At 69.5% G+C, this 56037-nt stretch carries 57 protein-coding genes and 1 pseudogene (1 of these 58 cut by a window edge); 44 read left to right on the top strand and 14 right to left on the bottom strand.

Annotation, left to right across the window (positions count from 1 at the left end):
• Positions 1 to 5 precede the first annotated feature (5 nt).
• Genes EFL95_RS10280 through mshC form a run of 4 tightly spaced genes read left to right on the top strand, consistent with a single transcriptional unit; the run spans position 6 to position 3377 of the window.
• Positions 6 to 692, top strand: coding sequence for an MSMEG_4193 family putative phosphomutase (locus EFL95_RS10280; protein WP_123233870.1), 687 nt, complete (start codon positions 6 to 8; stop codon positions 690 to 692).
• 21 nt (positions 693 to 713) lie between these two features.
• Entirely contained in the window at positions 714 to 1304 is a 591-nt protein-coding gene (locus EFL95_RS10275; protein ID WP_123233869.1) for a DUF3090 family protein, read from the top strand.
• Positions 1301 to 2101, top strand: coding sequence for an SCO1664 family protein (locus tag EFL95_RS10270; RefSeq protein WP_246004894.1), 801 nt, complete (start codon positions 1301 to 1303; stop codon positions 2099 to 2101). The genes EFL95_RS10275 and EFL95_RS10270 overlap by 4 nt, the downstream gene beginning before the upstream one ends.
• Positions 2102 to 2132: 31 nt before the next feature.
• Positions 2133 to 3377 (top strand): cysteine--1-D-myo-inosityl 2-amino-2-deoxy-alpha-D-glucopyranoside ligase, encoded by a 1245-nt coding sequence (mshC, locus tag EFL95_RS10265; RefSeq protein WP_123233867.1) that lies wholly within the window; start codon positions 2133 to 2135, stop codon positions 3375 to 3377.
• Here mshC and EFL95_RS10260 read toward each other — a convergent pair.
• The gene (locus EFL95_RS10260; protein WP_123233866.1) at positions 3374 to 4225 is read right to left on the bottom strand and encodes a PAC2 family protein; all 852 of its coding nucleotides are present in this window, start codon (positions 4223 to 4225) and stop codon (positions 3374 to 3376) included. The two genes, mshC and EFL95_RS10260, sit on opposite strands and share 4 nt — an antisense overlap.
• Before the next feature lie 246 nt (positions 4226 to 4471).
• Between EFL95_RS10260 and metH the strand changes: the two genes are divergently transcribed.
• Both metH and EFL95_RS10250 read left to right on the top strand, forming a co-directional pair.
• On the top strand, positions 4472 to 8221 hold the full coding sequence (gene metH, locus EFL95_RS10255; protein ID WP_123233865.1) for a methionine synthase: 3750 nt from the start codon (positions 4472 to 4474) through the stop codon (positions 8219 to 8221).
• A complete protein-coding gene (locus EFL95_RS10250; RefSeq protein ID WP_342773211.1) occupies positions 8211 to 8867 on the top strand; it encodes an HAD family hydrolase in 657 nt (218 codons plus the stop codon). Before metH ends, EFL95_RS10250 begins: the two co-directional genes overlap by 11 nt.
• Here the strand turns inward: EFL95_RS10250 and EFL95_RS10245 are convergent.
• Entirely contained in the window at positions 8817 to 9725 is a 909-nt protein-coding gene (locus tag EFL95_RS10245) for a RecB family exonuclease (RefSeq protein WP_123233863.1), read from the bottom strand. The two genes, EFL95_RS10250 and EFL95_RS10245, sit on opposite strands and share 51 nt — an antisense overlap.
• Positions 9726 to 9798: 73 nt before the next feature.
• Between EFL95_RS10245 and EFL95_RS10240 the strand changes: the two genes are divergently transcribed.
• Positions 9799 to 10554 carry a polyprenol monophosphomannose synthase gene (locus EFL95_RS10240; protein ID WP_246004893.1) on the top strand — a complete coding sequence of 252 codons (756 nt, stop codon included), beginning with the start codon at positions 9799 to 9801 and terminating at the stop codon, positions 10552 to 10554.
• On the opposite strand, the gene EFL95_RS10235 is transcribed toward EFL95_RS10240, so the two are convergent.
• Positions 10475 to 11068 carry a GtrA family protein gene (locus tag EFL95_RS10235; protein WP_246004892.1) on the bottom strand — a complete coding sequence of 198 codons (594 nt, stop codon included), beginning with the start codon at positions 11066 to 11068 and terminating at the stop codon, positions 10475 to 10477. The genes EFL95_RS10240 and EFL95_RS10235 overlap by 80 nt on opposite strands.
• A 50-nt stretch (positions 11069 to 11118) precedes the next feature.
• Here EFL95_RS10235 and EFL95_RS10230 point away from each other — a divergent pair, with 50 nt between their 5' ends.
• The 15 genes from EFL95_RS10230 (at position 11119) to EFL95_RS10160 (ending at position 27553) form a co-directional block, all read left to right on the top strand.
• Complete coding sequence (locus EFL95_RS10230) at positions 11119 to 12267, top strand: site-2 protease family protein (protein ID WP_123233861.1); 1149 nt, start codon at positions 11119 to 11121, stop codon at positions 12265 to 12267.
• Positions 12264 to 13214: a tRNA (adenine-N1)-methyltransferase gene (locus EFL95_RS10225; RefSeq protein WP_123233860.1), complete on the top strand. Its 951-nt coding sequence runs from the start codon at positions 12264 to 12266 to the stop codon at positions 13212 to 13214. Before EFL95_RS10230 ends, EFL95_RS10225 begins: the two co-directional genes overlap by 4 nt.
• 149 nt (positions 13215 to 13363) lie before the next feature.
• Positions 13364 to 15118, top strand: a complete 1755-nt coding sequence (arc, locus tag EFL95_RS10220; RefSeq protein ID WP_123233859.1) for a proteasome ATPase — start codon at positions 13364 to 13366, stop codon at positions 15116 to 15118.
• A gap of 46 nt (positions 15119 to 15164) precedes the next feature.
• The gene (gene dop, locus EFL95_RS10215; RefSeq protein ID WP_123233858.1) at positions 15165 to 16670 is read left to right on the top strand and encodes a depupylase/deamidase Dop; all 1506 of its coding nucleotides are present in this window, start codon (positions 15165 to 15167) and stop codon (positions 16668 to 16670) included.
• A gap of 29 nt (positions 16671 to 16699) precedes the next feature.
• Positions 16700 to 16897 (top strand): ubiquitin-like protein Pup, encoded by a 198-nt coding sequence (locus EFL95_RS10210; protein WP_123233857.1) that lies wholly within the window; start codon positions 16700 to 16702, stop codon positions 16895 to 16897.
• Positions 16894 to 17724 carry a proteasome subunit beta gene (gene prcB / locus EFL95_RS10205; RefSeq protein WP_123233856.1) on the top strand — a complete coding sequence of 277 codons (831 nt, stop codon included), beginning with the start codon at positions 16894 to 16896 and terminating at the stop codon, positions 17722 to 17724. Before EFL95_RS10210 ends, prcB begins: the two co-directional genes overlap by 4 nt.
• 15 nt (positions 17725 to 17739) lie before the next feature.
• On the top strand, positions 17740 to 18438 hold the full coding sequence (gene prcA / locus EFL95_RS10200) for a proteasome subunit alpha (protein ID WP_123233855.1): 699 nt from the start codon (positions 17740 to 17742) through the stop codon (positions 18436 to 18438).
• 10 nt (positions 18439 to 18448) lie between these two features.
• A complete protein-coding gene (gene pafA, locus EFL95_RS10195) occupies positions 18449 to 19810 on the top strand; it encodes a Pup--protein ligase (protein WP_123233854.1) in 1362 nt (453 codons plus the stop codon).
• Positions 19797 to 20711 carry an FKBP-type peptidyl-prolyl cis-trans isomerase gene (locus tag EFL95_RS10190; RefSeq protein WP_148045027.1) on the top strand — a complete coding sequence of 305 codons (915 nt, stop codon included), beginning with the start codon at positions 19797 to 19799 and terminating at the stop codon, positions 20709 to 20711. Before pafA ends, EFL95_RS10190 begins: the two co-directional genes overlap by 14 nt.
• Positions 20712 to 20738: 27 nt before the next feature.
• Positions 20739 to 21719, top strand: a complete 981-nt coding sequence (locus EFL95_RS10185; RefSeq protein ID WP_123233852.1) for a helix-turn-helix transcriptional regulator — start codon at positions 20739 to 20741, stop codon at positions 21717 to 21719.
• Positions 21716 to 22699: a helix-turn-helix transcriptional regulator gene (locus EFL95_RS10180; RefSeq protein WP_123233851.1), complete on the top strand. Its 984-nt coding sequence runs from the start codon at positions 21716 to 21718 to the stop codon at positions 22697 to 22699. The genes EFL95_RS10185 and EFL95_RS10180 overlap by 4 nt, the downstream gene beginning before the upstream one ends.
• 61 nt (positions 22700 to 22760) lie before the next feature.
• Complete coding sequence (tatA, locus tag EFL95_RS10175) at positions 22761 to 23012, top strand: Sec-independent protein translocase subunit TatA (protein WP_123233850.1); 252 nt, start codon at positions 22761 to 22763, stop codon at positions 23010 to 23012.
• Positions 23013 to 23038: 26 nt separating this feature from the next.
• Complete coding sequence (tatC, locus tag EFL95_RS10170; RefSeq protein ID WP_246004891.1) at positions 23039 to 23881, top strand: twin-arginine translocase subunit TatC; 843 nt, start codon at positions 23039 to 23041, stop codon at positions 23879 to 23881.
• Between the two features lie 28 nt (positions 23882 to 23909).
• Positions 23910 to 24782, top strand: coding sequence for a diacylglycerol/lipid kinase family protein (locus EFL95_RS10165; protein ID WP_123233849.1), 873 nt, complete (start codon positions 23910 to 23912; stop codon positions 24780 to 24782).
• The gene (locus EFL95_RS10160; protein WP_123233848.1) at positions 24779 to 27553 is read left to right on the top strand and encodes a DEAD/DEAH box helicase; all 2775 of its coding nucleotides are present in this window, start codon (positions 24779 to 24781) and stop codon (positions 27551 to 27553) included. Before EFL95_RS10165 ends, EFL95_RS10160 begins: the two co-directional genes overlap by 4 nt.
• An 8-nt stretch (positions 27554 to 27561) precedes the next feature.
• On the opposite strand, the gene EFL95_RS10155 is transcribed toward EFL95_RS10160, so the two are convergent.
• The 3 genes from EFL95_RS10155 to EFL95_RS10145 all read right to left on the bottom strand — a co-directional run bounded on the left by EFL95_RS10155 (position 27562) and on the right by EFL95_RS10145 (position 29241).
• Positions 27562 to 27999 carry an Lrp/AsnC family transcriptional regulator gene (locus tag EFL95_RS10155; protein ID WP_183407123.1) on the bottom strand — a complete coding sequence of 146 codons (438 nt, stop codon included), beginning with the start codon at positions 27997 to 27999 and terminating at the stop codon, positions 27562 to 27564.
• 82 nt (positions 28000 to 28081) lie between these two features.
• Complete coding sequence (locus EFL95_RS10150) at positions 28082 to 28633, bottom strand: DinB family protein (protein ID WP_123234916.1); 552 nt, start codon at positions 28631 to 28633, stop codon at positions 28082 to 28084.
• The gene (locus tag EFL95_RS10145; protein ID WP_123233847.1) at positions 28633 to 29241 is read right to left on the bottom strand and encodes a hypothetical protein; all 609 of its coding nucleotides are present in this window, start codon (positions 29239 to 29241) and stop codon (positions 28633 to 28635) included. The genes EFL95_RS10150 and EFL95_RS10145 overlap by 1 nt, the downstream gene beginning before the upstream one ends.
• 29 nt (positions 29242 to 29270) lie before the next feature.
• Here EFL95_RS10145 and EFL95_RS10140 point away from each other — a divergent pair, with 29 nt between their 5' ends.
• Entirely contained in the window at positions 29271 to 30197 is a 927-nt protein-coding gene (locus tag EFL95_RS10140) for a 5'-3' exonuclease (protein WP_425463959.1), read from the top strand.
• Here EFL95_RS10140 and EFL95_RS10135 read toward each other — a convergent pair.
• A complete protein-coding gene (locus EFL95_RS10135) occupies positions 30191 to 31645 on the bottom strand; it encodes a KamA family radical SAM protein (RefSeq protein WP_123233846.1) in 1455 nt (484 codons plus the stop codon). The two genes, EFL95_RS10140 and EFL95_RS10135, sit on opposite strands and share 7 nt — an antisense overlap.
• A 127-nt stretch (positions 31646 to 31772) precedes the next feature.
• Here EFL95_RS10135 and kdd point away from each other — a divergent pair, with 127 nt between their 5' ends.
• The 6 genes from kdd (at position 31773) to EFL95_RS10105 (ending at position 37027) form a co-directional block, all read left to right on the top strand.
• Entirely contained in the window at positions 31773 to 32828 is a 1056-nt protein-coding gene (gene kdd / locus EFL95_RS10130; RefSeq protein WP_246004890.1) for an L-erythro-3,5-diaminohexanoate dehydrogenase, read from the top strand.
• Complete coding sequence (gene kamD, locus EFL95_RS10125; RefSeq protein WP_123233844.1) at positions 32825 to 34396, top strand: lysine 5,6-aminomutase subunit alpha; 1572 nt, start codon at positions 32825 to 32827, stop codon at positions 34394 to 34396. Before kdd ends, kamD begins: the two co-directional genes overlap by 4 nt.
• A complete protein-coding gene (kamE, locus tag EFL95_RS10120) occupies positions 34393 to 35157 on the top strand; it encodes a lysine 5,6-aminomutase subunit beta (protein ID WP_123233843.1) in 765 nt (254 codons plus the stop codon). Before kamD ends, kamE begins: the two co-directional genes overlap by 4 nt.
• A complete protein-coding gene (gene kal, locus EFL95_RS10115; RefSeq protein ID WP_246004889.1) occupies positions 35157 to 35552 on the top strand; it encodes a 3-aminobutyryl-CoA ammonia lyase in 396 nt (131 codons plus the stop codon). The genes kamE and kal overlap by 1 nt, the downstream gene beginning before the upstream one ends.
• A 438-nt stretch (positions 35553 to 35990) precedes the next feature.
• Positions 35991 to 36518 (top strand): DinB family protein, encoded by a 528-nt coding sequence (locus EFL95_RS10110; RefSeq protein ID WP_123233842.1) that lies wholly within the window; start codon positions 35991 to 35993, stop codon positions 36516 to 36518.
• On the top strand, positions 36518 to 37027 hold the full coding sequence (locus tag EFL95_RS10105; RefSeq protein ID WP_123234913.1) for an FxsA family protein: 510 nt from the start codon (positions 36518 to 36520) through the stop codon (positions 37025 to 37027). The genes EFL95_RS10110 and EFL95_RS10105 overlap by 1 nt, the downstream gene beginning before the upstream one ends.
• Positions 37028 to 37030: 3 nt before the next feature.
• Here the strand turns inward: EFL95_RS10105 and EFL95_RS10100 are convergent, their stop codons facing one another.
• The 3 genes from EFL95_RS10100 to EFL95_RS10090 all read right to left on the bottom strand — a co-directional run bounded on the left by EFL95_RS10100 (position 37031) and on the right by EFL95_RS10090 (position 39807).
• Complete coding sequence (locus EFL95_RS10100) at positions 37031 to 37426, bottom strand: RNA polymerase-binding protein RbpA (RefSeq protein WP_123233841.1); 396 nt, start codon at positions 37424 to 37426, stop codon at positions 37031 to 37033.
• Between the two features lie 213 nt (positions 37427 to 37639).
• Positions 37640 to 39013 (bottom strand): MFS transporter, encoded by a 1374-nt coding sequence (locus EFL95_RS10095; protein WP_123233840.1) that lies wholly within the window; start codon positions 39011 to 39013, stop codon positions 37640 to 37642.
• Entirely contained in the window at positions 39010 to 39807 is a 798-nt protein-coding gene (locus EFL95_RS10090; protein WP_123233839.1) for a glycerophosphodiester phosphodiesterase family protein, read from the bottom strand. The genes EFL95_RS10095 and EFL95_RS10090 overlap by 4 nt, the downstream gene beginning before the upstream one ends.
• A 124-nt stretch (positions 39808 to 39931) precedes the next feature.
• Between EFL95_RS10090 and EFL95_RS10085 the strand changes: the two genes are divergently transcribed.
• Positions 39932 to 40195, top strand: coding sequence for a TFIIB-type zinc ribbon-containing protein (locus tag EFL95_RS10085; RefSeq protein WP_183407122.1), 264 nt, complete (start codon positions 39932 to 39934; stop codon positions 40193 to 40195).
• A gap of 49 nt (positions 40196 to 40244) precedes the next feature.
• Here the strand turns inward: EFL95_RS10085 and EFL95_RS10080 are convergent, their stop codons facing one another.
• A complete protein-coding gene (locus EFL95_RS10080) occupies positions 40245 to 41774 on the bottom strand; it encodes a helix-turn-helix domain-containing protein (protein WP_123233837.1) in 1530 nt (509 codons plus the stop codon).
• Between the two features lie 63 nt (positions 41775 to 41837).
• Here EFL95_RS10080 and EFL95_RS10075 point away from each other — a divergent pair, with 63 nt between their 5' ends.
• Both EFL95_RS10075 and EFL95_RS10070 read left to right on the top strand, forming a co-directional pair.
• On the top strand, positions 41838 to 42854 hold the full coding sequence (locus tag EFL95_RS10075) for a zinc-dependent alcohol dehydrogenase family protein (RefSeq protein WP_123233836.1): 1017 nt from the start codon (positions 41838 to 41840) through the stop codon (positions 42852 to 42854).
• 11 nt (positions 42855 to 42865) lie between these two features.
• Positions 42866 to 43627: an isocitrate lyase/PEP mutase family protein gene (locus tag EFL95_RS10070; RefSeq protein WP_123233835.1), complete on the top strand. Its 762-nt coding sequence runs from the start codon at positions 42866 to 42868 to the stop codon at positions 43625 to 43627.
• A gap of 3 nt (positions 43628 to 43630) precedes the next feature.
• Here EFL95_RS10070 and EFL95_RS10065 read toward each other — a convergent pair whose 3' ends face one another.
• On the bottom strand, positions 43631 to 44023 hold the full coding sequence (locus tag EFL95_RS10065; RefSeq protein ID WP_123233834.1) for a limonene-1,2-epoxide hydrolase family protein: 393 nt from the start codon (positions 44021 to 44023) through the stop codon (positions 43631 to 43633).
• Between the two features lie 92 nt (positions 44024 to 44115).
• On the opposite strand from EFL95_RS10065, the gene EFL95_RS10060 reads away from it, so the two are divergent.
• The 10 genes and pseudogenes from EFL95_RS10060 to tsaA all read left to right on the top strand — a co-directional run bounded on the left by EFL95_RS10060 (position 44116) and on the right by tsaA (position 52819).
• Positions 44116 to 45906 carry a response regulator gene (locus EFL95_RS10060; protein WP_123233833.1) on the top strand — a complete coding sequence of 597 codons (1791 nt, stop codon included), beginning with the start codon at positions 44116 to 44118 and terminating at the stop codon, positions 45904 to 45906.
• A gap of 86 nt (positions 45907 to 45992) precedes the next feature.
• Positions 45993 to 46457 (top strand): PaaI family thioesterase, encoded by a 465-nt coding sequence (locus EFL95_RS10055; protein ID WP_123233832.1) that lies wholly within the window; start codon positions 45993 to 45995, stop codon positions 46455 to 46457.
• Positions 46458 to 46491: 34 nt separating this feature from the next.
• Positions 46492 to 46953 carry an SRPBCC family protein gene (locus EFL95_RS10050; protein ID WP_123233831.1) on the top strand — a complete coding sequence of 154 codons (462 nt, stop codon included), beginning with the start codon at positions 46492 to 46494 and terminating at the stop codon, positions 46951 to 46953.
• Positions 46950 to 48116, top strand: coding sequence for a zinc-binding dehydrogenase (locus EFL95_RS10045; RefSeq protein WP_123233830.1), 1167 nt, complete (start codon positions 46950 to 46952; stop codon positions 48114 to 48116). Before EFL95_RS10050 ends, EFL95_RS10045 begins: the two co-directional genes overlap by 4 nt.
• Before the next feature lie 69 nt (positions 48117 to 48185).
• Positions 48186 to 48580, top strand: a pseudogene (locus EFL95_RS10040) (helix-turn-helix transcriptional regulator).
• Positions 48581 to 48585: 5 nt separating this feature from the next.
• Positions 48586 to 48996, top strand: coding sequence for a VOC family protein (locus EFL95_RS10035; protein WP_123234911.1), 411 nt, complete (start codon positions 48586 to 48588; stop codon positions 48994 to 48996).
• Positions 48996 to 49595: a VOC family protein gene (locus EFL95_RS10030; RefSeq protein WP_123233829.1), complete on the top strand. Its 600-nt coding sequence runs from the start codon at positions 48996 to 48998 to the stop codon at positions 49593 to 49595. Before EFL95_RS10035 ends, EFL95_RS10030 begins: the two co-directional genes overlap by 1 nt.
• A complete protein-coding gene (locus EFL95_RS10025; RefSeq protein ID WP_123233828.1) occupies positions 49592 to 50044 on the top strand; it encodes a pyridoxamine 5'-phosphate oxidase family protein in 453 nt (150 codons plus the stop codon). The genes EFL95_RS10030 and EFL95_RS10025 overlap by 4 nt, the downstream gene beginning before the upstream one ends.
• Positions 50045 to 50066: 22 nt before the next feature.
• On the top strand, positions 50067 to 52418 hold the full coding sequence (locus EFL95_RS10020; protein ID WP_123233827.1) for an ATP-binding cassette domain-containing protein: 2352 nt from the start codon (positions 50067 to 50069) through the stop codon (positions 52416 to 52418).
• Positions 52415 to 52819, top strand: a complete 405-nt coding sequence (gene tsaA, locus EFL95_RS10015) for a tRNA (N6-threonylcarbamoyladenosine(37)-N6)-methyltransferase TrmO (protein WP_123233826.1) — start codon at positions 52415 to 52417, stop codon at positions 52817 to 52819. The genes EFL95_RS10020 and tsaA overlap by 4 nt, the downstream gene beginning before the upstream one ends.
• On the opposite strand, the gene EFL95_RS10010 is transcribed toward tsaA, so the two are convergent.
• Together EFL95_RS10010 and EFL95_RS10005 are read right to left on the bottom strand one after the other, a co-directional pair.
• Complete coding sequence (locus tag EFL95_RS10010; protein WP_221176363.1) at positions 52820 to 54520, bottom strand: phospholipase C; 1701 nt, start codon at positions 54518 to 54520, stop codon at positions 52820 to 52822. It lies immediately after the preceding gene.
• Positions 54521 to 54654: 134 nt separating this feature from the next.
• Positions 54655 to 55008 (bottom strand): VOC family protein, encoded by a 354-nt coding sequence (locus EFL95_RS10005; protein WP_123233824.1) that lies wholly within the window; start codon positions 55006 to 55008, stop codon positions 54655 to 54657.
• A 27-nt stretch (positions 55009 to 55035) separates the two neighbouring features.
• Here EFL95_RS10005 and EFL95_RS10000 point away from each other — a divergent pair, with 27 nt between their 5' ends.
• A complete protein-coding gene (locus EFL95_RS10000) occupies positions 55036 to 55488 on the top strand; it encodes a GNAT family N-acetyltransferase (protein WP_183407121.1) in 453 nt (150 codons plus the stop codon).
• Between the two features lie 169 nt (positions 55489 to 55657).
• A protein-coding gene (locus EFL95_RS09995; protein WP_123233822.1) for a YciI family protein crosses the window boundary here: on the top strand, positions 55658 to 56037 show its 5' portion. 40 nt of this gene lie beyond the right edge of the window; the window shows 380 of its 420 coding nt (coding positions 1-380); the start codon lies at positions 55658 to 55660; the stop codon falls past the right edge of the window.

Below are 56037 nucleotides of genomic sequence, written 5' to 3'. Positions count from 1 at the left end.
CCGGCATGGCAACGGTCATCCTGGCCCGGCACGGACGCACCTCAGCGAACGCCACCGGCGTGCTTGCGGGGCGCACCCCGGGGATCGCGCTCGATGACGTCGGTACGGCGCAGGCGACGGCAGCGGCCGCCCGGTTGGAGGGCCTCACCCTGGCGGCCGCGTTCACCAGCCCCCTGGACCGCTGCAAGGAGACTGCCAAGCTGCTGCTGAACGGCACCGGCCTGCGGGCCCGGGTCGAGCGCGGGTTGAACGAGTGCGACTACGGCGACTGGTCCGGGCGACCGATGAAGGAGCTCGTCAAGGAAGACCTCTGGAAGGTCATCCAGGCCCATCCCGCCGGCGTCGAGTTCCCGGGAGGGGAGTCGATGGCCACGATGTCGGCGCGCTCGGTCTCGGCCGTCCGGGCCTGTGATGCCGCCGTGGCAGCCGAGCACGGGGACGGCGCCGTCTGGCTGGCCGTCGCGCACGGGGACATCATCAAGGCGGTGCTCGCCGACGCGCTCGGGATGCACCTCGACGCGTTCCAGCGGATCGTGGTCGACCCGGGCAGCCTCTCGGTGATCCGCTACACCCCGAAGCGCTCCTTCGTGCTGGCCATGAACACCCAGGAAGGCTCGCTGACGCACCTGGCGACCCAGCGGGAGAAGCCGGACGAGAAACTCGGTGGAGGAGCAGGACCAGGCCGCACGTAGGCGCCCAGTAATCTCTTGGGCATGCCCCCCGTCGTGCACCGGTTCGACCCGCCCGAGCGATTCATCGCCGGGACGGTGGGTGAGCCTGGACAGCGGACCTTCTTCCTCCAGGCCCGCACCGGCGCACGGGTCACCAGCGTCGCGCTGGAGAAGCAGCAGGTGGAGATCCTCGGCGAGCGGATCGACGAGCTGCTCGACGAGCTGATGAGCGCCGGCGGTGTTGCGACGGTCATCCCGGCGATCACCCCGGTCGAGGCGGTCGACAACGGCCCGCTCGACCAGCCGATCGTCGAGGAGTTCCGCGCCGGCACGATCACGCTGTCGTGGGACGCCGAGGACGAGCGGGTGGTCGTCGAAGTGTTCCCGGTGGTCGAGGTGGAGGCACCGATCGAGGCGGACGAGGACGATCTGGTCGACCTCCCGATCGACGAGCCCGAGCCCGAGGAGCTCTTCGTCGTCCGGCTGACCCCGGTGCTGGCGCGGGTCTTTGCGACCCGCGCCTCGTCGGTCGTCCAGGCTGGGCGACCCTCGTGCCAGTTCTGTGGCGGTCCGGTGGATCCGTCCGGGCACCTGTGCCCCCGGTCCAACGGGTACCGGCGCACACAGCCGTGAGCACGGATCCGGTCGACCTCGACCTGCTCGCCGAGGGCGAGCTGACCGTGCTCGGGCGGATCATGCCCGCCTCGAACCACACCTACCTGTGCCGGCTCGGCCCAGAGACTTCGGCGGGGGACGGCCCGCAGGCCGTCTACAAGCCGACGTCGGGAGAGCGGCCGCTCTGGGACTTCGAGGACGGCACCCTGGCCAACCGGGAGTACGCCGCCTGGGTGGTCTCCGAGGCGCTCGGCTGGGCCGTCGTCCCGCCGACGCTGCTGCGCGAGGGCCCGGCCGGCCCGGGGATGGTTCAGCTCTGGTGCGAGCCCGACGCGGAGCAGGAACCTGTCGACCTGCTGCCCGAAGGACCGGTCCCACCCGGAGCACTGCACGTCCTGGACGCCTTCGACAACCACGAGCGTCCGGTGATGCTCGTGCACGAGGACAGCGAGCCGCTGCGGCGGATGGCGCTGTTCGACATCGTGGTGAACAACACCGACCGCAAGGGCGGCCACGTGCTCGCGATGACCGACGGCCACCGGTACGGCGTCGACCACGGTGTGTGCTTCCACGTCGAGGACAAGCTGCGCACGGTCCTCTGGGGATTCCAGGGCCGGCGCCTGCACGCCGAGGAGCGCGCGGCGCTGGAGCGCCTGGCCGCCTGCCTGTCCGGCCCCACCGGCGACGACCTGGGCTTCCTCCTCAACGGGGATGAGATCCGGGCGACCGCCCGTCGCCTCGACCGGCTCCTGAGCGCCGGTCGGTTCCCGGACCCGGGACCAGGCTGGCCATCGCTGCCCTGGCCGCCGTTCTAGGCCCGCACAGGTCTTCGTTAGTCTTCGACGCATGCGCGCCTGGTCTGCCCCTGACGTCCCTGCCCTGGGTCGTCGGGCGCCCGAGGTGCAGGTGCACGACTCCGCCACCGGTGGCCTCGTCGAGCTGGTGCCCCCGTCCGGGGTCGCGCGGATGTACGTCTGCGGGATCACGCCGTACGACGCCACCCACATGGGCCACGCCGCGACGTACGTGGCTTTCGACCTGCTGAACAGGGCCTGGCGCTCGGCGGGCCACGCGGTCCGCTACGTGCAGAACGTGACCGACGTCGACGACCCGCTCCTCGAGCGCGCGAACGCGACCGGCGAGGACTGGGTAGCCCTGGCCGAGCGCGAGACCGAGCTGTTCCGCACCGACATGGAGGCGCTGCGGGTGCTCCCGCCGAAGGCCTACGTCGGTGCTGTCGAGGCGATCCCGCTGGTCGTCGACATGATCGGTGACCTGCAGAAGAGCGGCGCCGTCTACGGGGTGCCGAACGAGGACGGGTCGGAGGACCTCTACTTCTCGGTGCACGCGGACCCGACCTTCGGATCGGTCTCCGGCTGGGACCGCGAGCAGATGATGACGATCTTCGCCGAGCGCGGGGGAGACCCCGATCGTCCCGGCAAGCGCGACCCGCTGGACTGCCTGCTCTGGCAGGCCGAGCGGCCGAACGACCCGGCCTGGGACTCCGCGCTAGGACGCGGCCGACCGGGCTGGCACATCGAGTGCTCGGCGATCGCCCGCGACCACCTCGGCGGTGGCTTCGAGGTCCAGGGCGGCGGGAGCGACCTGGTCTTCCCGCACCACGAGATGAGCGCCGCGGAGTCGCAGGTGGCCGAGCCGGACGTCCGGTTCGCGCGCGCCTACGTCCACGCCGGCATGGTCGCCCTGGACGGCGAGAAGATGTCGAAGTCCAAGGGCAACCTCGAGCTGGTCTCACGGTTGCGGGAGAACGGCACCGACCCGATGGCGATCCGGCTGGCGCTGCTGGCCCACCACTACCGGTCCGACTGGGAGTGGACCGAGGCCGGGCTGCAGACCGCGGTCGCGACCCTGGAGAAGCTCCGCGAGGCCGTGGCGTCCGGCGCGGGTGCGGCCACCGAGCCGGTGGTCGAAGGCGTGCTGACCTGCCTCGCTACCGATCTGGACGCTCCCGGTGCCCTCATCGCGCTGGATTCCTGGGCGACCGCGACGCTCGCGGGAGACACCTCGGAGCCGGGTGCCGGGGCCGTCGTGCGGACCCTGGCCGACGCGGCTCTGGGTCTGCGGCTCTAGTCCTCGGGGTCCTCGCGCCGCTTGAGGTAGCGCTCGAACTCGCGCGCGATCGCCTCGCCGCTCGCCTCCGGGAGGTCGGCGGTGTCCTTGGACTCCTCGAGGCTGCGTACGTACTCGGCGACGTCCTCGTCCTCCTCGGCGAGCTCCTCGACGCCGCGCTCCCAGGCCCGGCTCTCCTCGGGAAGGTCACCCAGCGGGATCGAGAGCTCGAGCAGGTCCTCGACCTGGGTCAGCAGTGCGAGCGTCCCCTTCGGGCAGGGTGCCTGCGGCAGGTAGTGCGGGACGGCGGCCCAGAACGAGACCGCGGGGATGTCGAGACGGGCGCAGGCGTCCTGGAGCACGCCCACGATCCCGGTCGGCCCCTCGTACGTCGACGGCTCGAGCTTGAGCCGGTCGTCGAGGTCGAGCTCGGTCGCGGTCCCGGTCACGGGGATCGGCCGGGTGTGCGGGGTCTCGGCGAGCAGGGCGCCGAGCGTCACGACCTGGTTCACCTCGAGGTCGTCCGCGGCGGCCAGCAGCTCGGCGCAGAACCCGCGCCAGCGCATGTTCGGCTCGATGCCGCGCAGCAGGACCACGTCGCGGTGCGAACCAGCCGGCCGGGCGACGAACAGCTGGGTGGAGGGCCAGGTGATCCGGCGCATGCCCTCCTCGTTGGTGCCCACGACCGGGCGGTTCACCTGGAAGTCGTAGTAGTCCTCGGGGTCGATCGCCGCGACCAGCTGGGCGTCCCAGACGTCGATCAGGTGGTCCAGCACGCCGGTGGCGGCACCGGCAGCGTCGTTCCAGCCCTCGAACGCGCTGATCATCACCGGGTTCACCAGGGGGCGGACGACGTCGATCTCGATCACGACTTCAGCCTACGCGTGGGAGTGGAGCCACACCGAGCTTGCTCGTTGGTGGCGTAGCGACGAGCGTTTGAGGAGCGCAGCGACGATTACGGCGAACGTGGGCGCCAACATGAGAAATCACCGGGGGTTCGGGCGTGCCACCACGTAGACTCGTCGGGTCGAGAGGCGTTGCAACGGACCGCCGGTTCACCGGGTCCGCCACGCTCGGCAGATCCAAGGACGCCTTCCGAACCGGAAGGAACCTACGTGAACGCCAGTGCAGAGTCCCGGGCTGGGTCTTGGGAGCCGAACGTACGCCCCGACTGCACCGACGAGCTCACCCGTGCCCTGGGCGAGCGGATCCTGGTGATCGACGGCGCCATGGGCACGGCGATCCAGCGCGACCGTCCGGACGAGGCTGGTTACCGCGGTGAGCGCTTCGCCGACTGGCCCAGCGACGTCCAGGGCAACAACGAGCTGCTCACGCTGACCCAGCCGGACATCATCACCTCGATCCACCGCGAGTACCTCGAGGCCGGCGCGGACATCATCGAGACGAACACGTTCAGCGCGAACCAGGTCTCCATGGCCGACTACGACATGGCCGACCTGTCGTACGAGCTGAACTACGAGTCGGCCCGCCTCGCCCGCGCAGCCTGCGACGCCTACGCCACCGCGGAGAAGCCGCGCTACGTCGCCGGCGCGATCGGCCCGACCACGCGCACCGCGACGATCTCACCGGACGTCAACGACCCCGGTGCCCGCAACATCACCTACGACCAGCTCGTCGAGGCCTACCTCGAGGCGGCCAACGGCCTCGTCGACGGCGGCTCGGACCTGCTGCTGATCGAGACCATCTTCGACTCGCTCAACGCCAAGGCTGCGATCTTCGCCGTCGAGACCCTCTTCGAGGAGCGTGGACGGCGCTGGCCGGTGGTCATCTCCGGCACCATCACCGACGCCTCCGGTCGCACGCTGTCCGGACAGACCACCGAGGCCTTCTGGAACGCCATGCGGCACGTGAAGCCGGTCGCGGTCGGCCTCAACTGCGCCCTGGGGGCGCCCGAGATGCGGCCCTACCTGGCCGAGATGGCGCGGATCTCCGACACCTTCGTGTCGGCGTACCCGAACGCCGGCCTGCCCAACGCCTTCGGTGAGTACGACGAGTCGCCGGAGCGGCAGGCCTCCTACATCGCCGAGTTCGCGGACGCGGGCCTGGTGAACATCGTCGGCGGGTGCTGCGGCACCACGCCGGAGCACATCGCCGAGATCGCCAAGGCGGTCGAGGGCAAGAAGCAGCGTGACCTGCACGCGATCGACGTGGCCACCCGGCTGTCCGGGCTGGAGCCGCTGAACATCACCGAGGACTCGCTCTTCGTGAACATCGGCGAGCGCACGAACATCACCGGTTCTGCCCGCTTCCGCAACCTGATCAAGGCCGAGGACTACGACACCGCCCTGTCGGTGGCGCTCCAGCAGGTCGAGGTCGGGGCGCAGGTCATCGACATCAACATGGACGAGGGCATGATCGACGGCGTCGCCGCGATGGACCGGTTCACCCGGTTGATCGCCGCAGAGCCGGACATCAGCCGTGTCCCGGTGATGATCGACTCCTCCAAGTGGGAGGTCATCGAGGCCGGCCTGAAGAACGTCCAGGGCAAGCCGATCGTGAACTCGATCTCGCTCAAGGAGGGCGAGGAGAAGTTCGTGCGCGAGGCACGGCTGTGCCGCAAGTACGGCGCGGCCGTCGTGGTGATGGCCTTCGACGAGGACGGCCAGGCCGACAATCTGGAGCGCCGCAAGGAGATCTGCGGGCGGGCCTACCGGATCCTGACCGACGAGGTCGGGTTCCCGCCCGAGGACATCATCTTCGACCCCAACTGCTTCGCCCTGGCCACGGGTATCGAGGAGCACGCCACCTACGGCATCGACTTCATCGAGGCCTGCGCGTGGATCAAGGAGAACCTGCCCGGGGTGCACATCTCCGGCGGTATCTCGAACGTGTCCTTCTCGTTCCGCGGCAACAACCCGGTGCGCGAGGCGATCCACGCGGTCTTCCTGTTCCACGCCATCAAGGCGGGGCTGGACATGGGCATCGTCAACGCCGGCGCGCTGGTGGTCTACGACGAGATCGACCCCGAGCTGCGCGAGCGGATCGAGGACGTCGTCCTCAACCGACGCCCCGACGCCGCCGAGCGACTGCTGGAGATCGCCGAGAAGTTCAACACCCAGGGCGAGACCGAGGACCCCAAGGCGGCCGAGTGGCGCAGCCTGCCGGTCCGCGAGCGGATCACGCACGCTCTGGTGAAGGGCCTGGACGCCGACGTCGAGACCGACACCGAGGAGCTCCGCGCCGAGATCGCGGCAGCCGGCGGTCGCCCGATCGAGGTCATCGAGGGCCCGCTGATGGACGGCATGAACGTGGTCGGCGACCTGTTCGGTTCCGGCAAGATGTTCCTGCCGCAGGTCGTGAAGTCGGCCCGCGTGATGAAGAAGGCCGTGGCCTACCTGCTGCCCTTCATCGAGGACGAGAAGCAGCCCGGCGACGAGGACCTGACCAACGGCACCATCGTGATGGCGACCGTCAAGGGCGACGTCCACGACATCGGCAAGAACATCGTCGGCGTCGTGCTGCAGTGCAACAACTACACCGTGATCGACCTCGGTGTGATGGTGCCTGCCCAGAAGATCCTGGACGCAGCCAAGGAGCACAACGCCGACATCATCGGCCTGTCCGGACTGATCACCCCGTCGCTGGACGAGATGGTCAACTTCGCCGTGGAGATGGAGCGGCAGGGTCTGGAGATCCCGCTGCTGATCGGTGGCGCGACGACGTCGCGTGCGCACACCGCGGTGAAGGTCTCGCCGCGGCGCGGTGGCCCGGTCGTCTGGGTCAAGGACGCCTCCCGCTCGGTTCCGGTGGCGGCTGCGCTGCTCTCCGACGCCCAACGTCCGGGGTTCCTCGAGGCCAACGAGGCCGACTACGAGGCGCTTCGGGAGCGGCACGCCCAGAAGCACGAGCGGCCGATGCTGACGCTGGAGAAGGCGCGCCAGAACCGCACCCCGGTCGAGTGGGACGGCTACGCCCCGCCGGCGCCGGCCCAGGGCCTCGGCGTGCGCGTGTTCAGCGACTACGACATCGCCGAGCTGCGCGAGTACATCGACTGGCAGCCGTTCTTCAACGCCTGGGAGATGAAGGGCAAGTTCCCCGACATCCTCAACAACCCGGCGTCGGGTGAAGCCGCCCGCAAGCTGTACGACGACGCGCAGGACATGCTCGACCGGCTCATCAAGGAGAAGTGGCTGACCGCCAACGGCGTGATCGGCTTCTTCCCGGCGAACGCGGTCGGCGACGACATCGAGGTCTACACCGACGAGTCACGCACCGAGGTCGCCCACGTGCTGCACAACCTGCGTCAGCAGGGCGAGCACCGCGACGGCGTCCCGAACCGGTCGCTGGGTGACTTCATCGCACCCAAGGCCACGGGGCTCGTCGACCACGTCGGTGCCTTCGCGGTCACCGCCGGGCTCGGGAGCCAGGACAAGATCGTGGAGTTCAAGGCAGCCCTGGACGACTACTCGGCGATCCTGCTGGAGTCCATCGCCGACCGCCTGGCCGAAGCCTTCGCCGAGCGCATGCACGAGCGGGTCCGGAAGGAGTTCTGGGGCTACGCCTCGGACGAGGACCTGGACAACGACGCCCTCATCGGGGAGCGGTACGTCGGCATCCGGCCGGCCCCCGGCTACCCGGCGTGCCCCGAGCACACCGAGAAGCGCACGCTCTGGGAGCTGCTCGACGTCGAGGCGAACGCCGGGATCGAGCTGACCGAGTCGATGGCGATGTGGCCGGGTGCTGCGGTCAGCGGCTGGTACTTCTCGCACCCGCAGTCGCAGTACTTCGTCGTGGGCCGGCTGGCCCAGGACCAGGTCGCCGACTACGCCTCCCGCAAGGGCTGGACGATGCAGGAGGCCGAGCGCTGGCTCGGGTCGAACCTCGGCTACAACCCTGAGGACTGAGCCTGCAGCCGTCCTGTTCGACATGGACGGCACCCTGGTCGACACCGAGCCGTACTGGATCGAGACCGAGTTCAACTTGGTCGCTGAGTTCGGTGGCACCTGGTCGATGGAGCACGCCCTGAACCTGGTCGGCAACGACCTGCTGGTCTCGGGGGCCTACATCCGCGAGCACGGCGGGGTCGACCTGGACCCGGCCGAGATCGTCGACCGGCTGCTGGACGGCGTGGTGTCGCGGGTGCGTCAGCAGGTGCCGTGGCAGCCGGGTGCGGTCGAGCTGCTCACCGCGCTCAACCTCGCCGGGGTGCCCTGCGGGCTGGTGACGATGTCGTGGCAGCGGTTCGTCGCGCCGATCCTGGAGGCGCTGCCGCCGAGCTCGTTCGCCACCGTCGTCACCGGTGACCGGGTCGAGCTGGGCAAGCCGCACCCCGAGCCGTACCTGCTCGCCGCGGCCGAGCTGGGCGTCGACCCGGCGGACTGCCTGGCGATCGAGGACTCGAACACGGGCGCGAAGTCAGCCGAAGCGGCCGGATGCACGGTCCTGGTGGTGCCGAACCACGTGCCGGTGCTGGAGGGGGAGCGGCGGGTGTTCCGCGACTCACTCGCCGGGCTCGACCTCGCCGGCCTCGCTCGCGTCTTCGCTGGTTGAGCCTGTCGAAACCACCGGTAGCGGGAGCAGCGTCCCGCCGAACTCGGGACAGTGCTCCTTGAACGAGCACCAGTCGCACAGCCGACTCTTGTTCGGGCGCCAGTCACCGGACTCGTGGGCTCGGGAGATCGCCTTCCAGAGGGCGTCGAGCTGGCGCTCGGTCGACCGGAGGTCCTGCTCGTCGGGGGAGTAGCTGACCATCTCGCCGTTGCCGAGGTAGATGAGCCGGAGCATCGCCGGGATGACCCCGCGGGTCTTCCAGATGACGAGCGCGTAGAAGCGCATCTGGAACAGCGCCTTGGCCTCGAAGCTCTCACCGGGGGACCGGCCCGTCTTGTAGTCGACCACCCTGATCGCGCCCGTCGGGGCAACGTCGACCCGGTCGACGAAGCCACGCAGCAGCAGCTTGGACTCCAGGAGCGTCTCGACGTAGAGCTCCCGCTCGGCCGGCTCCAGGACGGTGGGGTCCTCGAGGTCGAAGTACTTGCGCAGGACCGTCCGGCACGAGTCGAGCCAGGACGCCTGGGCCGCGGGGTCGCTGTCGGGCGCGAAGAGCTCCTCGGCCCGCTCGTCGTCGCCGAGCACGTACTCCCAGGCGCCGTCGATCATCGCCTCGGCGCGGTCCGGCGTCCGCTCGGCGGCCGGCAGGTCGAAGAGGTCCTCGAGGACCTTGTGCACCACAGTGCCGCGGACGGCGTCGGGCGACGGCGGTTCCGGGAGCCTGTCGATGGTGCGGTAGCGATACATCAGCGGGCAGGTCTTGAAGTCGCCGGCGCGGCTAGGGGACAGGGCGCCGACCACGTCCACCCCGTCGACCTCGGTCCCGTTGCGGACCTGCTCGGTCACCGACTTCGCCATGCCCCGAGCCTAGGCGTCCGGGTGGACAGTTCCGCGGACGGCTCGGCCGCGACCGGCGTCTATGCTTCCCGGCGTGGCCAGCATCGTCGTGATCCCGACGTACGACGAGGCGGAATCGGTGCTCGAGGCACTCGACCGTGTCCTCGCCGCAACCGATGCTCACGTGCTGGTCGTCGACGACTCCAGCCCGGACGGGACCGCCGACCTGGTGCGGGCACACGCCGCCTTCACCGACCGGGTGTTCCTGCTCGAGCGACCCGGCAAGGCCGGTCTCGGTGCGGCGTACCGGGCGGGGTTCTCCTGGGCCCGGGAGCGCGGCTACGCAGTCATCGGTCAGATGGACGCCGATCTCTCGCACCCACCGGAGGCGCTCGCCGGGATGCTGGCGGCCTCCCGCGGCAACGGCGGCTCGGCCGACCTCGTGATCGGCTCGCGCTACGTCCCGGGAGGCGGCACCGAGAACTGGCCGCTGAGCCGGCGGGTGATCTCGCGCGGCGGCAACCTCTACGTCCGCGTGGTGCTGCGGGTGCCGGTCCGGGACGCCACCGCCGGTTTCCGGGTGTGGGCGGCGGACGCGCTGGAGATCTGCCACGTCGCGCAGTCGCAGTCGACCGGCTATGCCTTCCAGGTCGAGAACACCTGGCGGGCGCAACGGGCCGGACTGGCGATCGAGGAGTACCCGATCACGTTCACCGAGCGCCGCCTCGGTCAGTCGAAGATGACGGCGACGATCGCCCGGGAGGCGATGGTCAGGGTGCTGGTGTGGCGGGTGAACGAGATTCGTCAGCGCCTTCGGACGACAGCTCGGCGGCTGCTGCGGCGGCGCTGACCGTCCCGGCGGTGAAGGTCCAGTACTTGTTCACCAGGAACGTCACCGGGGTCACCACGACGACCGCGATCAGCTGGCCCCAGTAGAGCCGGTTGCGCAGACCGGTGGTGTCGTCGAAGTACCCGTGCGGCAGCGAGATCGGCGAGTTCGGGTGCAGCAGCGCCGTGAGGACCGCGAGGTTGCCGACGAGCGCCACCAGACCGGTCAGGAGGAACGGCCAGTATTCCGTGAGCCAGGCAGCGTGCTTCGACGTGCGGAACGTCCACCAGCGGTTGAGCTGGAAGTTCCACAGGTTCGCGACCAGGAACGCGATCGTCGCGTACACGTGGTAGGTGCGGATGTTGAACCGGCTCCAGGGCAGGTTCACCGCGATCCCGTGCGGATCCGGCCCCAGCTTGTTGCACACGATGATCACCACGAGGTTGATCACGACGCCGGTACCGCCGACCAGTCCGAACTTCACCAGCTGGCGCATGCCGCGGTGCTGGAGCAGCCGCTCGGCGAGGGAGATCACGGACAGAGGCTACGGGTCGGAGACAAAGGTCCGCACGCTAGGTTTTCCTGGTGGCCCACCCTGATGCGCGACCGTCGAACCAGCCCCCGGGCAGCGTCCGGCTGGGCTCGGTGTTCGGGGTGGACGTCTTCGTCCGGGCCTCGTGGTTCGTGATCGCCCTGGTGATCGCCTCGCTGCTGGAGCCGCGGATCGAGCAGGTGCACCCGGGACTGGGCATCTGGAAGTACGTCGCCGGGGTCGGCTACGCGATGCTCCTGTACGGCTCGATCCTGCTGCACGAGATGTCGCACGCGGTAGTCGCGCAGCGGGCGGGACTGCCGGTCCGGTCGATCACGCTGGAGTTCCTGGGCGGCAGCACCCACATCGACGCCGAGGCGAAGAGCGCCGGGCAGGAGTTCCGGATCGCCGTCGTCGGCCCGATCACCTCCCTTGCGGTCGGCGGGCTGGCGCTGCTGGTCCTGGTCTGGACGAATCCGTCCGGTCTGACCGAGCTGGCGATCCAGGGCCTGGCCGGGACCAACCTGGTCGTCGGCGTCCTGAACCTCATCCCGGGTCTGCCGCTGGACGGTGGTCGGGTCCTGCGGGCCGCGGTCTGGCAGCTGCGCGGGAACATGCACACCGGGACGATCGTGGCCGCCTGGGGCGGTCGCATCACGGCGGTGCTCGCGCTGGGCTACCCGTTCGTCTCCGAGCCTCTGTTCGGCGTCCGCCCACGGGTCTTCGACTACGTCTTCGCCTTCATGATCTTCTGGTTCCTCTGGTCTGCGGCGAACTTCTCGCTGGCGAGCGCCCAGATCCGGCGCCGGCTGCCGGCGCTCCAGGCCCGCCCGCTCGCGCGCCGCGTGGTCGTCGTACCGGACGAGCTCTCCGTTGCCGAGGCCGTACGTCGGGCGCAGGACGCGGGCGCCGGCGGGATGGCGGTCCACGACAGCGACGAGCGTCTGACCGGCATCGTGAACGAGACCGCACTGCTCTCCATCCCCGAGGAACGGAGGCCGTGGGTCCCGGTCAGCTCGGTGACGCGTAGCCTCTCCGACGGCCTGGTGCTGCCGGCCGACCTGACCGGGGAGGACCTGGTCCGGGCGATGGCACGAACTCCGGCCACCGAGTACCTCCTCGTCGAGGCCGACGGATCGCTCTACGGTCTGCTGGTCACCACCGACGTGGACGCCGCCTTCGACGCAGGAGCCCACCGATGACCGAGAACAGCACCCCCGACGAGTCCTGGTCCGGGGTGAGCCGCGGGCCGCTGCGGGCCGGGGAGTGGGTCCGGCTGGTCGACGGCAAGGGCCGTCGGCACAACATCTGCCTCGAGTCCGGCAAGCAGTTCCACACCAACCGCGGCGGGATCGAGCACGACGACCTGATCGGGCGCGACGAGGGCTTCACCATCACCTCGACCTCGGGCGGGGAGTACCTGGTCTTCCGGCCCCTGCTCAGCGAGTTCGTGGTCTCGATGCCGCGCGGCGCGGCGGTCGTCTACCCCAAGGACGCGGCCCAGATCGTCGCCATGGCCGACATCTTCCCGGGCGCCCGCGTCGTCGAGGCCGGCGTCGGCTCCGGCGCGCTGACCTGCTCGCTGCTGCGCGCCGTCGGCCCGGGCGGACGGGTGTCCTCCTTCGAGCGGCGCGAGGAGTTCGCCGCGGTCGCGCGCAAGAACGTCACCCAGTTCTTCGCGGGAGACCACCCGGCGTGGGAGCTCACCGTCGGTGACCTGGTCGAGGCGCTGCCGGGCGTCGAGGCACCCGCCTCGGTCGATCGGGTGGTCCTCGACATGCTGGCGCCCTGGGAGTGCGTGGACGCCGTGGCGGAGGTCCTGGTGCCCGGCGGCATCGTCGTCGCCTACGTGGCCACCACCACCCAGCTCGGCCGGACGGTGGAGACCTTGCGCGCCCACGGCGAGTTCACCGAGCCGCAGCCCTGGGAGACCCTGGTCCGCGAGTGGCACGTCGAGGGCCTCGCGGTCCGGCCCAGCCACAAGATGAACGGGCACACCGGGTTCCTGGTGACCGCGCGACGGATGGCACCGGGCAACCCGGCACCGCGCAAGAAGCGTCGCCCGGCGCCCGGCGCGTACGGCGAGGACTACTCGGGTCCGCGTCCGGCTGACGTCCTCGACGAGCAGGCCGGCGGGTCGCCTGCCTGAGTAGACAGGTTCCCGGGGGGTGGTTAGACCACCTGGGCCGATGTATCAGTTTCACTACACCGTGACCAACACGTGTCGAATCTCATGGGTGAGGAGCACGCCCCGCAGGTAGGGTCGTAAAAAGATCGCTCCCGTGGAGGTGAGTCCCGATGACAGGCGCAGGCGCTGAAGGACAGGACACCGCGCAGTTGCTCAGCCAGGTCTCGTACTTGGAGGCCGAGGTGGGGGAGCTGCGCCGGCGGCTCGCGGCTGCCTCTGACGGTGCCCCCGAGGGTTCCCGCCTCCTCGACCAGCGCCTCATCGACACCCAGCGCTCCCTTGCCGCGGTCACCGCGCAGAACGAGCGCCTCGCCAGCACGCTGCGCGAGGCCCGCGACCAGATCGTCACGCTCAAGGAGGAGGTCGACCGGCTCGCCCAGCCGCCGACCGGCTTCGGCACCTTCCTGGCACGCAACGAGGACGACTCGGTCGACGTCTTCACCGGCGGCCGCAAGCTGCGCGTCACGGTCAGCCCCGCCGTCGACCTCGACACCCTGACCAAGGGTCAGGAGGTCATGCTCAACGAGGCCCTGAACGTCGTCGCCGCCCTCGAGTTCGAAGAGGTCGGTGAGGTGGTGATGTTCAAGGAGCTGCTCGCCGACGGCCTGCGCGCCCTGGTCATCGCCAACGCCGACGAGGAGCGGGTCGTGCGGCTCGCCTACCCGCTGCTCCAGGAGAAGTTGCGCGCCGGCGACTCCCTGCTGCTGGACGCCAAGTCCGGCTACGTCTACGAGAAGGTGCCGAAGTCCGAGGTCGAGGAGCTCGTCCTCGAGGAGGTCCCGGACATCGACTACAACGCGATCGGTGGCCTGGGCAACCAGATCGACCAGATCCGCGACGCGGTCGAGCTGCCCTACCTGCACCCCGAGCTCTTCAAGGAGCACCAGCTCAAGCCGCCGAAGGGCGTGCTGCTCTACGGACCTCCCGGCTGCGGCAAGACGCTGATCGCCAAGGCGGTCGCGAACTCGCTGGCCAAGAAGGTCGCCGCGAAGACGGGTCAGGAGGGCAAGAGCTACTTCCTGAACATCAAGGGCCCCGAGCTGCTCAACAAGTACGTCGGCGAGACCGAGCGGCACATCCGCCTGGTCTTCCAGCGTGCTCGTGAGAAGGCTTCCGAGGGCACCCCGGTCATCGTGTTCTTCGACGAGATGGACTCGCTGTTCCGCACCCGCGGCTCCGGCGTCTCCTCGGACGTGGAGAACACGATCGTCCCGCAGCTGCTCAGCGAGATCGACGGCGTCGAGCTGCTGGAGAACGTCCTGGTCATCGGTGCCTCGAACCGCGAGGACATGATCGACCCGGCCATCCTGCGCCCCGGTCGCCTGGACGTGAAGATCAAGATCGAGCGCCCCGACGCCGAGTCGGCCCGCGACATCTTCTCCAAGTACCTGCTGGCCGACCTGCCGCTGCACGCCGACGACCTCGCCGAGTTCGGTGGGGACCGGAACGCCTGCGTCGCCGGCATGATCACCGCCACGGTCGAGCGGATGTACACCGAGACCGAGGAGAACCGGTTCCTCGAGGTCACCTACGCCAACGGCGACAAGGAGGTCCTGTACTTCAAGGACTTCAACTCCGGCGCGATGATCCAGAACATCGTGGACCGGGCGAAGAAGATGGCGATCAAGGACCTGCTCGACAACGACCAGAAGGGTCTCCGCGTCCAGCACATGCTCCAGGCGTGCGTGGACGAGTTCAAGGAGAACGAGGACCTGCCGAACACGACCAACCCGGACGACTGGGCCCGCATCTCCGGCAAGAAGGGCGAGCGGATCGTCTTCATCCGCACGCTCATCACCGGCAAGCAGGGCACCGAGCCGGGTCGCTCGATCGACACGGTCGCCAACACGGGTCAGTACCTGTAAGCACGTCTCGGCTCGGGCCGACCAGCGAACCGATAGCGTTCGAGGTATGAGCGTGCGTCGGGTGATGGGCACCGAGACCGAGTTCGGCATCTCGGTCGTCGGGCAGCCGCACGCCAATCCGATGGTCGCCAGCACCCGTCTGGTGAACGCCTACGCCAGCGCGGAGCTGCACGTCCGGCGCGCGCGCTGGGACTTCGAGGAGGAGTCGCCGCTGCGAGACGCCCGCGGCTTCGATCTCGCCCGCGAGCTGGCCGACCCGAGCCAGCTGACCGACGAGGACATGGGTCTGGCGAACGTCATCCTCACCAACGGCGCCCGCCTGTACGTCGACCACGCGCACCCCGAGTACTCCACGCCCGAGGTCACCAACCCGATGGCCGCGGTCCTCTGGGACAAGGCGGGGGAGCAGGTCGCGCTCGACGCCTGCCGGTTCGCCTCGGTGGCCGGCGAGCCGGACATCGTGCTCTACAAGAACAACACCGACAACAAGGGCGCCTCCTACGGTGCGCACGAGAACTACCTGATGAAGCGGTCCACCCCGTTCGGGGAGATCGTCCGGCACCTGATCCCGTTCTTCGTGAGCCGCCAGGTGGTCTGCGGCGCCGGACGGGTCGGCATCGGTCAGGACGGCCGCCAGCACGGCTTCCAGATCGCCCAGCGCGCGGACTTCTTCGAGGTCGAGGTCGGGCTGGAGACCACGCTCAAGCGGCCGATCATCAACACCCGCGACGAACCGCACGCGGACCCCGAGAAGTACCGCCGGCTGCACGTGATCATCGGGGACGCGAACCTCTCGGAGATCTCGGCGTACCTGAAGATGGGCACCACCGCGCTGGTGCTCGACATGATCGAGAACCGGTTCATCAAGAAGGACCTGACGGTCTCGCACTCCGTCGCCTCGCTGCGCGCGGTCTCGCACGACCCGACGCTGACCCACCTGCTCGAGCGCGAGGACGGCAGCACCCTGACCGCGGTCCAGCTCCAGTGGGAGTACTTCCACCTGGCCAGCGAGTACGTCGCCGAGCGGGACGGCAACGCCGTCGACCAGGAGACCGCGGCGGTGCTGGAGCGCTGGGAGTCGGTGCTGACCCGGCTCGAGCGGGACCCGCGCGAGTGCGCGACCGAGCTGGACTGGGTGGCCAAGCTGAGCCTGCTGGAGTCCTACCGCGACCGAGACGGCCTGGACTGGGACGACGCCAAGCTGCACCTGATCGACCTCCAGTACGCCGACCTGCGCCCGGAGAAGGGCCTGTACCACCGCCTGGTCCGTCTGGGCCGGATGCAGCGACTGCTCGACGACGACGCCGTGACCGCCGCGATGCACGACCCGCCGGAGGACACCCGGGCCTACTTCCGGGGCCGCTGCCTGGACAAGTACCCGGACAGCATCGCCGCCGCGTCCTGGGACTCGGTGATCTTCGACCTTCCCGGTCACGACTCGCTCCAGCGGGTCCCGACCATCGATCCGCTGCGCGGAAGCAAAGCGCACGTCGGGGAGTTGATCGAGCAGAGTGAGACCGCTCTCGCACTTTTCTCAGCCCTGACTCGATAGGGTCGATACAAGAAGGAGAGGAGACGCTGATGGCACAGGAGCACAAGCAGCCGCGCAAGCAGACCGAGTCCGAGGAGCAGGTCGAGGAGTCGACCGGTTCCGACGTCGCCGAGCGCAAGGAGCAGCTCGACGAGGACATCGACGCGATCCTGGACGAGATCGACGACGTGCTCGAGGTCAACGCGGAGGACTTCGTGAAGTCGTTCATCCAGAAGGGCGGCCAGTGAGCGAGCCTCGTCTCTCCGACGCCTTCCTGACCCCCGGGACCTCCTCCTTCGCCGACTTCCTCGGCGCGGTGGCTCCGGAACTCCTCCCTGCCCGCCGGGCGCTCCCGGCCGTGAACGCCGGTGACCTCGCCCCGCACGGCACCACGATCGTGGCGGCGACCTTCACCGACGGTGTGGTGATGGCCGGTGATCGGCGCGCCACGATGGGCAACGTCATCGCCCAGCGCGACATCGAGAAGGTCTTCCCGGCCGACGAGTTCTCCTGCGTCGGCATCGCGGGTACCGCGGGCCTCGCGGTCGAGATGGTCCGGCTGTTCCAGACCGAGCTCGAGCACTACGAGAAGATCGAGGGCAGCACCCTCTCCATGGACGGCAAGGCCAACCGGCTCTCCGCCCTGATCCGCAACAACCTGGCGATGGCGATGCAGGGCCTGGCGGTCGTGCCGCTGTTCGCCGGTTACGACAAGCGCGCCTCCCAGGGCCGGATCTTCAGCTACGACGTCACCGGCGGGCGCTACGAGGAGACGGCGTTCCACTCGGTCGGTTCCGGCTCGATGTTCGCCCGCGGCTCGCTGAAGAAGCTCTACCGCGACGACTTCGACGCCACCCAGTGCGTCACCGCGGCCGTCCAGGCGCTCTACGACGCCGCCGACGACGACTCCGCGACCGGCGGACCTGACCTGACCCGCCGGATCTTCCCGGTCGTGCACGTGATCACCGGCGACGGCCAGCGGCGCGTCCCCGAGGCCGAGGTGGCCGCGATCGCCGACCAGGTGGTCGCCGCCCGGATGATCCGCCCCGACGGCCCCAACGCGGCCCTGAGCTGAGAGGACTGAGCAGACATGTCGATGCCGTTCTACGTAAGTCCTGAGCAGCTGATGAAGGACCGGGCCGACTTCGCCCGCAAGGGCATCGCCCGCGGTCGGTCGGTCGCCGTGGTCCAGTACGCCGACGGGGTCGTGTTCGTCAGCGAGAACCCGTCCGCCGCGCTGCACAAGGTGAGCGAGATCTACGACCGGATCGCCTTCGCCGCGGTCGGTCGCTACAACGAGTTCGAGAACCTCCGGATCGCCGGCGTACGACTGGCCGACCTGCGCGGGTACTCCTACGACCGACGCGACGTCACCGGACGCGGGCTGGCGAACGCCTACGCGCAGACGCTGGGCACGATCTTCTCCTCCGGCGGCGAGAAGCCCTACGAGGTCGAGATCTTCGTGGCCGAGGTCGGGGACACGGCCGCGGAGGACCAGATCTACCGGCTCACCTACGACGGCCAGGTCGCCGACGTGAACAGCTACGGGGCGATGGGTGGCGACGCCGAAGCCGTCGGCGGGTACCTCGCCGAGAACTTCTCCGAAGGGCTGGGCCTGGACGCGGCGGTCCGGCTGGCCGTCGCGGCGCTCGGGCACTCCTCGACCGAGGACCGGTCCATCCCGGCCGACGACCTGGAGGTCGCGGTGCTGGACCGCAGCCGCACCCAGCCGCGGAAGTTCCGGCGCCTCGACGGCGATTCCCTCACCGGGATGCTGGCGGGGACCTAGGCTGGTTGGTGTGGACCGGCGGATCTTCGGGATCGAGAACGAGTACGGCGTCACCTGCACCTTCAAGGGGCAGCGGCGTCTCTCGCCGGACGAGGTCGCCCGCTACCTGTTCCGCAAGGTCGTCAGCTGGGGTCGCAGCAGCAACGTCTTCCTGCGCAACGGTGCCCGGCTCTACCTGGACGTGGGCAGCCACCCCGAGTACGCCACCCCCGAGTGCGACGACATCGTCGACCTGGTCACCCATGACAAGGCGGGGGAGCGGATCCTCGAGGGCCTGCTGATCGACGCCGAGCGTCGGCTGCACGACGAGGGCATCTCCGGGGACGTCTACCTCTTCAAGAACAACACCGACTCGGCCGGCAACTCCTACGGCTGCCACGAGAACTACCTGGTCAGCCGCAACGGGGAGTTCTCCAAGCTCGCCGACGTGCTGATCCCGTTCCTGGTCACGCGCCAGGTCATCTGCGGGGCCGGCAAGGTCATCCAGACCCCGCGCGGGGCGTCGTACTCGATGAGCCAGCGTGCCGAGCACATCTGGGAGGGCGTCTCCAGCGCCACCACCCGGTCCCGTCCGATCATCAACACCCGCGACGAGCCGCACGCGGACGCCGAGCGGTTCCGTCGGCTGCACGTCATCGTGGGCGACTCGAACATGAGCGAGACCACCACGATGCTCAAGGTGGCCAGCTGCGACCTGGTGCTGCGAATGATCGAGGAGGGCGTGGTGATGCGCGACCTCACCATGGAGAACCCGATTCGGGCCATCCGCGAGATCTCGCACGACATGACCGGGCGCAAGAAGGTGCTGCTGGCAAACGGCCGCGAGGCCAGCGTGCTGGAGATCCAGACCGAGTACCTGTCGCGGGCGCGCGACTTCGTCGACCGGCGCGAGCTGCACACCCCGGTCATCGAGCGCACCCTGGACCTCTGGGAGCGCGGCCTGAAGGCCGTCGAGTCCGGTGACCTGTCGCTGGTCGAGCGGGAGATCGACTGGGTGATCAAGTGGAAGCTCATCGAGCGCTACCGCACCCAGAACGACCTCTCGCTGGGACACCCGCGGATCGCCCAGCTGGACCTGGCCTACCACGACATCCACCGCGACCGCGGGCTCTACTACCTGCTGGAGAAGCGGGGGGCGGTGGCCCGGGTGACCAACGACCTCGACGTGTTCGCCGCCAAGTCGGTGCCGCCGCAGTCCACCCGGGCACGGCTGCGCGGCAACTTCATCAAGCGCGCTCAGGAGCGCCGGCGCGACTTCACCGTCGACTGGGTGCACCTCAAGCTCAACGACCAGGCGCAGCGGACCGTCCTGTGCAAGGACCCGTTCCGGTCCCACGACGAGCGCGTGGAGAGGCTCATTGAGGGGATGTGAGCGCGGCGTCGCCGGGGTGCTGGTCGGCGCGCTCGTCCTGCTGGCGTCCGCCTGCTCGGGATCAGTGCGGCAGGGCGATCTCCAGGATTCCGAGAGCGTCATCACCGGGCTCACAGTCGCCGGCCAGCCCGGGACGGCCCCGACGGTGCGGATGCGCACCCCGCTCAAGGTCGACGACACCACCTCCGGGGTGACGGTGACCGGTACCGGCGCCCCGATCCAGGTGGACCAGCTGTTCGTTCTCGAGCTCACCCTGTACGACGCCCGGACCGGCAAGCTCGCCTTGTCGACGTACGACACCGGAGTCGCGGTGGCCGCGAAGAGCTCGGACGACCGGTTGTTCCCGGCGCTCAGCGACGCCCTGGTCGGCGTCCGGCAGGGCAGCCGGCTCGTCCTGGCCGCCACCGCCGCTGACGCCTTCGCGACGGGTGGAGTACCTCCCAAGGGTGTGCGCCGCGACGACCCGGTGGTCGTGGTGGCCGACGTGGTGGCGGTTCCGCCGGCCACCGTCCTGAAGGTGATCGACGGGACGGCGGTCACTCCGGCGGCCGGCACCCCTGCGCCGGTGGTGTCCGCAGGACTGGTGGCGGGGATCGACTTCACCGGCGTACGCCGTCCCGCCAAGCCGGTCGCCCAGGTCCTGGTGCAGGGGAGCGGCCCGGCCATCGCGGCCCACGACCTGGTCACGGTGCACTTCGTCGCCCAGCGCTCCCGGCAGCACGACCCGTTCGAGGACACCTTCTTCAAGGAGCCGGAGCAGGTGGCCATCGGAGCGGGTACGGCACCCGCAGCATGGGACCAGCTGCTGGTCGGTGTCCACCGGGGCTCGCGCCTGGTCCTCTACGGACCCGACGGGAATGGCATGATCGCCTGGGTGGTCGACGTGCTGGGTGTGAGCTGAAGGGGTCGGGATGAGGAAGGTGGCTGCGTGACCGCATCGAAGTCGGAACGACTTCTGAACTTGGTGATCATGCTGCTGGTGTCGCGGAACTACGTCACGAAGGAACGGATCCGTGACGTGATCGAGGGCTACCAGGGAGCCTCCGACGAGGCCTTCGAGAAGATGTTCGAGCGCGACAAGGCCGAGCTGCGTGCGCTCGGCATCCCGCTGGAGCTCGGCTACGTGGACAAGTTCTTCGAGGACGAGCAGGGCTACCGGATCGCCCGCAACGCCTTCGAGCTTCCCGACCTGAACCTGGAGCCGGACGAGGTCGCGGTGCTGGGCCTCGCTGCCCGGGTCTGGCAGCACGCGGGTCTGGCGTCGGTGACCTCGGACGCGCTGGTCAAGCTCCGCGCCGCCGGGTACGACGTCGACCGGGACGCCCTGGACGTGCTGCAGCCGACGGTCGCGGCCGACGAGCCTGCCTTCGACACCATGTGGGAGATGACGATCAGCCGGACCCCGGTGCGGTTCCACTACAAGCGCCCGTCCGAGACCGAGACGACGCTGCGGCACCTCGAGCCGTGGGGGGTGGTGACCTCCAAGGAGCGCTGGTACGTGATCGGGCACGACCGCGACCGGGAGCAGGTCCGGATGTTCCGGCTCAGCCGGATCGAGGGTGACGTGGTCGCGGACGGGAAGCCCGGAGCGTTCACCGTGCCGGAAGGCACCGACATCCGAGCGTTGACGACCGGTCTCACGCCGACCCGGTCGACCACGACCGCGACCGTGCTCGCCCGCAAGGGGAGTGCGGTGTTCCTGCGCCGCCGTGCGCTCTCGGTCGTCGAGGACGTTCCGGGGCCGGACACCGAGACACCGTGGGACCGGCTCGAGGTCAGCACGTACTCGCACCGCGAGCTGGCCGAGGACGTCCGCGGGCACCTCGGCGACGTGGTGGCGGTCGAACCGCCCGAGCTGCGCGCGATGGTCGCCGACTCGCTGTCCGAGCTGATCGGGGTGGACCAGTGAGCGGGGCATCCACCCGGGACCAGCTGTCCCGGCTGCTCGCGCTCGCGCCCTACCTGCAGACCCGCGGGGAGGTACCGCTGTCGGAGGTCGCCGCCGACTTCGGGGTGACCAGCGCCCAGATGCTCAAGGACCTCCGCGTCCTGTACCTGTGCGGGCTGCCCGGCTTCGGGCCCGGCGAGCTCATCGACATCAACGTCGAGGCGCTGGAGAGCGACCCCGAGGGCCTGGTCCGGATCGACAACGCGGACTACCTGGCTCGACCGCTGCGCCTGGGCAGCAGCGAGGCGACGGCGCTGATCGTGGCGCTGCGGGCGCTGCTGGACTCGAGCACGGTCGCCTCCCGCGAGGTCGTCGAACGGACCCTGGCCAAGCTCGAGACCGCGACCGAGGAGGGCGCCACGCCGCTGGTCGACGTACGGGTCCCGGAGCCGCCGCCGGCGCTCAAGCAGGCGCGGGACAGCCTCGCCCGGGCCATCACCTCCGACCGGCAGGCACGGTTGGGCTACCTCGTGCCGACCCGCGACGAGGTCACCGAGCGCGTCGTCGACCCGATCGCGCTGCTCCAGAACGACGGCAAGACCTACCTGGACGCCTGGTGCCACCTGGCCGACGACCGCCGGCTGTTCCGGGTTGACCGGATCACCGCCGTGGAGGTCCTCGACTCGCCCCGCGCGGTGCCGGACCTGGAACCGCGCGATCTCGCCGAGGGCCTGTTCGAGGCCAGCCCGGACGACCTGGTGGTGCGTCTGCGCCTCAGCCCGCAGATGCGGTGGTTCGCGGAGTACTACCCGGTGCTGACCACCGCGGAGACGCCCGAGGGCGGTCTGGAGGTCACCCTCGCGGTCTCCGACGAGCGCTGGCTGCTGCGGCTGGCCCTGCGTTTCGGCGGCGGTCTGCGCGTGCTGGAGCCCGCTGACCTGGACGAACGGGTCCGGGCCGTGGCACGGGATGCGCTCCGGTTGCAGCAGGCCACGGCGTAGGATGAGGGCGGACGGTGCCCCGTACTCCCAGTCGGGCACCCGGACGGAATGAGGCACGGCAGTGTTCAGGCAAATCGGACCCACCGAGATCATCATCATCCTCGCAGTGGTCATCCTGCTGTTCGGCGGCAAGAAGCTGCCCGAGCTCGCCCGTGGTTCCGGTCGCGCACTGCGGATCTTCAAGGCCGAGACCAAGGGCCTGATGGACGAGGACGACGAGACGCCGACCACCCCCAAGCCGATCGAGGCGCGTGAGGTCGAGGCCACCCCGACCCAGGCGGACGCCGAGACGCAGGCCAAGCCCACCGACTGACGGATCGGGGCGCAGCGGTGTCGTTCGTGGGTGCACTGCGCCTTTTTCAGATCCAGACCAAACCCACCGGCGAGGGCGGCCGGATGGCGCTGGCCGACCACTTCCGGGAGCTCCGTGCCCGGCTGATGCGGTCGTTGCTCGTCCTGATCGTCGTCACGATCGTGGCGTTCTTCTTCTACGACCAGCTCCTCGACCTGTTCGTGCACCCGTACAACCAGGCCGTCGACATGCTCGGCGGCAAGCGCAAGGTCGACTCCTCGATCGTGCTCTCGGGCATCGCCGCCGGTCTGATGCTGCAGCTGAAGCTCTGCGCGACTGCCGGCGTGGTCGTCAGCAGCCCGTACTGGCTGTACCAGATCTGGGCGTTCGTCCTGCCGGGCCTCCACCCCAAGGAGAAGAAGTGGACCCGGGTCTTCGTGGCCATCGCGGGTCCGCTGTTCCTGCTGGGCGTGGCCGTGGGCTACTACGTCCTGCCCGCCGGCCTGAAGTTCCTGATCTCGCTCAACACGCCCGCTGACTTCACCAACCTCAACAACTTCAACGACTTCTACACCTTCGTCATCCGGACCCTGCTGGTCTTCGGCATCTCCTTCGAGATCCCGCTGTTCGTGGTGCTGCTCAACCTGGTGGGGGTCGTGACCGGTGCCCAGCTGGCGCGCTACCGCTCCTGGATCATCGTGGGCGTCTTCGTCTTCGCCGCGGTGGCGACCCCGTCGACCGACCCGTTCTCGATGACCCTGCTCGCCGTCCCGATGACGGTCCTGTTCCTCGTCTCCGAGGTCATCGCTCGGGTGCTCGACCGCCGCAAGAGCCGCCGCCGGGCCGAGGAAGAAGCCGGGCTCGACGACGACACCGCGTCGGCGCTCTGAGCGGCCCGTCGCCGGATAGGGTTCGAGCGTGACCGTGATCGCTGTCCTGACCAATCCCACCTCCGGCAAGGGCCGCGGCGGGCGCATCGGCGACGTCGTGCACAGCCGGCTCTCCGACACCGGCTACCAGGTGCGTGCCCTGCAGGGCCGTGACGGCGACGAAGCGCTGGACCTGGCCCGCCAGTGTGTCGAGGACCAGGTCGAGACCCTGGTGGTCATCGGCGGCGACGGCATGGTGCACCTCGCCGTGCAGGCACTCGCCGGTTCGCAGACCCGCCTGGGCCTGGTCCCGGCCGGCACCGGCAACGACGTGGCCCGCGCGCTCGGCCTGCCCCGCAAGGACGCCGAGGCGGCCACCGACGTCATCATCGGGGGCAAGGAGCGGGCGATCGACCTGGCCAAGGCCGGTCACAAGTACTACGTGACCGTGCTCGCGGCCGGTTTCGACGCGATCGTCAACGAGCGCGCCAACGAGATGACCTGGCCGAAGGGCCAGATGCGCTACAACCTGGCCACGCTGGCCGAGCTGCGCACCTTCAGCCCGATCCCGTACGTGATCGAGGTCGACGGCGAGCAGCAGCGGTTCGAGGCGATGATGGTGGCGGTCGGCAACAGCGAGTCGTTCGGTGGCGGGATGCGGATCACCGAGGGAGCCGTCATCGACGACGGCATCCTGGACGTCGTCGCGATCATGCCGATGAGCAAGCTCGAGCTGATCCGGACCTTCCCCAAGCTGTTCAGCGGCACCCACGTCCAGCACCCCAAGTACCGGCACTGGGCGGGCAAGGTCGTCACCGTGGCCGCACCCGGGATCACCGCCTACGCCGACGGCGAGCGGATGTCCGCGCTCCCGCTCACGGTCGAGGTCGCGCCGGCGGCGCTGCGCGTCCTGGTCCCATGACCGCCTCGGACCCGACGCCCGCGGACCAGTACGCGCGGTACCGCCGGAACAAGGACCACCCGCAGGTCGCCGACTTCACCTCGCACTACGACTTCCCGCTCGACGACTTCCAGCTGCGCGCCTGCCGGGTGCTCGAGGACGGGCACTCCGTCCTGGTCGCGGCTCCCACCGGGTCCGGCAAGACGATCGTGGGCGAGTTCGCCGTCCACCTGGCTCTCGGCAGCGGGCGCAAGTGCTTCTACACCACGCCGATCAAGGCGCTGTCGAACCAGAAGTTCAACGACCTGGTGGAGCGCTACGGCGCCGAGAACGTCGGACTGCTCACCGGGGACAACAGCATCAACGGCGACGCCCCGGTCGTGGTGATGACCACCGAGGTGCTCCGCAACATGCTGTACGCCGGATCGCGGACCCTGACCGGCCTCGGCTACGTCGTGATGGACGAGGTGCACTACCTCGCCGATCGATCCCGCGGCGCGGTCTGGGAGGAAGTGATCATCCACCTGCCCGACTCGGTGGCCCTGGTCTCGCTCTCTGCGACCGTGAGCAACGCCGAGGAGTTCGGGGAGTGGCTCGGCACCGTGCGCGGCGAGACCGTGACGATCGTCGAGGAGAAGCGGCCGGTGCCGCTGTACCAGCACGTGCTCGTGGGCAGGAAGATGTTCGACCTGTTCGCCGATGGACCCACCGCTCCGCAGGAGGGCACGGTGAACCCGCAGCTGCTCCGGGTGGCCCGCGACGACTACATGGCGGGCCGGATGCGGGACCGGCGCTCGCCCAAGGGTCAGCGGCGACCCGACCGCGCACGCCAGAGCGGGAACGGCCGCCGGGTCTGGGTGCCGAGTCGCGCCGACGTGGTGGAGCAGCTTGACCGCGCCGGACTGCTCCCCGCGATCGTGTTCATCTTCAGCCGGGTCGGCTGCGACGCAGCAGTCCAGCAGTGCCTCAACGCGAACCTGCGCCTGACCACTCCGGAGGAGCGCGACGAGATCCTCGCATTCGTCGAGGAGCACTGCTCGAACCTGCCGGACGAGGACCTCCAGGTGCTCGGCTACCACGAGTTCCTCGACGGCCTCACCCGCGGCATCGCCGCGCACCACGCCGGGATGCTGCCGACGTTCAAGGAGTGCGTGGAGGAGCTGTTCCTGCGTGGCCTGTGCCGGGTGGTCTTCGCCACCGAGACCCTGGCCCTGGGCATCAACATGCCGGCCCGGTCGGTCGTCATCGAGAAGCTGTCGAAGTGGAACGGCGAGACCCACGCCGACATCACGCCGGGGGAGTACACCCAGCTGACCGGACGCGCCGGTCGCCGCGGGATCGACGTCGAGGGCCACGGGGTGGTGCTCTACCAGCCCGGCCTGGAGCCCAAGTCGGTCGCCGGCCTCGCCTCGACCCGCACGTACCCGCTCCGGTCCTCCTTCGCGCCGTCGTACAACATGGCGGTCAACCTGGTGCACCAGTTCGGCCGGGAGCGTGCGCGCGAGCTCCTGGAGTCCTCCTTCGCCCAGTTCCAGGCCGACAAGGCCGTCGTCGGCCTGGCCCGCCAGCTGCGGAAGAGCGACGACGCCCTGGACGGGTACGCGGACTCCGCGAAGTGCCACCTCGGCGACTTCGGCGAGTACGCCCGGCTGCGCCGCGAGCTGTCCGACACCGAGGCGGGGCTGGCGAAGTCTCGCCGGCACGACAAGCGCGCCGAGGTGATCGCCTCCCTGGACGCGCTGCGCCCCGGCGACGTGATCGAAGTGCCGGCCGGCCGCTTCTCCGGGATGGCCGTCGTCATCGACCCCGGCAACCAGGGGGACCGGGAAGGCCCACGCCCCTACGTCCTGACCGCGGACCGGCACGCGCGGCGGCTGAGCCTGGTCGACTTCCCGACCCCGGTGACTGCCTTCGACCGGATGCGCATCCCGAAGACGTTCAACGGCCGCAACCCGCAGTCGCGCCGGGACCTGGCGAGCGCGCTGCGGTCGCGGACGCACAACTTCACCCCGCCGCCGCCCAGCCGCCGCGGCGCCACCGGTACGCCGTCAGGGGAGGGTTCGGCCAAGATCGAGGAGCTGCGGCAGCGGCTGCGCGACCACCCGTGCCACAGCTGTCCGGAGCGCGAGGACCACGCCCGCTGGATGGAGCGCTGGTACAAGCTCGACCGGGACGCCAAGACGCTGCGACGGCGCATCGAGCAGCGCACCAACACCATCGCGCGGCAGTTCGACCGGATCTGCGAGGTGCTGACCGCGCTGGAGTACCTGGACGGGGACACCGTCACCAAGCGCGGCAAGGCGCTGATGCGGATCTACAACGAGCTCGACCTGCTGACGGCCGAGTCGCTCCGGGCCGGGCTCTGGAAGGACCTCGACCCGAGCCAGCTGGCGGCCGTGCTGTCCACGCTGGTCTTCGAGTCACGGAAGGCTGACGACACCGCGGCGCCGCGGATCCCGGGCAGCAAGGTCCGCGACGTGCTCAAGGAGATGACCTCCCTCTGGTCCGACCTGGACGCGCTGGAGCGCGAGCACAAGCTGGAGCAGTTGCGGGAGCCTGATTTCGGGTTCGCCTGGGCGGCGTTCCGGTGGGCCGAGGGTGACGACCTCGACGAGGTGCTCGACGCCACGGGTCTGGCCGCCGGTGACTTCGTCCGTTGGGTCAAGCAGCTGCTCGACCTCGCCGGTCAGATCGGGGACGCGGCCGGGGACCCGGTGCTCCGGGACAACGCTCGCGAGGCCACCGAGCGGTTGCGCCGGGGAGTGGTCGCCTACAGCTCGGTCAGCGACTAGCGCCCGGACTAGCTGATCGGGCGGTTCTCGAACGCGGTCGAGAGCACGATGGTCGTGCGCGTGGCGACGTTGGCCGTGGTCCGGATGCGGGCCAGGAGCTCCTCGAGGTCGGCCGGCGTCGCCGTGCGGATCTTGAGGATGTAGGACTCCTCGCCGGCGACCGACCAGCAGCTCTCGATCTCCTCGATGTCCGCCAAGCGCTCCGGGTAGTCGTCCGCCGCGGACGGGTCGAACGGCGTGATCGAGATGAACGCGGTCAGCGGCCGACCTGCCTGGGCGTGGTCGATCGAGGCGCCGTACCCGGTGATCAGGCCGCGCTCCTCGAGGCGCTTCACGCGCTGGTGGACCGCCGAGGTGGACAGCCCGGTGGCCTTGCCGAGGTCGGTGTAGGACATCCGGCCATCGCCCGCGAGCAGCAGCAGGATCTTCCGATCGATCTTCTCCACGGCGCTGAGCCTACTGGTCTACACGGATCACCGGCCCGAACTTTTCCACAGGCTGGTTCGACGACCGGGCGTCAGGACCGGCTCACGCGGGCCAGGGCGGGTCCTCGCCGGTCCGTCCGTCGACCGCCTCGCGCAGGAGGTCGGCGTGGCCGGTGTGCCGGCCGTACTCCTCGATGACATCCATCAGAACCCGCCGCACGTTGGCCCGGGTGCCGTCCGGGAGGGTCGCGTTCGAGGGGGAGCTCAGCCCGCCCTGCTCCATGATCTGGGCCACGAGTGCCCGGGAGCGGTCGGCTGCGGCGTCGTAGAGCGCGTAGAGGTCCGCGGCGGACTCCTCGGCCGCTGTCCGCCAGTCGTAGCCCTCGCCCTCGGTCTCCCAGTCGACCGAGGCCCACGGCTCCGGCATCGGCTCGTCGAGGATCTTGCGGTGGAAGTACAGGTCCTCGACCAGCGCCAGGTGCTTGAGGAGGCCGCCCAGCGTCATCGTCGAGGACGGGATCGTCGCGCGCAGGCCCTTCTCGTCGAGATCGGCCGCCTTCCAGCGGAAGGTCACCCGCTGCCGGTCGAGCGCACCGAAGATCGCCTCGGCCTCGGTGCCGTTGAACGGGGGTTCCCACGGTGGTAGCTCGGTCATCACCGTGCGATCCAGGGGCTCAGGGCGGGCTTGCGGTCGGTGTAGGCGCCGTTGAGGAGTGCGTCGTCGAGACCGGTGACCTCGGGGCAGCACTCGGCGTAGGTCGAACTTGCCTGAACCCCCACACGTACCTTCCACGGGTTCCCCAGGCAGCGCGTCGGGATCTTGGCGATGACGCCCGAGCGCGTGCGCGTTGCCGTGATCCCGTCGCACTTGAAGTGGTATCCGTTACGGGACGCCGTCACGAACGGCGTGAAACCGTCCAACGAGCCCGTGCTGACATTGCGACCGACCTGAAAGCGGTCGCCCTTCGAGGTCACGACCGTGGCACTCCACGCGTCGTCGATCGCGTCCAGCCCGCGGAGCGCGGTGGCGACGCTGACCGTCCAGCGGGTGTGCAGCACCGTGAACTGCTGGATATCGGGCAGTCGGCGCCGGGAGTCGTGTGAGTAGTGCGGACCGTTCTCGTCCGCGGTGCTGATCAACACGTCTCCGGTGGGATCCCGGTGGCGGAACGCATCAGCATGGGCTGCGCTGGCGGTGCCGGCGAGAAGCGTGAGGGACGCGACGGCGGCGAGGACCGCACGCAGGGTGCTCCGAGAGGTCATGTGTCCGAGGCTAACCCTAGGGTGGGTCTGTGAGCTCCCTGATGCTGCTGGACACCGCCTCGTTGTACTTCCGAGCCTTCTACGGCGTCCCGGACACCATGCGTGCTCCGGACGGCACCCCGGTGAACGCGGTGCGGGGGCTGCTGGACTTCATCAGCCGGCTCGTCGAGGAGTACCAGCCCACCCACCTGGTCTGTTGCTGGGACAACGACTGGCGCCCGCAGTGGCGCGTGGACCTGCTGCCGACGTACAAGGCACACCGGGTCGAGGCAGAGGTGCCGGGCGGATCGGACATCGAAGAGGTGCCGGACCCGCTGCAGGTGCAGATCCCGATCATCATCGAGGTGCTCGCTGCCTTCGGCATCGCGGTGGTCGGGGCCGACGGCTACGAAGCCGACGACGTCATCGGGACGCTCGCCACCGACGCCGGGATGCCCGTCGAGATCGTCACGGGTGACCGCGACCTGTTCCAGCTCGTCGACGACGACCTGGGGATCCGGGTTCTCTACACCGCGCGGGGCGTCGGTCGGCACGAGAAGGTGACCAACGCGGTCGTGCGCGAGAAGTACGACGTCGAGGCGAACCAGTACGCCGACTTCGCGACCCTGCGTGGCGACGCCTCGGACGGCCTTCCCGGCGTGGCCGGGGTGGGGGAGAAGACTGCCGCAACGCTCCTGAACCGGTTCGGCAGCATCGACGGCATCCGGGCGGCCTCCCTGGACCCGGACAGCGACCTGGCGCCCGGCCCGCGGAGCAAGATCGTGGCTGCCGCCGACTACCTCGATGTGGCCCCGACGGTCGTGGCGGTCGCGCGGGACATCCCGCTCGGCGAGCTCGACCTGACGCTGCCGCCGACACCGGTCGACGCGGACGCCCTCACGGTGCTGGCCGAGCGCTGGGGGTTGGACACCCCGATCGCCCGGCTGGTCACCACCATCACCGACGCGCGTCAGTGAGCCTGGAGCGCCGCCGTCCGGCGTGACGCCTCAGCCACCTCGGCGGCCTTGAGCGCGCTCTCGTCGAGCCCGCCGTGCTCGCGCCACCAGGCTTGCCCGGCCTCGGGAAGCGTGTGGATCGGGTCGTAGTACTCGTAGTACCGCGACAGGGCCTCGGCGTCCTCGGCCTCGATCGAGGTCCGGTAGTTCTTCGTCCAGTACGAGATGCCGCGCTCGCGGTCGTACTCGGCGAGCTGGTGCACCCAGCGCTTGCCGACGAACGGGACGTCGCAGACGATCCGCGGGGTCGCGAACCCGGGCAGGTAACCCATGATCTGGTGCTGGAGCCACTGCGCCTGGGCGACCGAGACCCGCCAGTGCTCCGAGTACGGGATCAGGTCGCACATGTAGAAGTAGTACGGCATCACCTGGGCGCCGTCGAGGAGTGCGAAGCACAGGTCGAGCAGCTCGTGCGGCGCCGCGTTGACCCCGTTGAGCAGCACGCCCTGGTTGCGTACGTCGCGGACGCCCGCCTCGAGCATCGCCTTGGCGGCATCGGCCACCAGGGGCGTCACCGAGTTGGCGTGGTTGACGTGCGTGTGGATCGCGAGGGAGACCCCGCGCGTCCGGGCCAGCGTCGCCACCCGTTCGACGCCGGCCCGGACGTCGTCCTGGAGCCAGTGCTGCGGCATCCCCATCAGCGCCTTGGTGGCCAGGCGGATGTCGCGGATGTTCTCGATCTCGAGCAGCTGGAGCAGGAAGTCCTCGAGCCGGGCGATCGGCAGGTTCGCGACGTCGCCCCCCGATACGACGACGTCGCGAACCTCCGGTGTGCGGCGGAGGTACTCGAGCATCGACTCGAGCCGGTCTCCGGGCTTGGCGGTGAACTTCAGCTTCTCGACCTGGGCCGTCGAGTTCCCGACGAGATCCATCCGGGTGCAGTGGCCGCAGTACTGGGGGCAGGTCGGCAGCAGCTCGGCGAGCACCTTGGTCGGGTAGCGGTGCGTCAGTCCCTCGGCCGCCCACATATCGTGCTCGTGCAGCGAGTCGCGGGTGGCGTGCGGGTGCGAGGGCCAGTCGGTCCGGCGGTCGGAGAAGACCGGCAGCATGTACAGGCGGACCGGGTCGGCGTAGAACGCGTCGGTCAGGGACCCCGGACCGGCAGGCGCCAGGTGCGGGACCATCGTGTTCATCATCTGCGGCGGGACCAGCATCGACATCGTGGCCCGCTCGGCCTGGTCGCGCTCGAGGTCGGCGTAGAAGCGCTCGTCGACGAGGTCGCCGAGGAGGTCGCGGAGCTGGCGGACGTTCTTGACGCAGTGCGCCCGCTGCCACTGCGCGGAGGCCCAGTCCTCGGCGGTGACGTCCCGCCAGCCGGGGAACCGGCGCCAGTCCGGCTCGACGAGCTCCACCTTCCGGTACCGGTACGGCTGCTCGGCAGCAGTGCCCGGAAGCGACTGCACGCTCATCGTCCCTCCTCGCGTGTCGGTTGTGTGACCTGGCTCTCAAGTGCCAGAGTAGGAGAGAGTGTTCGGTTTCTCCACATCGACACGGGATATTTTCCTGGCAAAGCGGATTTCAGAGGGAGATCAGATCGTGGAACGGGTGTTGGTCGAGGGAGATCCGGTGGGCAGCCACCGGGTCCTGGAGCCGTCCGGCGCCCTGCCGCAGGCGGCGTCCCGGTTGGACACCCGACCCGAGCTCTGGTCCGACGAGGTGCGGGTCCGGGTCGAGCGGCTGAACCTGGACGCAGCCTCGTTCCGCCAGCTGTGGGAGAAGCACGCCGGGGACACCGACGGGCTGCGCGCGGAGGTGCTCGCGATCGTGGCCGAGCGCGGCAAGATGCAGAACCCGGTGACCGGGTCGGGCGGGATGCTGATCGGCACCGTCGAGGAGGTCGGGCCCGACTCGCCGCTCGGCCTCGCCGAGGGGGACCGGGTGGCGACCCTGGTCTCGCTGACGCTGACCCCCCTGGTCATCACCGACGGCCTGGCGCGCTGGGACGGCACCAGTGAGCAGGTGCCCGCCGACGGCCACGCGATCCTGTTCGGCCGCTCGATCGCAGCGGTCCTGCCTGACGACCTGGCGACCGAGGACGCCATCGCGGTGATGGACGTCTGCGGGGCGCCGGCGCTGACCCGCCGGGTCGTGCTCGGCCACAAGCTCGCCCGGGAGGGCGACCCGGTCGTGGTCACGGTGATCGGGGCAGCCGGCAAGTCGGGGTCGCTGAGCCTGGCCGCCGCACGCAACGCCGGCGCCGACCTGCTGCTCGGCGTCGTGCCCCATCAGACCGAGGAGCGCCTGCTACGGGCTTCCGGCCTCGCTGACGTCGTGGTGCTCGCGGACGCCCGTGATCCTCTTGGGCTCCGGGACGCGGTCACTGCGGCCGGAGGACCGGGCACCGTCACCGTGGTCTGCGTCGACGTACCCGGCTGCGAGGGTGGCGCCGTGCTGTCCACCGCGTCCGGCGGCACGGTGATCTTCTTCTCCATGGCCACCTCGTTCTCCGCAGCTGCCCTCGGAGCCGAGGGCCTGGCCGCGGACGTCACGATGCTCGTCGGCAACGGCTACGTCCCCGGCCACGCGGCCCTCGCGCTGGACCTCTACCGCTCCCAGCCCGGGGTGCGCAGCCTGTTCGAGAGCCGGCGATGAGGGGGAAGCTGGACCTCGACCCTGCCGTCGTACGGCAGGCGCGTTCGCTCGCCCGCAAGGTCGGCAGCCCGATCGTCCGGCTGGCCAAGCAGCACACCACCGTCTCGGTCGAGCGAGCCACGCTGCGGATGGCAGGACTCGCCGGCGCCGACGCCGAGGGCACCCCGTGGGTGAACCGACTCGCTGACGTGGTCCGTGCGGACACCGGCCTGGAGCACGGCCTCGCGCTTCCCGTCTGGGACGCCCTGGTCCGCGGCGAGGCCGAGGACCTGCTCACGTTGGCGCAGAAGGCGGCTGCGGGCTCGGTGACGTTCCGACTGCCCGAAGGACGCGACGCGACGCGGTCCCGCACGGCGGCCACGCGCGCGGTGCGGGCCGGCGTACGGCGCATCGATGCGCAACGAACCGCCCGGGACCGGATGATCAAGCGGGTCGGCGACGCCCCACGGACGCCGTGGATCTACCTAATCGTCGCGACCGGCGACATCCACGAGGACATCCCGCAGGCGCAGGCGGCAGCCCGCGCCGGGGCGGACGTCATCGCGGTGATCCGCTCGACCGGGCAGTCACTCCTCGACTACGTGCCCGAGGGAGCCACCCGAGAAGGCTTCGCGGGCACCTACGCCACCCAGGAGAACTTCCGGCTGATGCGGGCCGCTCTGGACGACAGCAGCCGCGAGCTCGGCCGCTACGTCCGGCTGACGAACTACGCCTCCGGGCTCTGCATGCCCGAGATCGCGACCCTGGCCGGCCTCGAGCGCCTGGACATGATGCTCAACGACTCGATGTACGGGATCCTCTTCCGCGACATCAACCCGATCCGCACCTTCGTGGACCAGCGGTTCAGCCGCCAGGTGCACGCCCGGGCCGGGATCGTCATCAACACCGGCGAGGACAACTACCTGACCACCGCTGATGCCGTCGAGGCGGCGCACACGGTGACGACCAGCCAGCTCCTCAACGAGTACTTCGCCAAGGAGGCCGGCCTGGAGGACTGGCAGCTCGGGCTCGGGCACGCCTTCGAGATCGACCCCGAGGTGCCCCAGTCCTTCCGCCTGGAGCTGGCGCACGCGCTGCTGGCCCGCGAGCTCTTCCCGCACGCCCCGCTGAAGTGGATGCCGCCGACCCGGCACATGACCGGCGACGTCTTCCGGGGCTACCTGCTCGACGGGTTCTTCAACCTCGTCGGCGCGCTCACCGGCCAGGGCATCCTGCTCGTCGGGATGATGACCGAGGCGGTGGTCACCCCGTGGCTCTCGGACCGCGACCTGGCCTTGCAGAACGTGCGCTACGTGCTCGACGCGGCCGGGGACCTGCACGAGGACTTCGTCCCGGCGCCGGACGGGTTCATCGTCCGCCGCGCGAACCAGGTGCTCGCCGAGACCATCGGTCTCCTCGAGCGGATCGCCGACGAGCCGGGGAAGGCCCCGCTCCTCGAGGCGATCGCCGACGGCACCTTCGGACTGATGAAGCGGCCCGCCGACGGCGGCCGCGGGCTGGACGGCGTGTTCCGCAAGGCCGAGGGGTTCTTCAACCCGGCGATGGACCTTCTGGACGGCACCCCGTGACCGGCCTGGTCCGCCCGTACGGCGACACCACCGGGGACGGGATGGTGCAGGTGTCCTTCACCCTGCCGATGCCGCACTCGAAGGTCGCCGAGGGCGCGGCAGCCCAGCTCGCCGCGAAGATGGGCATCGAGCCCGCGCTGGTGGTGCACGCCAAGCCGATGGGTCCCGACTTCACGTTCTTCGTCGTCTACGGGCCGGTCAAGCACCTGGTCGACCCCAGCCAGGTCGTGGTCGTCGAGCGCGACTACCCGCTGCTGACCCCGAAGGAGGTCAACGGCGCGGTCAAGGCCGCCCTCCGGCGCCGCCTGGTCGTCGTCGGCGCCTGCATCGGCACCGACGCGCACACCGTCGGCATCGACGCGATCCTCAACATCAAGGGCTTCGCGGGGGAGAAGGGGCTCGAGTACTACCGGGAGCTCAAGGTCGTGAACCTCGGGGCCCAGGTCTCGGTGCCCGACCTGGTCGAGAAAGCGATCGCCGAGAAGGCTGACGCCGTCCTGGTCAGCCAGGTGGTCACCCAGCGCGAGGCGCACCTGCTCAATACCCGCGAGATGTCGGCCGCCTTCCGTGAGGCGTTCCCGCCGGACCGTCGGCCGCTGCTGGTCGTCGGCGGCCCCCGGTTCGACGAGGCGATGGCCGCCGAGCTCGGTGTCGACCGGATCTACGGACGGGGAACCACCCCCGGCGAGGTCGCCAGCTTCCTGGTGCACCGCATGACCCTTCGAGACGGCGCTGGAGCGCCTCCTCAGGAACCGAGGTAATGATGCGAACCGACGCCTGCCAGCCGGGACTGGTGATCACCCACCGGCGCTACGTGCCCTTCAGCCACGCGCACTACGCGGGCAACCTGGTCGACGGCGCGTACAGCCTGGGCCTCTTCGGTGACGTGGCCACCGAGCTGTGCATCACCACCGACGAGGACGAAGGCCTGTTCGCGTCGTACGCCGAGGTGCAGTTCCTCAACCCGGTACGGGCCGGCGACGTGCTCGAGGTGCGGGCCGAGCTCGTCAGGGTCGGGAGCCGGTCGCGGGAGATCGCGTTCACCGCGACCGTGATCGCGCGCGGCACCCCGGAGGTCTCCGAGTCCGCAGCGCGCGTGCTCGACGAGCCACTGGTGGCGACGACGGCACGGGGCACCTGCGTCGTCCCGGCCTGAGCTCGCGAACTCTCAACTCGTACTTCGTGCGTGTCCAGCAGGACACGCCGTCGGCCAAAAAATTCATTCACCAATTGTTCGCCGGAACGTCTTAGGTCTGACCTGCGTTTTTGCACCATCCCCGCAGGTCAGCGAGTGGTTGACAGGACGGCTCCGGATGAGTTGGGTTACGTCGTTCCTCCAGGCAGATCGTCTCGCTTGCGAGCTTCGACATGGGCAGGAAAGCCTCACCGGCCGCCGCGGTGTGGGCGGACCTCCTCGGCGAGTCGGAGCCTCGTGACCGGGACGGGAGAACACGGGGGGAGTGCGGCGCCAGTAGACAACGGTCGCCCGGTGGCATCCAGTCATCGTGCGGGCGGTCCGAAGGTCCCGTTCCTCCCCCCGCCGCCCATCTTCGGTCCCCGGGTATCGGGTTGACCCTCCGGCTAGCGTGAGGCCATGAGCGAACGCGTCGACCCGCCGCTGCGCGCGACCGAGGCCGAGACGCTGGTGGCCTTCCTGGACTACCACCGCGACACCTTCCGGGCGAAGGTCTCCGGCGTGGACCCGGCCGGGCTGGCGGCCACGGTCGGCCCGTCGACGATGACGCTCGGCGGGATGATGAAGCACCTGACCCTGGTCGAGGCCAGCTGGTTCTCCCGGGTCTACCTCGGCGGCGAGCTCGGCGAACCCTGGGACTCCGTGGACTGGAAGGACGACCCCGACTGGGAGTGGCGGACGGGATCGACCGATCCGTCCGCGGACCTGTTCGCGGCCTACGACGCCGCGGTCGGCCTGGCGCGCTCCCAGGTCGCGACGGCCCTGGCCGACGGGGGCCTGGACTCGCTCTCAGCGCGTCCGAGCCGGACCGACGACGCCCCGTTCAGCCTGCGGTGGATCCTGCTGCACATGCTCGAGGAGTACGCCCGGCACAACGGGCACGCCGACCTCCTGCGCGAGTCGGTCGACGGGACGGTGGGCGAGTGATGCGCCGCCTCCCGCTGTTCCTGGTGATCGCGTTCATCCTGGTCCCGATCGCGGAGATCTACGTGCTGATCCAGGTCGGGCAGGTGATCGGCCCGTGGTGGACGATCCTGCTGCTGATCGCGGACAGCATCCTCGGCTCCTGGCTCCTCAAGCGCGAGGGCGCCCGGGCGTGGACGGCGTTCCGGATCGCGCTCGCCGAGGGGCGGATGCCGGCCAAGGAGCTGGCTGACGGGATCTTGATCGTCGTCGGCGGCACCCTGATGATCAGCCCCGGCTTCGTCACCGACGTGTTCGGCATCTTCCTGATCCTGCCGCTGACCCGGCCGCTCGGCCGCCGGTTGCTCTCACGGGTGCTCGCTCGTCGCCTGGTCTTCGTCCAGGGTGGCCCCGGCGCCGGTTTCGGGCCGGGGAACGGACCGGGGAACGGGCCGGGGAACGGGCCCGGAAATGCTCGTCGCCCCGGACCGGATGTGGTCCAGGGCGACGTCATCGATCCCGAGGATCGGTGAGGGCTAGGCCTTCACCTTCTTCTTGGCAGCGGTCTTCTTGACCGGGCGGTGCAGGTGCGCCGGCCCGATCTCGCCGCCGCGGAGCAGCTCCAGGCGCTCGGTGAGGATGTCCTCGAGCTCCTTGATGGAGCGACGCTCGAGCAGCATGTCCCAGTGCGTGCGGGCCGGCTTCTCGACCTTCTCCTCCGGCAGGATGCCGTCGACGCTCAGGCCCAGGGCGCCGCAACGCGGGCACTCCCAGTTCGCGGGCACCTCGGCCTCGACCGACATCGTGATCTCGAAGTGGTGGCCGTTCGCGCACTGGTAGCCGACCTGCTGGCGTGCGGCGAACTCGATGCCACGCTCGTCCTCGAAGCTCTGGCCACCGAGGCGCGCGCCTCGCAGTGTGCGGTCTCCCATGGTGCTTCCTCCAATATGTCTTCAGGCCAGATCGTGGCCTTACTCATGCGTACAACCTTCAGGACGGCCAGGCAAGGGGATCGTGACGTCGGACGGTCGGTCCGGCTGGTCGGTTCCCCCCCCCCTGAGGCGGCCCAGAATCAGTCAACCTCAGGATCGTCAACGACCCAAGGAGTTTGAGGATTCCCGATCCCCGAAACGGGCTGAACTGGTCTACCCGGCGGGAAGTGTGACCGGGACCTCGTTGCCGGCCTCCCGGATGCCGCGCTCCGGGTCGAGCCGCAGGAGGAAGAACGCCCCGAGCACGAAGAAGACGATCAGGGCGAGGATCGCCGGGCGGTAGGAGCCGGTGATCTGGAACACCACCCCGAACAGCAGCGTGCCGAACCAGGACGTGCCGCGCTCGGCCGCGCCGTACAGGGCGAAGTACTCGCCTTCGCGACCACGGGGGATCAGCAGGCTGAAGAACGACCGGGACAACGCCTGGGTCCCGCCCATCACGAGGCCGATCGCGATGGCGACGAGCACGAACAGCACCACGTTCTTGCGGGGGAGTGCGAGGGCCGCCACCACGATCACCATCCAGGCGACAGTGCCCCACAGGATCGAGCGGTAGGCGCCGTAGGTCTGCGCCAGCCGACCGAAGAAGAGCGCCCCGCCGAACGCCACGAACTGGATCAGCAGGATCGTGGCGATCAGGACCGAGGTGCCGAAGCCCAGCTGCTTCTCGCCGTACGTCGACGCGGCGTAGATCACGGTCTGGATGCCGTCGTTGTAGAACAGGTAGGCGAGCAGGAACGTCAGCGTCATCGGGTAGTTCGGCAGGTCGCGCAACGTCGCGAACAGCTGGCCGAAGCTGCGCCGCAGGACGCCCCCGGGCTCGGGTACTACCGCGGACGGTGCGTAGTCACGCAGCCGGACGAACGGGATCACCGTGAACGCGGCCCACCACACGGCCGCGGAGAGCAGCGAGATCCGCACGGATATCGACTTGGACAGCCCGAACGTATCGTGGCCCAGGAACAGGACCAGGTTCAGCGCGAGCAGCAAGCCGCCGCCGAGGTACCCCCAGGCCCACCCGCGGGAGGACGCCCGGTCCCGCTCGTCCTCGGTGGAGATGTCGACCAGGATCGCGTAGTAGCTCACCAGGGAGCACCCGGCCAGGATGCTGCTCACCACCACCGCGACGGCGCCGAGCTGCCAGTGGTCACCGGCCAGGAAGAACAGCAGGCCACCGACCAGCGCGCCGGCCCACGCGTACGCCGCCATGTGCCACTTCTTGTGCGCCGAGCGGTCGACGAACGACCCGACGACGGGAAGGACGAAGGCACTGCTGATCGTGGCGAAGCTGGTCAGGTAGCTGGGCAGGGATCCGGACGCCAGGTGCAGGCCCAGCACGTCGACGGTGCGCTTGCAGGTCTCGTCCGCATCCACGCAGCCGGCCGCCTTGCCGGCGACGGTGATCATGTACGGCGCGAACATCACCGAGAGGACCGTCGTGTAGAACGCCGAGTTCGCCCAGTCGTACCAGTTCCACGCCTTCTGCTGGCGCAGGCGATCGGCCGCCGGCTCCAGGGTGGTGGTCACGACCGGTCCTGCCACTGGCCGCGCTCGGTGAGCACCGCCTTGAGCAGATCGGTGCGGTCGGTGAAGATCCCGTCGACCCCCAGGTCCAGGAGCCGGTGCATCTCGGACTCCTCGTCGATGGTCCACACGTGCACCTGCGCGCCGGCCGCGTGCACCCGGCGTACGAACGACGCGGTCACGATCGGCAACCCGTTGCGTTGGGGTGGCACCTGCAGGGCGGACACCTGGCCCCGGGTGAGCAGGCGCGCCAGCCGGGCACTCGGCTGCAGGAAGGCGACCACCTCGACCGGGGTCGCTGCCGTGGCGATCCTTCCACGGGCGAGCCTGCGGAACTCGTGCATCCGTTCCAGGGAGAACGCGCCGACGCAGATCCGGTCGAACGCGTTGCGCGCCTCGACCAGCTCGATCAGGGCCGGCCCGGAACCGGGAGACTTCAGGTCGATGTTGAACCGGGCCTCGGGGAACTCGTCGAGCAGGTCGGCCATCAGCGGGAGGGCGTGCTCACCAGCGATCCGGGCTCCGTCCAGCACCTCGCGCGAGGCGGTGACGATCGGCCCGGCCGCGTCGGTCATCCGGTCGAGCACCTCGTCGTGGAAGGCGACCAGCCGTCCGTCGGCGGTCAGGTGCACGTCGGTCTCCAGGTAGCGGTACCCGAGTGCGACCGCGTGCCGGAACGCGTGCGCGGTGTTCTCCAGGCCGATCAGGTCGGGGTGCTCGGCCCCACCCCGGTGCGCGAACGCGATCACCGGTGCCGCCCCGTCCAGGTAGGCGAAGCCTGTCGTCGGTCGTCCCATGCCCCCTCAGCCCCTCCGCTCCGTCAGCAGTATCGCGGTCATGACCCCAGCCTGTCCCCGACACGACCGCGGCACATCCGTACGGGTACTCAGACGTGCCCGGATCGAGGAGTACCTTCGGGGAGTGGACGAACTCACCTGCCCGCAGTGCCAGGGGACGATGGCCGTGCGCACCTTCGGTCACGTGTCCGTACGCCGGTGCGCGGACTGCTCCGGGGTGTTCCTGTCCCGTGCCGACCTGGGCGCCCTGATCGAGGCGGAGACGGACTGGCACGCGTTCCAGTCGCCGAACACGGCCACGCTGCCGCGGATCACCTCGGACATGGACACCCCGCCGGTCGCCCCCGAGCGGACGCGGGCTTTCGTGGAGACCCTGTTCAAGGGCTGAGGCGGAGCCGAAGTCCTGAGGAGGTTGGGCAGCAACCGTCTCGAACGGCTCAGCGCAGGTCGGTGAACGTCTCGATGCGCGCACCGAGCTGGTTCAGGCGCTCGGCGAGGTCCTCGTACCCGCGGTTGATCACGTAGACCGAGCGCAGCACCGACGTGCCCTTCGAGGCGAGCATCGCCAGCAGGATCACCACGGCCGGACGCAGCGCGGGCGGGCACACGATCTCCGCACCTGACCAGTGCGTGGGCCCGTCGATCATCACCCGGTGCGGGTCCAGGAGCGTCACCTTGCCGCCGAGCTTGCCGAGCTCGGTGAGATAGATCGCGCGGTTCTCGTAGACCCAGTCGTGCAGCATCGTCTGGCCGTTGGCCACGGCGGCGATGACCGCGAAGAACGGCAGGTTGTCGATGTTGAGACCGGGGAACGGCATCGGGTGGATCTTGTCGATGGGGGAGTGCAGCACCGAGACGTGGGTGGTCAGGTCGACCAGCCGGGTCCGGCCGTTCGCCGCCTGGTACTCCTCGGAGCGCTCGTAGCGGAAGCCCATCTCCTCCAGGAGCGCCAGCTCGATCTCCAGGAACTCGATCGGGACCCGACGGATGGTGATCTCCGAACCCGTCACGATCGCGGCGGCCAGCAGCGACATCGCCTCGATCGGGTCCTCGCTCGGGGAGTACTCGACGTCCACGTCGATCTCCGAGCGGCCGGTGACGGTGAGCGTGGTCGTACCGACGCCGTCGATCTCGACGCCGAGCTCCTGCAGGAAGAAGCACAGGTCCTGGACCATGTAGTTCGGGCTGGCGTTGCGGATCACCGTGGTGCCCTCGTGCAGGGCCGCAGCCATCAGGGCGTTCTCGGTGACGGTGTCGCCGCGCTCGGTGAGCACGATCGGCCGGACCGGCGCCGCGTCCTCGGCGACGACTGCGTGGTAGCTGCCCTCGGTGGCCTTCACCTCCAGGCCGAACGGCCGCAGTGCGGTCATGTGCGGCTCGACGGTCCGGGTGCCGAGGTCGCAGCCTCCGGCGTACGGGAGCTCGAAGTCGGCGCTGCGGTGCAGGAGCGGGCCGAGGAACATGATGATCGAGCGCGTGCGGCGCGCCGCGTCGTGATTGATGCCCGCGATGTCGATGTGCGCCGGCGGGACGATCTCCAGGTCGTTGTCGTCGTTCAGCCACCGGGTCTGCACGCCCATGCTCGCCAGCACCTCGAGCAGCCGGTTGACCTCCTCGATCCGGGCCACCCGGCGCAGGGTGGTGCGGCCGTTGTTGAGCAGCGCCGCGCAGAGCAGCGCGACGCCGGCGTTCTTCGAGGTCTTGACGTCGATCGAGCCGGAGAGTGTCGTCGGTCCCGTCACCCGGAGGTGGACCGGGCCGGCGCCGATGCTGACCAGCTGCTCGTCCAGGGCCTCGCCGATGCGGGCGAGCATCTCCAGCGAGACGTTCTGGTGCCCGCGCTCGATGCGGTTCACCGCGCTCTGCGAGGTGCTCAGGGCGTCCGCGAGCTGCTGCTGGGTCCAGCCCCGGTGCTGCCGGGCGCTGCGGATCAGGGTGCCGATCTGGCCGAGGTAATCGACGCTCATGGTCGGACGGTATCTCACATATGAGATACGGCCAATGTAGGACGTTCCTGGCAGGGTGGGGGCATGCGAGTAACGACGATCCACGCGCCCGGCGACATCCGACTCGAGGACCGGCCGGTGCCGCAGATCACCGCCCCGACGGACGCCGTCATCAAGATCAAGGCGGGCTGCATCTGCGGCTCGGACCTGTGGCCGTACCGGGGGGAGAACCCCATCACGCCCGGCGACACCATCGGCCACGAGATGGTGGGCGTCGTCGAGGAAGTGGGCGCGGAGGTCGGGTCCTTCAAGCCCGGCGACTTCGTCATCGTGCCGTTCTGCACCTGCGACAACACCTGTCCGCACTGCGACAACGGCGCGCACTCGGCCTGCGTCAACGGCGGGTTCACCACCGGGGGCCAGGGGGAGTACGGCCTGGTCACCCAGGCTGAGGGCTCCATGGTCAAGACCGACGGGATGCCGGACGACGACCTCATCGCCTCGCTGCTGACGCTCTCCGACGTGTTCCCGACCGGGTGGCACTGCGCCGTCTCCGCCGGGGTCAAGAAGGGCGACACCGTCGTCGTGGTCGGTGACGGAGCGGTCGGGCTGTGCGGCGTCCTGGCCGCGGCCCAGATGGGCGCGGAGAAGGTGATCGCGATGTCGCGGCACGAGAGCCGGCAGAAGGTCGCCACCGCGTTCGGGGCCACCCACATCGTCGCCGAGCGCGGCGTCGAGGGCGGCAAGCGGATCAAGGAGATCACCGGCGGGGTCGGTGCCGACGCCGTGCTCGAGTGTGTCGGGACCGACGACGCCATGCAGCTCGCGTTCGCGGCCGCGCGCCCGGGCGCGATGGTCGGCTTCGTCGGCGTACCGCACGGAGTGGAGCTGCCGATCCGGAAGATGTTCTCCAAGAACGTCGGCCTGGCCGGCGGGGTCGCGCCGGTCCGCCGGTACCTGCCCGAGCTGCTCGACCTGGTCACCAGCGGAACAGTGAACCCGGGTCTGGTGTTCGACTCGGTACTGCCGTTGTCGGAGGTCGCCGAGGGCTACAAGGCGATGGACGAGCGGCGCTCGATCAAGGTCCTGTTGCAGCCGTAGGAGGAGAACCGATGCCCGACACCACGAAGCTCGCCGGCCTTGCCGACGCCCTGCTCGCCCTGCACAAGCCCCGCGAACCCGGAGTGCTCCCGACCGTCTGGGACGCCTGGTCCGCCAACGTCGCCGCGGGAGCGGGCTTCCGCGGGCTGACCGTGGGTAGTCACCCGCTGGCGGACTCGATCGGACGACCCGACGGGGAGGGCGCGACCTTCGAGGAGGTCACGACCCGGGTCGCCCAGATCACCGGGTCGGTCGACCTGCCGGTCTCGGTCGACATCGAGTCGGGCTACGGGCAGTCGGCGACGACCCTCATCAGCGGCCTGCTCGCAGCAGGGGCCGTCGGCCTCAACATCGAGGACACGGTGCACAGCGAGGGCGGCCGGATGCGGAGCTCGGAGGAGCATGCCGCGTTCGTGGGCGAGCTGCGGGCCGCGGCCGACGCCGCCGGCGTGCACGTGGTGATCAATGCGCGCACCGACACCTTCAAGAACAAGCTCGGCACCGACGAGGAGCGCGTCGACATCGCGATCGAGCGGATGAAGGCGTGCGCCGAGGCCGGCGCCGACTCGCTGTACCCGGTCGGGTTCCACGACGAGGAGACCCTGGCCCGGATCTGTGCGGCACTGCCGCTGCCGGTCAACGCCATCGCGAACCCCGTCGACGGTGACCTGGCGATGTACGCGCGGGCAGGAGCCGGGAGGATCAGCTTCGGGCCGATCTGGCAGATGCAGCTGGCCGGCGTCTCGGCCGAGTGGCTGGCCCGCTGGCACTGACGGTCAGCGCCGCAGAGCGCCGACCAGCCCCTTGAGGGACGCCGCCACGAAGCCCCCGGGGGAGAAGTGGTCGTCCCACAGCGTGATCAGCCCGTCGTGCACCTCGAGGGTGCCGCAGACCCAGAACGCTGACTCCCAGCGACGGTAGGTCAGGTAGTCGGTGCGCTCGGTCAGCACGACCGGACCGTCCGAGGCGATGTGGTGCAGATCGGCGCGGAACCCGATGTTGCGACGCTGCATGTCCAGCAGCATCCCGCCGACCCGGCGCCCCGAGATCGTCGGCATCCCGGTGTTCTTCCAGACGACCTCCGGGGCGAGCAGCGCGACTGCTTCCGCGGCCTGCTCGTCCTCCAGGAGCGTGAAGAACCGACGTACGACGGAGATTTCGCCATTCATGACGCGAGCCTAATGACCGGTCTAGCGAAGCTCGGACACCCAGGCCTGCACAGGCATACGATCGCGAACGGGGGTGTGGGAGGAGCAGAGGGATGGATCAGATCCAGGGGAGTGGGTCTCTGATCGAGATCGTGCACACGTGCGCGGCCACCACAGGGCAGGAGGCGTTCCTCGACGCCGTGCTGCCCAAGGTCCGACGGTTCGTGAGCGCGGCGGTGATCGCGGTGCAGGTACCGAGTCCGGACGGGCCGGTCCTCGAGCACGTCGACGGCCTCGCGGTTCCGGCCGAGGGCACGTCGGTGGTCGCCAACGGTGGGCGCTCGGTGGTGCTCACGCCGGACACCTGGCGGGCCGTGGGCGTCGAGCACGTCATCGCCCAGCGCCTGGCCGGACACAGCGGCATCCTGCTCATCGGGTGGACGAGCCAGGCCGACGCCGAGGCGGCCCACCGCGACCTCAACGTGGTCCTCGAGCTGGTGACCATGTCGGTCAGCAAGATGGTCTGCGAACGCGACCTGGCGGACCTGGTCCAACGCGTCGACAGTGCCCAGCACCTGGCCACGATGGGTGACTACGACTGGCACATCGCCTCGGACACCAACCAGTGGTCCGACGAGCTGTTTCGCATCTACGGGCACGAGCCGCAGTCGTTCAACGCGTCCTACGAGCGATTTCTCTCCGCGATCTACCCCGAGGACCGGGAACGGATCCAGGCCGTGCACCAGCAGGCCTACGCCACCGGCGAGCCGTACCACATGGTCGAGCGCATCGTCCGGCCCGACGGAGAGCTGCGCTACCTCTCCTCCAACGGCGAGGTGATCATGGACGAGAGCGGCAACCCCGTCCGGATGCGCGGCACCTGCATCGACATCACCGACCGGGTGCTCGCCGAGCAGGAGCGCGAGCGCGTGACCGAGCGCTTCCAGCAGCTCGTCGACGCAGCACCCGAGGCCATCATCGTCGCCGACTCAGAGGAGCGCATCGTGCAGGCAAACCCGCGTGCGGCCGAGATCCTCGGCGCCGACCCATCCGACCGCCCGCTGCGGGACTTCCTGCCCCAGGGGATCGTTGACGGCCGCGCTCTGGCGGGCCTCCGTCAGGACGGGCAGGGCCTGGTCCTCGACGTGGCCACGGTCGGGCTGCGGGCCTCGGACCTCAGCACGATGACCGCGCTGTTCCTGGCGGACGCCCGGCCCCGGCTCGAGCGCGAGGCGATGGCCACCCGGCTGGGCGAGTCGCAGCAGCGACGGCGCCAGGCGCTGGAGATCAACGACAACGTCGTCCAGGGACTCGTCTCCGCGGCGTACTCGCTGGAGCACCACGACGTCCTCGCCGCCCGGTCCTTCGTCGATCGGACCCTGCATGCCGCCCGGCACATGATGGACGACCTGCTCGAGCCGCAGGGCCAGCAGATCCGTCCGGGCGACCTGATCCGGCAGCATGCCGCGAAGCTCGAGCCGGTGATCCCGGTCGAGGCGATCACCGCCTCCGACCCGGTGGTGGGGGAGACGGCGCACCCGCGGATCCTGATCGTCGACGACGCCGAGGACATCCGGATGCTGCTGCGCCTCAAGCTGGCCAACCAGGGCGCCTACGACGTCGTCGGCGAGGCGGTCGACGGACTGGACGCTGTCGACCGGGCGCGCGAGCTGCGTCCCGACCTGGTGCTGCTGGACATGGCGATGCCCCGGATGGACGGCCTGCAGGCCCTGCCGCTGATCCGCGAGGCCGTGCCCGACGTACGAGTCATCGTGCTGTCCGGGTTCAACCAGGCCACGCTCGAGGAGGAGGCGATGGCCGCCGGCGCCGACCGCTACGTCGTCAAGGGCGGCAGCATGCGGGACCTGCTGGACGTGATCGCCAACGTCCTGCACGCTGCCTAGGTGATCCTCGCTGCGCTCGTCAACGCGACGTCGCCCACTCGGCCTCACCTCGCTGGCGCTCGGCGGGCGCTCGATAGGCTCCGCGCGTGGACGACCCCGAGCGCAAGAGCCTCCAGGACACCTACTTCCCCGAGCTGCCGTGCTTCGGCTGCGGGCCGGCGAACGACCGCGGTCTGCGGCTGAAGAGCTTCGTCGACGACGACGGCCTCATCCGGGCCGAGTTCACGCCGTGGGCCGAGCACAACAACGGCCTGGGGTTCCTCAACGGCGGGATCATCGCCACGGTGCTCGACTGCCACAGCGCGGCGGCGGTGACCCACACCGCCTTCGAGAACGGCTGGCCGCCGCTGCCCGGTGCCGACCTGCCGTACGTGACCTCGGGACTCGACGTCCGCTACCTCCGGCCGGCGCCGCTGGATGCGACCGTGACGCTGGTCGGTGAGGTCGTGGACGCCTCGGAGGCGGAGATGACCGCGCACGTGCGCCTGGAGTGGGACGGCAAGGACCGGGCCACCGGTTCTGCGCTCTGGAAGCGCTGGCGCCCGCGCTGACCCGCCCGGAACATCCGCTGCTAGGTTCCGTCCCATGCAGGGATCTGTGACCGTCCACATGGCTGCTCCTCCGGAGGTCGTCTGGAGCCTGGTGAGCGACGTGACCCGGATCGGCGAGCTGTCGCCGGAGACTTTCGAAGCCGTCTGGCTGCGTGGCGCCACCGGGCCAGAGCTCGGGGCGTACTTCAAGGGGCACGTGAAGCGGAACGGCGTCGGCCCCGTCTACTGGACCAAGTGCCAGGTGGAGCACTGCGTGGTCGGCGAGGACTTCGGGTTCGTGGTCCTGGTCGGCGACCGGCCGACCAATCACTGGCGCTACCAGTTGCGGGCCACCGACGGCGGCACCGAGGTGACCGAGTCGTTCCGGCTGGAGACCCAGGCCTGGTCCAAGGCGTACTGGGCCCTGCTGGGCTGGGCCCGCGGGAAGACCAACGAGCGGGGCATGCGCCAGACCTTGGAACGGATCAAGGAGATCGTGGAGGCGGAGGCGAGATGAAGGCGGTCATCTGCGAGAACGAGGCGCTGAGCGTCGGCGAGGTCGAGGACCCGGTCCCCGGCCCCGGGCAGCTGCTGCTCGACGTCACCCGCTGCGGGATCTGCGGCTCGGACCTGCACGCGCGCAGGTACGCCGACGCGCTGGCTGACGTCGCCGGCGAGGTCGGCTACGACGGCATGATGCGCACCGCGGACCGGATCGTGCTCGGTCACGAGTTCTCAGGCGTGGTGACCGGCCGCGGCAAGGGGACCCGGATCTCCGAGGGCAGCACGGTCGTCTCCTTCCCGCTGCTACGCGCTGGGGGAGCGGTGCACACGACCGGTCTCTCGCCGCACGCGCCCGGCGGGTACGCGGAGCAGGTGCTGGTCCAGGACGCTCTCTCGCTGGCCGTGCCGAACGGGCTGGCCGGTGACCTGGCAGCCCTCACCGAGCCGATGGCGGTCGGCCTGCACGCGGTCAACCGCGGCGAGGTCGGCAAGGGCCAGGTCGCGATCGTGATCGGCTGCGGACCGGTCGGACTGGCCGTCATCGCCATGCTCAAGGCCAAGGGTGTGCGGACCGTGATCGCGAGCGACTACTCCGCCGGCCGCCGGCGGCTCGCCGAGACCATGGGCGCGGACGTGGTCGTCGACCCGAAGGTCGAGTCGCCGTGGTCGGCAGCGGACGGGCACGGGCACCTCACCCACGCTCCTGACGTCTTCGAGCTCGGTGTCTCCAGCGTGGAGAAGCTCCGCAAGCTGCCGTTCGTGCCCTGGCAGTCGGTCTGGCGCGTCGCCGACAAGGCCGGTGCAGCCACGCCGAAGCACCCCGTCGTCTTCGAGTGCGTCGGTGTGCCGGGCGTGGTCGAAGAGATCATCAGCCACGCCCCGATCTACGCCCGCGTCGTTGTCGTCGGTGTCTGCATGGAGCCCGACAGGATCCGGCCGGCGATGGCGATCAACAAGGAGATCGACCTCCGGTTCGTGCTCGGCTACACCCCGTTGGAGTTCAGTGACGCGCTGACCCTGCTCGCCGAGGGCAAGGTCGACCCGGAGCCGCTGGTCACCGGTGTGGTCGGCCTCGACGGCGTGGCGGGCGCGTTCGACGCCCTGGCCGACCCGGAGACCCACGCGAAGATCCTGATCGACCCGCGGAGTGCGGCGACTGTCCCTGCTCCTCGTTAGCATCGAGGGGTGCCCACCGACGAAGCCCGACTCCGTGACCTCGCGCTGCTGCGCCAGGTGCGCGACCGGATGGACCGGGAGTACGCCCAGCCGCTCGACGTGGAGGCGCTGGCGCGTGGCGTGCACATGTCCGCCGGGCACCTGAGCCGGCAGTTCAAGCTGGCGTACGGCGAGTCGCCGTACGCCTACCTGATGACCCGTCGGATCGAGCGCGCGATGGCTCTGCTCCGTCGCGGCGACCTCTCGGTCACGGAGGTCTGCTTCGAGGTGGGCTGCTCCTCACTGGGAACCTTCAGCACCCGGTTCACCGAGCTGGTCGGCGTACCGCCGAGCGTGTACCGCGAGTCCGGGGGCGAGGACCTCTCGGGCATCCCCGCGTGCGAGGCCAAGAAGGTCACGCGGCCTGTCCGGCAGCATTGATCAGGAATCGAGAAGCACCCGTGGCGCGCCCGCCTCTAGCGTGAACGTCATGGACATCAACATTCACTCAGCATTCCTCCCGCACACCGATCGGGACGCCGCGGTCGAGTTCTACTGCGACAAGCTCGGCATGGACCTGCGCAACGACGTCGGCTACAACGGCATGCACTGGCTCACCGTGGGACCGGCCGACCAGCCCGACGTGAACCTCGTGCTCACCCCGCCGGCCGCCGACCCGGGCGTGACCGCCGAGGAGCGCGCGACCATCACCGAGATGATGGCCAAGGGCACCTACGCGATCCTTACGCTGGCCAGCAAGGACCTCGACGCGGCTTTCGAGCGCCTCCAGGCCGCGGACATCGACATCGTCCAGGAGCCGATCGACCAGCCGTACGGCATCCGGGACTGCGCGGTGCGCGACCCGTTCGGCAACCTCATCCGCATCAACCAGGTGTCGTGATGGGGACCGTCGACACGCTGGTCCTCGAGGTCGAGGACGTCGCCGCCGCCCAGGTCTTCTACAAGGCGCTCGGCGTCGAGGAGCGCATCGAGGTGCGTGAGACGACCGAGGCCACCTCGGGCTTCCGCGGCTTCACCGTCTCGCTGGTCTGCTCCCAGCCCGGGAACGTGGACGCGTTCGTGACCGCGGCCCTGGACGCCGGAGCCACGACGATCAAGCCGGCTGCGAAGAGCTTCTGGGGCTACGGCGCGGTCCTCCAGGCCCCGGACGGGACCCTGTGGAAAGTCGCGGCGTCCTCGAAGAAGGACACGGCGCCGGTGGAGCAGCGCTTCGAGGACCTGGTCCTGCTGCTGGGCGTCACGGACGTGAAGGCGACCAAGCAGTTCTACGCCGACCGCGGTCTGGGCGTGGCCAAGAGCTTCGGCAGCAAGTACGTCGAGTTCGACGCCGCTCCGGTCAAGCTGGCGCTCTACGGTCGCAAGGCCGCGGCGAAGGACGCCGGGGTGAGCCCCGAGGGGTCCGGCTCGCACCGGCTCGCCGTCCTCGGCTCGCTCGGTGCGTTCGCCGACCCGGACGGCTTCGTCTGGGAGAGCCGTTGACCGAGGACGCCCGCGACCCGCTGACCCGCAAGGCCGACGCGCTCGCGCTGCTGGCCACCCACGCGATCGACGTCTGGGTGGCCACGGCCTCAGCCGCCGGCCAGGCTCACCTGGTGCCCCTCTCGCTGTGCTGGGCGGGGGAGCGGGCCGTGATCGCGGTCGAACCGACCTCGCGCACCGCACGGAACCTGGTGGCCTCGGGCGCGGCACGCCTGGCCGTCGGCCCGACTCGCGACGTGGTGATGATCGACGCGGTTCTCGAGCGGGACGTCGCGGTCGAGGATGACGACGAGCTCTGGGCGGCGTACGTGGGGCAGGCGGACTGGGACCCCCGGCAGGGGAGCAGCTACCGGTTCCTGGTGCTGCGTCCGCTGCGGCTCCAGGCGTGGCGGGAGTCCAACGAGATCGCCGGCCGTACGCTCATGCGCGACGGGGACTGGTTGGTGTGAGACGGGATCTGGGGAGAGCACGATGAACAAGGCCGACAACCACGACCTGATCCGGGTGCACGGGGCTCGGGTGAACAACCTCAAGGACGTCACCGTCGAGATCCCGAAGAGGCGGTTGACCGCCTTCACCGGGGTCTCCGGCTCGGGCAAGAGCTCGCTGGTGTTCGACACCATCGCCGCAGAGTCCCAGCGGTTGATCAACGAGACCTACAGCGCGTTCGTCCAAGGGTTCATGCCGACGCTCGCGCGGCCCGAGGTGGACCATCTCGAGGGTCTGACCACCGCGATCATCGTCGACCAGGAGCGGATGGGCGCCAACCCGCGCTCGACCGTCGGCACAGCGACCGACGCCAACGCGATGCTGCGCATCCTGTTCAGCCGGATCGGCACGCCGCACATCGGATCCCCGCAAGCGTTCTCCTTCAACGTCCCGACGCGGATCGCCAGCGGGATGATGAAGACCGAGACGACCAAGGGGAAGACCCAGGTCGTCAAGCAGCAGGTCTACCAGGGCGGGATGTGCCCCAGGTGCGAGGGCATGGGAGCGCTCAACGACTTCGACCTGACCGCGATCTTCGACGAGACGAGGTCCCTGGCCGACGGCGCCCTGCTCGTGCCCGGCTACAGCATGGACGGCTGGTACGGGCGCATCTTCTCCGGCGCCGGCTTCGACATGGACAAGCCGGTCGGCAAGTTCTCCGCCCGTGACCTCAAGAAGCTGCTGTACGGCGAGCCGGAGAAGATCAAGGTCGAGGGCGTGAACCTCACCTACGAGGGTGTGCTGGTCAAGGTCCAGAAGTCGATGCTCGCCAAGGACGTCGAGGCCATGCAGCCGCACGTGCGACGGTTCGTCGAGCGCGCCGTCACCTTCACCACCTGCCCGGAGTGCGAGGGCACCCGGCTGTCGGCCGAGGCCCGCTCGGTGACGATCAACGGCAAGAACATCGCCGAGGTCTGCACGATGCAGATCAGCGACCTCGCCGCCTGGCTGCGCACGGTCAAGGAGCCCGGGGTGGCGCCGCTGCTCTCCGGCCTCCAGGACCTGCTCGACGCCTTCGCTGAGATCGGCCTGGGCTACCTCTCGCTCGACCGGCCAGCCGGGACGCTGTCGGGCGGTGAGTCGCAGCGGACGAAGATGATCCGCCACCTCGGCTCGTCGCTAACCGACGTCACCTACGTCTTCGACGAACCCACGATCGGGCTGCACCCGCACGACATCGAGCGGATGAACGGCCTGCTCCTCCAGTTGCGCGACAAAGGCAACACCGTTCTCGTCGTCGAGCACAAGCCGGAGACGATCGCGATCGCCGACCACGTCGTCGACCTCGGCCCGGGGGCCGGTGCCGGAGGTGGCCAGATCTGCTTCGAAGGCACCGTGTCGGGCCTGCGCTCCAGCGGCACCGTCACCGGCAAGCACCTGGGCGACCGCGCGGTCCTCAAGGACGAGGTCCGGACGGCGTCCGGTCAGCTGGAGGTCCGCAAGGCCGGCACGCACAACCTCCAGGACGTGGACGTCGACATCCCGTTGGGGGTGCTGTGCGTCCTCACCGGAGTCGCCGGCTCCGGCAAGAGCTCCCTGGTCCAAGGCTCGGTGGCCGGGCGCGATGGCGTCGTCGTGATCGACCAGGGCGCGATCAAGGGCTCGCGCCGGAGCAATCCCGCGACCTACACCGGGTTGCTCGAACCGATCCGCAAGGCGTTCGCCAAGGCCAACGGGGTCAAGCCGGCACTGTTCAGCGCCAACTCCGAAGGTGGCTGCCCGGCCTGCAACGGCGCCGGCGTCATCTTCACCGAGCTCGGCGTGATGGCCACGGTCGAGTCAACCTGCGAGGAGTGCGAGGGACGACGGTTCCAGGCGGCGGTGCTGGAGTACACCTTCGGTGGCAGGAACATCGCCGAGGTCCTGGAGATGCCCGTGACCGAGGCGCTGACGTTCTTCGCCGAGGGCGAGGCCGCCACACCCACCGCTCACAAGATCCTGGAGCGGCTCGCCGACGTCGGGCTGGGCTACCTGAACCTCGGCCAGGCTCTCACCACGTTGTCCGGGGGAGAGCGGCAGCGGCTCAAGCTGGCTACCCAGATGGCCGAGCAGGGCGACGTCTACGTGCTCGACGAGCCGACCACCGGGCTGCACCTGGCCGACGTCGAGCAGCTCCTCGGGCTGCTCGACCGTCTGGTCGACTCCGGGAAGTCGGTCGTGGTCATCGAGCACCACCAAGCGGTGATGGCGCACGCGGACTGGATCATCGACCTGGGTCCGGGCGCCGGCCACGACGGCGGGAAGGTCGTCTTCGAGGGCACGCCGCGCGCCCTGGTGACGGCCAAGAAGAAGACGCTGACCGGGAAGCACCTCGCGGAGTACGTCGCGTCGTGACCGGCTTCGAGGTACGCCCGATCGGTCACGTCAGCTCGACGCTGACCTCCCTGGCGGACGCGCCCCGACAGGCGGACGAGGGCGCGCCCGAGGCCTGGCTCGTCCTCGAGGACCCGTACGCCGCGGCGCTGACCGGTATCGAGCCGGGGCACGATCTGGTCGTGATCACCTGGCTCGACCGGGCCGACCGGGACACGCTCGCCGTGCACCCGCGCGGGGAGACCGACCGACCGCTGACCGGGGTGTTCGCCACGCGCTCGCCGTCGCGCCCCAACCCGATCGGCCTGCACGACGTCCAGGTCGTCGAGGTCAGCGGCACCAGGATCCGGGTGCGCGCCCTCGAAGCGCTGGACGGCACCCCGATCCTCGACGTGAAGCCGGTGCTGACGCCCGAGCGCTGATCAGGCCTTCGTCTTCGGGGAGGTCTTGTCGAGCACCGCGGCGCGGATCTCCTCACCGGCCTTGCCGATGCGGGTCTGCACCGGCTCGATGGAGAGGTCCTCGAGACCGTCGACCGCACTCGGCGTGCTGTCCTGCGAGGCGACCGGCGAGCAGCCGTCGGGGCCGCTCGGCACACCCCGGGCCGGTCCGGACTCGACGACCGGCATCGAGTTCGGCGGAACCGGGTAGGGAGTGAGCGCTTGGGAGGCGAAGAAGGTCCCGGCGATGACGTCCAGGCCGGCGTGGGTCTGGATCAGCACCTGGCCGGTGCCCATCTCCTGACGCGGCTGGATGTTCGGGTTCGAGGCGTCCTTGGCCGCGGCGAAGTTGAACGCCGAGGTCATGTCACCGGTCACCGAACGGCGCCAGGACGTCAGGTTCGGCACCTCGACGCCGTACCGGGACTCGACCAGGCGCAGCTGGGAGGTGTGGTCGAAGGTCTCGCTGGCCACCAGGCCACCGCGCGAGTACGGCGAGATGACCAGGCCCGGGACCCGGAAGCCGAGACCGATCGGCCCGCGGATGCCCGCGGAGCTCTTCACGTTCGACAGCGGGTTCACCGTCACGTACTCGCCCGGCGTTCCCGGGGGAGCCGTCGGGGGAGCCACGTGGTCGAAGAACCCGCCGTTCTCGTCGTAGCTGATGATCAGGGCCGTCTTCTCCCACACCGCCGGGTTGGAGGTCAGGATGTCCAGCACCCGCAGGATGCCGACCGCGCCGAACGCCGGCGGCAGCGCCGGGTGCTCGCAGGCCAGCAGGTCCGGGATGATCCAGGAGACCTTCGGCAGCTTGTTGTTCTTCACGTCCGAGGCGAAGTTGACCGGGTAGATCGGCGCCTGGCCGCGCAAGTAGAGCTGCGAGAGCGGGTTCTGGAAGTTCTTGAAGGCGCTGAGCATGCCGGACAGGACCGCACCGGAGACGATCGGTGCCTGCTGGCTCGTGTAGACCTTCCAGGAGACGCCCGCGTCCTGCAGGTTCTCCGGGTAGGTGCGCCAGGAGTACTTGTTGCGGGGGACCAGTGTCGGGGTCTCGAGCAGGGGACCGCCGTGGGTGCCGTCGGGGTCGATGGTGCCCGAGATCCAGTAGAGCCGGTTCGGGTCCGTCGGCCCGAGCACCGAGCAGAAGTAGTGGTCACAGATCGTGAAGGCATCGGCCAGCGCCATGTGCACCGGGATGTCCTCGCGGGTGTAGTACCCCATCGTCGCCGGACCGTTGGCCAGGCCGTCGGTGGCCACGTGCGACTTCACCCACTGGTCCATCGCACCGCCGTTCCAGCACTGGTGCGCGCCGGCCCAGCCGTGGTCCGGGTCGTTGATCGCCTCGCCGTCCAGGGTGGCGCCCCGGGTGGTGTCCAGGCGGAACGGCTGCACGTAGGAGTTCGGGTCCGCCTGCTTGGTGGCGATGTTGTAGCCCTTCTGGTTGAAGAGCCCGGCGTTGATCGCCGCGGTGTCGTTGAAGCCCCGCACCCCGGACAACGTGCCGTAGTAGTGGTCGAAGGACCGGTTCTCCTGCATCAGGAACACGAAGTGCTCGATGTCCGACAGCGAACCGCCGCACGGGTCCGCGGCATAGGCCCGGTCCAGGATCGGTCCGGCCAGCGAGCTGAGGGCCGCCGCACTGCCGGCTCCTGCCATCAGCTTCACGACATCACGGCGGGTCATGCCTTCGAACATCTGAACGCTCCTGGGTGCGGGGGAACGAGAAGGGGACGCCGAAGTGGCGTCCCCGTGAGAGCAATAAAACGCCTCCGGTGCCGTTTGGGAAGCGTTTTCAGGCAATGTTCACCCGCGTGTCGTCAGGCGGGTTCCCAGAGCTCGATCCGGTTGCCGGCCGGGTCGGTGACCCACCCGAAGCGACCGACACCCTCCATCGCCTCGACGTGGTCAGCGACGTCGGCGCCGCCCTCGCGCAACTGGGCGAGCATCGCGTCCAGGCTCGCAACTCGGAAGTTCAGCATGCTGGGTGCCGAACCCGGGCCGAAGTAGTCGGTGTCCGCGTCGAACGTGGCGAACACCGTCGGGCCGGGTTCCTGGGTCCAGATCCCGTGCTCACCAGCGTCCAGACCCAGCACGTCGCGGTACCAGGCGTTCAGCGCTGCCGGGTCGTCCGCGCGCAGGAAGAAACCGCCGATGCCCAGAACACGTTCCATGGGCGCAGCATGACCGAAGATGGCGGTGTGGGAAAGCAGCTGCGCATCGTCGAGGTCACCGAGGAGACCGAGGATGCCTGGAGGCAGATCCACAACACGATCATTCCGGCCTCGCCGTTGTCGGCGGAGGAGATCAGCGAGCGCCGGCAGGTGAACCTTCTGACCCTGGCCTACGCGGGCGAGGACCTGGTCGGGAATGCCACGGTGCGCTCGCCTACCGACAATTCGGACACCCGAACAGTGATCGTCAAGATCCTGCCGGAGTACAGGAACCGGGGGTACGGGACCGAATACCTGGCACAGATGCTGGAGGTTGCACGTCAGCTCGGCTCGCAGCGGATCGAGACCGTCGTCCTGGTCGCGAACGTCGACGGCATGCGGTTCGCGGTGGGGAACTGGTTCTGTGAGATCGACAGGTACGTCGTCGACGGGGCTGAGTACGTGGATCTGGCCCTTCTCCCGGTAGACCCCCGTGAGTAGGTATGTCGCCGATAAGGGACATTATGTCAACACGTTTACGCGGGAGAACGGGTTCCACCTCCCCTTTTCCAGGTTTCTGGCACCTCAGATGTAGGAAAGCGTCTGACGACTCCGTCCCTGGGACAGACGCGGCCAGAATGGGTCGCACCGCAACCGAGGAGATTCGCAGATGGCCAAGTACCTGTTGCTGAAGCACTACAACGGCGCACCTGCTCCGGTGAACGACGTGCCGATGGACCAGTGGACGCCTGAGGAGATCACCAACCACATCCAGTTCATGCGGGACTTCGCCTCCCGGCTCGAGCAGAGCGGCGAGTTCGTCGCGGCCGAGGCCGTCGCGCCCGAGGGCGCCTGGGTCCAGTACGGCGGCGAGGGACGTCCCCCGGTCACCGACGGACCGTTCGCGGAGACCAAGGACCTGATCGCCGGCTGGATGTTCATCGACGTCGACAGCTACGAGCGGGCCGTCGAGCTCACTGCCGAGCTCTCCGCAGCGCCGGGCGCCGGAGGCAAGCCGATCCACGAGTGGATCGAGGTCCGCCCAGTCAT

Source organism: Nocardioides marmorisolisilvae (assembly GCF_003725775.1).
GTDB classification, from domain to species: domain Bacteria; phylum Actinomycetota; class Actinomycetes; order Propionibacteriales; family Nocardioidaceae; genus Marmoricola; species Marmoricola marmorisolisilvae.
This window is presented reverse-complemented; position numbering and strand designations above follow the sequence as displayed.

Coding starts and splice junctions, on each gene's coding strand:
- kamD (WP_123233844.1), top strand. CDS start 32,825: ATGAGGGGGAAGCTGGACCTCGACCCTGCCGTCGTACGGCAGGCGCGT.
- EFL95_RS10065 (WP_123233834.1), bottom strand. CDS start 44,023: ATGAATGGCGAAATCTCCGTCGTACGTCGGTTCTTCACGCTCCTGGAG.
- EFL95_RS10160 (WP_123233848.1), top strand. CDS start 24,779: ATGACCGCCTCGGACCCGACGCCCGCGGACCAGTACGCGCGGTACCGC.
- mshC (WP_123233867.1), top strand. CDS start 2,133: ATGCGCGCCTGGTCTGCCCCTGACGTCCCTGCCCTGGGTCGTCGGGCG.
- EFL95_RS10210 (WP_123233857.1), top strand. CDS start 16,700: ATGGCACAGGAGCACAAGCAGCCGCGCAAGCAGACCGAGTCCGAGGAG.
- EFL95_RS10060 (WP_123233833.1), top strand. CDS start 44,116: ATGGATCAGATCCAGGGGAGTGGGTCTCTGATCGAGATCGTGCACACG.
- EFL95_RS10035 (WP_123234911.1), top strand. CDS start 48,586: ATGGACATCAACATTCACTCAGCATTCCTCCCGCACACCGATCGGGAC.
- kal (WP_246004889.1), top strand. CDS start 35,157: ATGATGCGAACCGACGCCTGCCAGCCGGGACTGGTGATCACCCACCGG.
- EFL95_RS10245 (WP_123233863.1), bottom strand. CDS start 9,725: ATGGCGAAGTCGGTGACCGAGCAGGTCCGCAACGGGACCGAGGTCGAC.
- EFL95_RS10145 (WP_123233847.1), bottom strand. CDS start 29,241: ATGACCTCTCGGAGCACCCTGCGTGCGGTCCTCGCCGCCGTCGCGTCC.
- EFL95_RS10135 (WP_123233846.1), bottom strand. CDS start 31,645: ATGAGCGTGCAGTCGCTTCCGGGCACTGCTGCCGAGCAGCCGTACCGG.
- arc (WP_123233859.1), top strand. CDS start 13,364: ATGACAGGCGCAGGCGCTGAAGGACAGGACACCGCGCAGTTGCTCAGC.
- EFL95_RS10150 (WP_123234916.1), bottom strand. CDS start 28,633: ATGACCGAGCTACCACCGTGGGAACCCCCGTTCAACGGCACCGAGGCC.
- EFL95_RS10280 (WP_123233870.1), top strand. CDS start 6: ATGGCAACGGTCATCCTGGCCCGGCACGGACGCACCTCAGCGAACGCC.
- dop (WP_123233858.1), top strand. CDS start 15,165: ATGAGCGTGCGTCGGGTGATGGGCACCGAGACCGAGTTCGGCATCTCG.
- prcA (WP_123233855.1), top strand. CDS start 17,740: ATGTCGATGCCGTTCTACGTAAGTCCTGAGCAGCTGATGAAGGACCGG.
- EFL95_RS10100 (WP_123233841.1), bottom strand. CDS start 37,426: ATGGGAGACCGCACACTGCGAGGCGCGCGCCTCGGTGGCCAGAGCTTC.
- EFL95_RS10075 (WP_123233836.1), top strand. CDS start 41,838: ATGCGAGTAACGACGATCCACGCGCCCGGCGACATCCGACTCGAGGAC.
- EFL95_RS10030 (WP_123233829.1), top strand. CDS start 48,996: ATGGGGACCGTCGACACGCTGGTCCTCGAGGTCGAGGACGTCGCCGCC.
- EFL95_RS10080 (WP_123233837.1), bottom strand. CDS start 41,774: ATGAGCGTCGATTACCTCGGCCAGATCGGCACCCTGATCCGCAGCGCC.
- EFL95_RS10110 (WP_123233842.1), top strand. CDS start 35,991: ATGAGCGAACGCGTCGACCCGCCGCTGCGCGCGACCGAGGCCGAGACG.
- EFL95_RS10020 (WP_123233827.1), top strand. CDS start 50,067: ATGAACAAGGCCGACAACCACGACCTGATCCGGGTGCACGGGGCTCGG.
- EFL95_RS10090 (WP_123233839.1), bottom strand. CDS start 39,807: ATGGGACGACCGACGACAGGCTTCGCCTACCTGGACGGGGCGGCACCG.
- EFL95_RS10105 (WP_123234913.1), top strand. CDS start 36,518: ATGCGCCGCCTCCCGCTGTTCCTGGTGATCGCGTTCATCCTGGTCCCG.
- EFL95_RS10005 (WP_123233824.1), bottom strand. CDS start 55,008: ATGGAACGTGTTCTGGGCATCGGCGGTTTCTTCCTGCGCGCGGACGAC.
- EFL95_RS10045 (WP_123233830.1), top strand. CDS start 46,950: ATGAAGGCGGTCATCTGCGAGAACGAGGCGCTGAGCGTCGGCGAGGTC.
- EFL95_RS10070 (WP_123233835.1), top strand. CDS start 42,866: ATGCCCGACACCACGAAGCTCGCCGGCCTTGCCGACGCCCTGCTCGCC.
- EFL95_RS10050 (WP_123233831.1), top strand. CDS start 46,492: ATGCAGGGATCTGTGACCGTCCACATGGCTGCTCCTCCGGAGGTCGTC.
- EFL95_RS10225 (WP_123233860.1), top strand. CDS start 12,264: ATGACCGAGAACAGCACCCCCGACGAGTCCTGGTCCGGGGTGAGCCGC.
- EFL95_RS10010 (WP_221176363.1), bottom strand. CDS start 54,520: ATGACCCGCCGTGATGTCGTGAAGCTGATGGCAGGAGCCGGCAGTGCG.
- EFL95_RS10275 (WP_123233869.1), top strand. CDS start 714: ATGCCCCCCGTCGTGCACCGGTTCGACCCGCCCGAGCGATTCATCGCC.